Source organism: Tabrizicola soli (assembly GCF_015999335.1).
In the GTDB taxonomy this organism is placed as follows: domain Bacteria; phylum Pseudomonadota; class Alphaproteobacteria; order Rhodobacterales; family Rhodobacteraceae; genus Tabrizicola; species Tabrizicola soli.
This window is the reverse complement of the sequence record NZ_JAEACP010000004.1, coordinates 1-57,671: the sequence shown is the minus strand read 5'-3', so window position 1 is coordinate 57,671 and position 57,671 is coordinate 1. Positions and strand designations below refer to the sequence as shown.

Genomic DNA, 57,671 nt, shown 5'->3' with positions numbered 1-57,671 from the left:
TCGGCCAAGGGATACTCTCCGGTCTGGCAATTCTGATGTGTGCCATCGTTCTTGACCGGATTGTTCAGGGCCGAAAGCGGGACTGAGAGGCAGGCCGCACTTGATCGGTAGATCGATTCGAATCCACTCCGCCCTCGTGCGCCGGCCCGGTCAGCCCCTGGATCACCTCCAGTCACAAAAGCCCACTGCCCATATCGCTCACAAGCGGCGCCAACGGTATGGATGCAACTTGGTTGCGGCGCTTGATCCAAAGCAGATCGCCATCCAGTTCCGTGGCGTGTCAATCGGCGCGGAGACTTGCCAAAGGGATCGGCGAGAAGTCCGGACAATAGGCGTCTTGCAATCGAGTCAATGAACTGGGTCTTGCGGTTTCTATGCCAGGATATCGGCAGCTAGATGTTGGGCCCTGTCATACCTGCCGAAGCCTTTCCGCGCAGTTGTTCGTAGAGCTGTCCAGGTCCGAGGAGCACCTCCTTAAGCCCTTCACGTACTTGCTCGGAATCCAGCGCCTGCTTGCTCATCGTCGAATGCGCTTCGAAGGCATCGATGACTGCATCGAGAATTGCCTGCCGCAATGCCGGAGAGTTCGCGAACTGCTGCTTGCTGTTGTGGGTCGCCTGTTGCACCAGGGTTTCGCTTTCCATGAGCTTCCCTTTCAGGACGCTGTTCACATAGATCAGCTGGTCGTCGTCCGTCACGTCGCCCTGGAAGAGGTCGTTCAGCTTGGCAAGTATCTCTTCCAGACGGGCCTTCTCTTTCTCCTGAAGGCTGCCAGTTCCAGTGGCTGTCAAGGGCTTCAGACCTTCTGCGTCTCCGCCGAGAGAAAGCTGCTGCTGACCCTGTGACTTCAGCCTGTGATGCGTCAGGACGATCTTCGAAACATCCAGGGATGTTCGTTCGCGCCCGAACTCCAGCAAGGGGATGAGGCGCCGGTAGAAGATGCTCCTCGCTTCGATGGCTGTATTCCCGTAGTCGAAGATCTGGGACAGGAAGCTGTAGAGGCGGACGAACGCCTCCATGTCGTTCTTGAACAGCAGGAGGGCGTTCAGCTCATCCTGGGCGTCCTTCGCGGCGTTGCTGTCTCCTCGCTTCTGGGCGTCTCCAAGACGTTCCTGCGCGGCCCTGTAGGCCTTCAGGAGGCGGTCGGCGACGGGGGAGATAGCGGCCACCAGATCGCCGTGAGTTCCCTTCGGGTCCAACTCGACGCGCACCACCCGGTCCACCTCAAAGTCGTCGTAGTGACCCGATGCGTCCAGCTTGGCTCGCAGATCGAACACGATGTTCGGGTCGGTGACGTCTTCGAGCGTGGCCGTCTCGTAGTAGGTCCGAAACGCCTTCAGGATGTCCTCGCTGCTGTTCACGAAGTCCAGGACATAGGTCGTGTCCTTCGCCACCCCGCCGCTCTGATATGCCCGGTTCAGGCGCGACAGGGTCTGAACAGCCTGGATGCCCGCCAGTCGTCGGTCGACATACATCCCGCAGAGGAGCGGCTGGTCGAAGCCCGTCTGGAATTTGTTGGCGACCAGCAGGATGTGATAGTCGGGTTCCTTGAAGGCCTCCCGAATGTCCCCCCTCAGGCCCGGATTGAGCGCCCTGCTGGTCTCAGAGAAGGGCTCCGGGCCGCTCTCCTTGTCGACCACCTCGCCGGAGAAGGCGACCAGGGTGCCCAGAGCATAGCCCTTGGACTTAATGTACTTCTCGATGGCCAGTTGCCACCGCACGGCCTCAAGGCGGCTCCCGACGACGACCATAGCCTTGGCCTTGCCCGCAAGCAGCGGCTGCACCATGGCGCGGTAGTGCTCGACCACCACCTGCACCTTCTGGCTGATGTTGTAGGGGTGAAGACGGACCCAGCGCATCAGCGCCTTCACCGCCTCGTTCCGCTCGACTTCCTCCTCGTCGATCTCCTGTCCCTCGCTGGCCAGCCGGGAGGCCAGCGCATAGGGCGTGTAGTTCTTCAGGATGTCGAGGATGAACCCCTCCTCGATGGCCTGCCGCATCGAGTAGACATGGAAGGCTTCCGGCAGGTTGTTCGGGCCAGCGGGTTGGCTGGGATCGGGCCTGCGCCCGAATAGCTCCATCGTCTTGGCCTTGGGCGTCGCCGTGAAGGCCACATAGGTGATGCCGCTGTCGCTTGCCCGGACGGCCATCTGCGCGGCTAGAAGGTCCTCAGCACTGAACTCGCCGCCATCGTTCAGGTCAGCCACCTCTTCGGCAGACAGCACCAGCTTCACCTTTGACGCCGCCTCCCCGGTCTGGCTGGAATGTGCTTCGTCCGCAATCACCGCGAACCGCTTCCCCTTAGACGCGGCCAGCTCCTGCACCGCCTGCAGGGCATAGGGGAAGGTCTGGATGGTGCAAACGACGATCTTCTTCCCACCCGCCAGCGCCTCGGCCAGCTGCCCGCTCTTCGCGCCCGCGTCGCTGTTAATGGTCGCCACCACCCCAGTCGTGCGTTCAAAGCTGAAGATCGCTTCCTGCAGCTGCGTGTCGATCACGTTGCGGTCGGACACCACCAGCACCGAGTCGAAGACCTTCCGGTGGTCCGCGTCATGCAGATCGGCCAGGAAATGCGCCGACCACGCGATGGAGTTCGTCTTGCCCGACCCTGCCGAGTGCTGGATGAGGTACTTGCCACCCGGCCCCTCCTCCAGAACCGCCCCCTGCAGCTTCCGTGTCGCGTCCAGCTGGTGGAACCGGGGAAAGATCATCCCTGTGACCTGCTTCTTCGTGTCCCGCGTCGCGACCATGTAGCGGCCCAGGATTTCCAGCAGGCTGTCGCGCTGCCAGACCCCGTCCCAGAGATATGCCGTCCGGTGCCCGCTCGGGTTCACCGGGTTGCCCTTGCCCCCGTTGTCCCCCTTGTTGAACGGCAGGAACCGCGTGTCGGCCCCCTGCAGCCGCGTCGTCATCATCACTTCGCTGTCGCTTACCGCGAAATGCACCAGGGCACCGCCGGGGAAACCCAGAAGGGGTTCCGGGGGTTTCCCCTTGGGGGCGGGCAGACGGTCGAAGCGGTACTGGTCGACAGCGTCCTGGATGCCCTGGGTGAAGTCGGTCTTGAGTTCCGCCGTCGCCACCGGCAGGCCATTCAGGAACAGGACCAGATCGATGCTGTTCTCGTTCGACAGCGAGTAGCGGACCTGCCGCACCACCCGCAGCCGGTTGGCATCGTAGCGCGTCTGCAGGTCGCTGTTCATCGCCAGAGCGGGCTTGAACTGGGCCAACGCCACGGGCGCGCGGAGGCCGATCATCTCCACCCCCCGGCGAAGGACCTCCAGCGTGCCGCGTTCGTCCAGCTGCTTGCGGATTCGGTCCAGGAGCATCGCTTCGGCTGCTGCGCCGTGGTTCTTGGTCAGGGTCTCCCAGGCCTTGGGCTGGCTGGCCTGCACCCAAGCGACCACATCCGCCGGGAAGAGCGCTCGGGTGCGGTCATAGAGGGCTGCATCGCCCTCAGCGTGAAGCCAGCCAGAGGCGGCCAGCTTGGCGCAGATTTCCGCCTCGAGGTTGACTTCCCGATGGAGGCTCAAGTGCTCACTCCCTCACCCGTTACGCAGCGAAGGGTCTTCAGGTGCGGGCGAAGGGCGGTTTCAAGGCGGTTCATCGCGTTGACCAACTTGGCCTGGATGCCGTCCCACTCTTCCTCGGGTGACCTGTATCCGCCCGACACGTCAGCCTTGATGCGGCAGGACCGCTGACCGTCCAGCCTCTCCCAGACCAATGGCCCGCCAAAGGCCGCCTCAATGGTCTCCCTGTTCGCCATCAGCTGGTCGAAGATCGCCTTGTTCTCCGCGTCCAGACCCTTGCCCCTGTCGAGATAGAGTTCGACGCGGGACAGGTCCTGCCCGACAACGTAGTTGAGCTGCAGCCCGCGAACGCCCGAACTGGTCCCAGTCCATGACACCGTCCCCGGTGCGATATGGGCATGCAGCTTGTTGTCGGGCCGCTCCAGCAGCCGCACCCACCATGAATGGCGGATGTCATGGCGGGCGGCGAACTCACGGTTCGTGCGGGCGACGTTCGACTTGTCGTCCGAAGGCCCGACAATCACCGTCATCAGCGCGGCGGGGGCTGAGTCGCCGATCTGCACCGCCTCGACCTTCAAGAGGTAGAAATCCGCGCTGGAGTTGTCGTTCAGCCAGGACATCGCCGCCACATGTTCGGGCCGGGGTTCCGAGACGATCCAGATCGCCGCCCGCGCGTTCATGGCGGTCAGGTAGGTGATCAGCTTGCCTAGGTGGTCGTGGTTGCTCTTCTCCAGCTGGTTCTCGATGATGACCTTGCCACCGTTCTCATCCTCCGCCACCAGATCGATGCTGAAGGCTCCTGCCGCCTGTTCCCGGTCGACGTTGACTAGGTTGAAGGACAGCGCGTCGTTCAGGACGTCAACGTTCTCCTGCAGCCACTGCGTGAAGTCATAGGCCTCATGCTTCCAGACCTCGCGCAGGGCGACACGGCGGAGCTTTCCGATACCAAGGGCGTTCATGCGGCTTCCGTCTCCTGTGGCGCAAGGTGGCGCACGTCGATCTTGCCGGTGACTGCGGCGGAGATGAGGGCGGCGCGGCGTTCCTGCAGGAGGGTGATGGCGGTTTCGGCGGTGGCGGTGAGGGCGTCGAGTTTGCCCGTTGCCTGTCTTACGTGGTCAACGACCATCTGCTGTTCTGGGCGTGATGGGAGCGCCACTCTAAAGTTGCCAATCGTTTCCTGTGTCATCGTAGGTATGGTCCCGCCCGTGTTGCTCACTTCTATGCAACTACGAAGGTGGGCAGCGTTTAGTGAAAGAAACAGGTATTCGGGCAGGCACGCGATCTCCTTAAATATCACGAGCTGCGGATTGATGGTGGCGGCGGGAATGCTGCTGTCAGCAATATATCCTACCTCTCCAAATGTTGAACCTGTCTTCACCATAACAACATCATGCGGGGCCAGTTGAATTTCAGGAGACTCCTCATACTTGGTCCAGCTGATGTAGGTGCTTTCTCGAAACGACACGACGCCTGCTCGAATATTGCTAGGGCTCAGCGTAACAGCGCCCTCTCCTTCATTGACGATGTCTGCCGTGGTGTAGCCACGATATCCAATTCGGCCGGCGAGTTTGGCAACTGACTTAATTGGGCGAACCTCCCACCCCTCCGGCGCGTCGCCGAGCCAGTCAATGCCCGAGGGCTTCATGCGGGCGGTGGGGTTCAGGCCCTTGGTGACGGCGTGGCTGATGACGGCCTGCCGCTTTTCGCGCAACAGTTCGATCAACCGCCGCTGCTCGGCCACCAGCGCATCGATCTTGGCCGTCTCCCGGTCAAGGAAAGCCGCGATGGCGGTTTGTTCGGGGAGGGGTGGGAGGGCTACGGGAAAGTCCCGCACGAAGTCATCGGGAACGCGCTTCTGTCCGCCCGCGCCGTACATGAAGGCTTCGCCAATCTTGCGAAACGATGGGGAGGACAAAAGCCAGAAGAGATATTCGGTCGTCGTTTGCCCCGAACGCGGTCTCAGCACCGTCAGTTCCGTTGTGCCGAAGCCTATCCCACCGATCAGATCGCGCATCATCGCGCGCTTGCCGTTCTCGAGGCAGGGCGTGATCTTCGCGAAGGTCATGTCGCCATTCCGAAGGTAGGTATAGCCCGTCTCTACCTCGGCAATTGGCCGCGTTCTGCTTGTGTCGAGTTCGCCATTCTCGCCAACTGCCTCCATCGGGATGAAGGAGACTTCCTCGGCACGATCAAGATCCGCCAGTTCGGATTTGGATGGGTTCAGGGTGGCTGCAAAGCGCAGACGCTTCATGACCCACCCCTCCGGCACCTCCGCCAACCACTCCACCCCGGAGTCCTTGTAGGCCGGATAGCGCCTCATGCGCTCAACTCCGTCAGCATCCGCTGAATGCGCGCGGTCACCTGCGACAGGTCGGCGTCGATCTCCTCCAGCGGGCGGGGCGGTTCGAAGACGTAGAAATGCCGGTTGAACGGGATCTCGTAGCCGACCTTGGTCTTCTCTTCATCGATCCAGGCATCGGGCGCATGGGGCAGCACCTCGCGCCGGAAGTAGGCCACCACGTCCTCGCCCAGGGGCACCGTCTCGGTATCCCGCAGAGCGCTGTCGGGCTGCGGTTTGCCCTTTTGTTTGCCGCGTTCCCCCAACACCACGCGACCTGCGGTGTCCTTCAGGGGCCGCTCCACGGTGATCTGACGGTAGCCGAAGGCCTCGTTCGGGAAGATGCGGGCCAGGGGAGCCAGCTTCACGCGGCCCCCTTCCGGGGCCGCGGGCGGGGTCTCACCGGCCAGGACGACATGCTTGGCCAGTTCCTTGCCGTCGGCATCGAAGACCCGGGCCAGCTGCGCCGTGTGGAACCCGCCGAAGAGCCGCGTCACGGTGGCGATGTCGGCATCGCCCATCTCTTTCCGCTTGGAGCCCAGCGACTTGCGCATCTTCTGCCAGAAGTGCGACCCGTCGATCAGCTGGACCTGTCCCCGGCGGTGGGCGGGCTTGCGGTTGGACAGGACCCAGACATAGGTCGCGATGCCCGTGTTGTAGAACATGTCGGTGGGCAGGGCGATGATCGCCTCGACCAGGTCGTTCTCCAGCACATAGCGGCGGATTTCCGACTCGCCCGACCCCGCGCCCCCGGTGAAGAGGGGCGAGCCGTTCAGGACGATGCCGAAGCGGCTGCCGCCGTCCACCGCCGGGCGCATCTTGGACAAAAGGTGCATGAGGAAGAGGAGCGAGCCATCCGAGACGCGCGGGAGACCGGGACCGAAGCGCCCATTGAAACCCTGGCGGGTATGCTCGTCGCGGACGGCCTTTTCCACCTTCTTCCATTCGACGCCGAAGGGTGGGTTCGACAGCATGTAGTCGAACTTCTGCGCGGGGTGGCCGTCGTCCGAGAGCGTGTTGCCGAAGATGATGTTCGAGACGTCCTGCCCCTTGATCAGCATGTCGGCCTTGCAGATCGCGTAGGACTCCGGGTTGAGCTCCTGCCCGAACATGACCAGCGAGGCGGCGGGGTTGTGTTCAGTGAGGTATTCCCCAGCCACCGAGAGCATCCCCCCGGTGCCCGCCGTCGGGTCATAGATCGTGCGCACCACGCCGGGCTTCGACAGGACGTCGTCATCCTCGACGAAGAGGAGGTTGACCATCAGGCGGATGACCTCGCGGGGGGTGAAGTGCTCCCCTGCGGTCTCGTTCGAGAGTTCGGCGAAGCGGCGGATGAGTTCCTCGAAGACCAGGCCCATCTGGTGGTTGTCGACACGGGTAGGGTGCAGGTCGATCTGGGTGAACTTCTCGGTGACCTGATAGAGGAGCCCGGCCTTGGACAGCCGGTCGACCTGGGCAGAGAACTCGAAGCGCTCGAAGATGTCCCTGACGGCGGGGGAGAAGGCCTGGACGTAGGTGTAGAGATTGGCGGCGATGTTGTCCTGGTCACCCATCAGCCGCTTCATGTCGAGGCGGGAGGTGTTGTAGAAGGTCTGCCCGGCCTTGCGGAGCAGGAAGGGCTCCGGGTTCATCCCCTTCGCCTGCCGCGTAACCAGCTCCTCCAGCACCGCGTCCTTGGTCGGCCCCAGCACACAGTCGAGGCGGCGCAGGACGTGAAGGGCAGGATGACCTTGCCGTAGTCGGCCTGCTTGTAATCGCCACGCAGGAGGTCGGCCACGGACCAGAGGAAGGACGAAAGGGCTTGCTGGTTCAAAGCGGGTCTCCTCAATTAGGAGGCCATTGAACCGGATGGAGGCGGGGATAGCAATCGGGTCGGGAGCTCCCATTGCGGGCACGGCCCCTGACGCTGAGGAAAGCCCAAAACTGCGAGCCGCGACAATCTGCCGCATCCAACCAGCTCCGCCAGATGCGTGTTACCTTGGAAGCACCCCACGTTTTTTCGCGCACGGTGCTGCTGCTCGTGATCGGTTCGGGGTGGGGCGCTCAGCCGAGGGTCGGCTTCATCCGACTGTGCAGCCAAGACCCTGGCTACATTGGACGCGATAGCCCCGCGCGGTGCGTTCTGCTTGGGAGGAACGACACTGGAAGGCCAAGCTGCATCGCGCCGGTTGCCGACACTTGGCCCCCGATTTCAGGGGCCAGAAGGCCGTCGCGCGACACCGCCGAGGGCAAGCGCGGAATCATTTTTTCGCTAAACTATTGATTCTACTCTATTTCTTCGATGCGATCCACATCGGCGCCCAAGGAATCACGCCTCACGACGGCGGCCGGGAGGGGTACCCTTCTGCTCGGCGCTCAGCGGGCGGCAACACAGGATGTCCAGATGCCGCAAGACACAGATCGGGCCAAGGAGCGCGGTGAAGCCCCAGGCCAAAGGCCCATTCATGGCCGTATCGTCAGGGGTGCCTACCCTCTTCCACAGGATGGATTGGTATCCCCGATCGAGGGGGAGCCGTTGCCCGGGGTCGACCCGTCCTGATCGTCGACGGCAACTTCACCGTCCTCATGTGGCTGCAGTCGGATGCCATGCCCGGGGTTTCCTCGGGGCATTCGAGAGTGGATTGGCCGGTCTGGCCGGTCCCTGCGGGATTGCAGGAAGAGGGCGCCGTCTTCTGTTTCGACTGACATCCCTTGGCGCGGAGGGCGCCATCATTCGCGTGACGGACCAGCACGAACCCTGGTCGTCCCGATAGGGAATTCGTCGCCAGCACCCATGACGCTTCGGCGCTGTTGGCACGCTTACCCATCGACTTCGTCCCCTCCGCCCACGGGTGCCCGCCGCTCGGAGGCTTTCAATATCCATATCCAAGGAAACACAGATGCTTCGTATCCCCCTCATCCACGCCACCTTCCCTGATCCCGGACTCAAGAAACGGATCGAGGATCGTCTGTCCAGACATTGGCGTCGCCTCGACGCCCGTAAAGTGTCTCAGGAGGTTCCGTCTGCAGTGGGCACAACGGATGAAGCGGACCTCCCCGAGGAGCCAGCGGACAACTTCGATATCCCTTATCCTGCTCAGAAACGGATAGCGCGCCGTGCCGAGCGGATCAGGGCCCGCATCGACGAGCGCTCGCCCCTGACGAGGCTCAAGTCCGAGGACGGGAAGCGGCTCGAGGTGCTGCGCGGTGGCGTGGACCTCGTTGTGCTCTCTCCAGAACATCGAGCGGATGAGATTGCAGCAGAGTTGCATGCCGAGATGCCCTGGATGGGGCGCGCCACCGAACAGGCCTGGCACGGCTTGCGTCGGTCGGCGCAGTCTGAAGTTCCTGCGGCCCGGTTCGGGGCAATGCTGCTCGATGGCCCGCCAGGGATTGGCAAGAGCCACTGGGCGAGATCACTTGCACGGAGGCTTGGAGTGCCCGGAATGGTCACCGAAGCCACAGTGGACAGCGCCAGTTTTGGCCTAGTCGGCAGCCAACGTGGCTGGGGCAACGCCGCCCCGGGCCGCCTGGTTAACTTGCTCATCGCCGAGGGAGTTGCAAACCCGGTGGTCTTGGACGAGATCGAGAAAGCGGGCAGCGTCACGTCGATCAAGGGGCAGACCTATTCCCTGACCGACGCCATGTTGCCGCTGCTCGAACCGATATCTGCCCGGAACTGGTCCTGCCCCTATTTCGAAGTCGGGTTCGACATGAGCTGGATCAGCTGGATCCTGGCGTCAAACGATTGGCCGAGCCTGCCGGCCCCCTTGCTCAGCCGCTGTCCGCCGATCCGGCTTGAACGACCGACGATCCGGGACCTCAAGGCCTTCGCGTCGCGCGAGGGCCTGCGTCGCGGCCTATCGGATCTGTCCATCGAGGCAATCTGCACTGCCCTGGAGCGCTCGGGGGGGGGCGGGATCGGGTGCCAGACCTGCGGACGATAATGCGTCTGCTGGAAGTTGCGGACTGGATGCAGGGACGGCCGCTCCTGAACTGAGCGAGCGCGGCAACCGGGTGAAATGCCTGCCCGGCCATGCGCTATCGTCGCACTCTCTGAGCTCTTCCCCTGGATTTTTCTGTGGATAACTCTGCCCCCAAGAGCATCGGTCGCCGAAGAACTCAGATAACCTGCAGAAAAATAAGCCTTTTTATTTTTCCGCCCGGGCGCGAAATTTTCTCAATGTTTTTTCTGAGGATTTTCGGGTCCCCGACGGAAACTGTCCAGACAGAAACCCGGCGCCAGCGCGCACAACCAAGGAGGATCTGCATCATAATGCCCAAAGGCTCTGTCTGAGCCGGAGCCAGCCCAGAACGCCATTGCGCCGAGCGGAGTCGCTGACGAACCGCTCGGGTTTTCCACACCCACCCTGTTCACCCCCACACCCCGGGCAAGGAATGTCCGGGACAGGAGACCCATGTCTGAAGACCACGACAAAAACTGCGACCCTTCCTGGGGGCCGGACCTGGGCCCGGAATCTTCGCGGAAGGGCAAGAAGAAAGGCAAGGAGGGAGCGCTCAATGTCGCGCCCATCCATGGTGTCCTGCCTTTCGCCGGTGCCCGCAACCCGCTGATCCGCAGCAACACTGCCCGCAAGGTGTCCTTCACTGCTTGCACGCTCGCGACCGATGGAGTGCCCCAGGTTTACCACTTCGACAGCGAGGCGGAATCCGCCGCCGCGCTGGAGGCGCTACTCCATCCAGACCTTCATGGGCTGGAGGTCCAGCTTCCTGCGATCACGTACCGGTGCCGGCGCAGCCGAAAAAACCGGGACCACCATTTCGACTTACGCATCACCTTCCGTGACGGCTTCCGGCGCGCCATCTTCGTGCGCATGGTTGGAGTCTCGGCAAGGCTTCGACGCAGGACGAAATCGACGACATCTTCCAGGCCATCCCGGCTGACTTCGCCGATGATGCCGTGGTGGTGAATGCCGACCATTATTCCCGGCCGTACTGCGACAACCTGCGCCGCATCTGGTACCTCAACCGGAACCGGGATCAGTCGGCCGACGCGCATGTCGAGGCCGTCGCACGGGCGGGGAACTACTGGCTCCTGAAGGATCTCATCGCCCAGTGCGACCTGCTGCCGGCGACGGCTTGGCAGGCGGCCATGCGGCTGATCGGCCGGCGCATTCTCTGGGCCGACTGGCATGCCGTCATCAATCTTCAATCCCGGGTGCAGTTCGCCGGATGAGTACCGCACCGCTCTTCAATATCCCGTGGGGTCCAGCCTTATCCTTGACGGTCGCCCCTGGCGGGTGACCGGCCTGGATCGGGATGGCTATGCCGTGGAGGGGCAGGAGGACGGGGAATGTCTGACGCTTTCCTTCTCCCGGATCGAAGAAGCAATCCGGCAAGGAAGCTGTAAAGTCACCAAGCCTGCCGAGGAGGAGAAGCGCAAAGCACTTCTCGCCTACACGGGCGGCTATGAGCATTTCGATCAGCTGCCCTCGGAGCAGCAGGATATCGTGTTTGCCCGCTTGGCGGTGGTGCTCGCGATCCTGGAGATGGAGGAGGAAGGGTGGAAACTCACCCAGCGGGCCATGAGCCGGAACGCCCGCACGGGCACCAATGGCCCGGTTCGCAAAGAGCTCATGCGCCGTGCCCGCACCTTCGCCCAGGGTGATGACGTCTTGGGGACGACACGTGGCGGACGGGTCACAACCGGCTTCGACTGGCCACAGGGAAAGACCCTCCGGAAGTATGTCGACCTATACCTCAAGTACGGGCGCAATCCGGTTGCGCTTCTCGACTGCGATCACAAGAAGGGGCCGCAAGGTGCGGCCCGTCGCAGGATGAGCACATTCCAGGAGAAGTTTATCGCCTACGTCATGGAAAACTGGCTTAAAGTGACAAAGCCGAAATTGGGCCCGCTTGTGGGGGCCGCGCGGGCGGAGTTCCAGGTGCCCCCAGCGGAGCTTGCGCGCGGCTTCACCTTTCCCTCGATCACTTCCATCCGCACCCGGATCAAGGCGATGTCGCATGTCGTCATTGCGCTTGGTCGCAGTGGTACGCGCCAAGGCGCAAACCTGAAGGGTGCAGGTTCCACAGATGTCCGGGCCCTCATGTATGGCGAAAAGGCCGAGATCGACCAGACCTACCTGTCGATTTTCACCGACGGGAAGGGTGCACTCTGCGCTCGCAATATCGACCCCGCCAAGGAGGGAGAGGCGCTTGAAAATAACGAAATCCGCCGGCTCTGGCTCCATTTTATGGTCGATATCGCGACGCGCCTGCCCTTGGCCTGGATCATCGCCGAAAGCGCTGATGCTGATCACAGCCATGCCCTGCTGCGGATGGCGACGCGGGACAAGACGAAGGAAAGGATCCGTTATGGCTGCAAGAATGACCCTGCACCGCCTGCGGGTCTGCTGCTGACCTCGGCTGACAACGGGACCGCAATTCGCAATAGCACCGTTTACGGTTCCGAACTCGGTATCGGAGCGATCGTCTTGACCGGTCGGATCTATCACGCCACCGACAAGCCCTTTGTGGAGCGCACGTTCGGTCCAATCCAATGGAAGGTGCTGAACTTTCTGCCTGGTTACACCGGCAGCCGCCCAGGTGAACTGGAAGGCTATGACCCCAAGGCCTCGGCGGAGATCACACATGATGCGCTCTACGGCTTCATCACCCGTTTTCTCGTCGACGAACATCCCTTCCGGCCTCATCGGGGTACCGGCATGTTCGGGGCTACGCCTCTGCAAAAGTTCGAGGAGATCTCCCGATCCTATGGTGGGATCGAGGTGCCTTCGGCGCGCGACCGTTGCCTGCATCTCGGCGTGAAACGCGTGATGAGTACGACCTCGGAAGGGGTTAATCCCTTCGGCATCCCGTTCAATTCCACTGCCTTGCAGCGCTTTGCGGCGGGCCAGTCGAAGAAGGCGACCGTCCACATCGATCCGGATTTCCTTCAACGTGTCGTCATCACAGCAGAAGGACATCGTGATGTGATCGAGGCAAATATGACCATGACCGCCTTCAACGATCTCAACCTCGAAGAGGTCCTCGATATCAAGAAAGATGCGGCGGAAGCCAATCCGAAATTGCGCGAACTGCACAATGATATCCTGTTGGAGGCGAGGGCGCGCCGGGTCCGTGAATCTGGCTTCCTCACCGATCCCAACTCCCCGTCCGGCTTCCGCACCATCGAGGCCCTCGAGCGACAGGCTGATCGGCTGAGCCAGGTCGCAATCCGACCAGAGCCGATCTCGGGACCGACCGCCGCCCCGGGTGGTGTCATGGATCGAACAGGCCAGACACCTGCCCACCGCGTCGCTCAACCGCCCGCCCAGTCGGGCACGCGCACCCAGGTTCCTGCCGCACGGAATAATTTCGCCCCAATCAAGGACAGCAAGCTGTGACCCCCTTCGTAATTCCCGAGATCGCCGAACTGATGACCCGGCTCTCCGACCGGCACTACCCGCTCTCCCGTGCCAGGGAGCTGGAGACTGCCTTCGCCCGCCTGTTCAGCAGACACCTGGGCAGCCTGCGCGGTGGTCGGCGCTTCGAGACCGAGTGTCTTCTCGTCACCGGCCCTTCCGGAAGCGGCAAGACCAGGGAGATCGCCGATCTCCTCCACCGGTTCAACGAAAGCGGGTTGGCACTGCCCGACGGCAGGCCGGCGCGGATCATCGAATGCGTACTGGATTCCAAGGGTGGCTGGAAGGACCTCGGCCGCAAGACGCTCCATGCCATGGGCTATCCGGTCCCAGCCAGCAGCCGCCAGACGCAAGCCGAGATCTGGGAGCGGGTGGTCGGCCACGCCCGGCTCCAGGGCATCGTGGGCATCCATTACGACGAAGCTCAGCACATCCTGCGCTCCCGGAACGAAAGCGGGCGGCTGACGATCCTCGATGCCTTCAAGACCCTCATGAAATCCCATGACTGGCCGTTGATGCTGATCCTCTCCGGGGTGCCGGAACTCACCGGTTATATCCAGGAAGAACCCCAGCTCCACCGCCTGGTGACCCATCTCCGCTTTGCCGACATTGACCTCTCGGCCGAACCCGACGGTGGGATAGCCCCCGATTACAATACGATCCACGAGATCGTCGGCAGTTACGCGATGGCCGCCGGTCTCGAGGCCGGCGATCAGCTGCGGACCGAGGGTTTCTATCACTCCCTCGCCACTGGCGCGGCCTTCAGATGGGGAAATCTCATCAAGCTGACATTCGATGCGGCCGCGCTTGCGGCCGAAGCAGGGGCGAAAATCCTGACGTCCGAGCATTTCATCGAGGTCTGGGTCGAGAAGACCGGCATGAACCGGGCAGCAACCCCCTTTACCCATGAGGGTTACCGGACCCTCTTCCGTAAGGACAAGCCATTCCAGGCTGCCATCGAGACCTGAGTTCAGGCCAGCCCAATATCCAAGATCCGATCAATCCGCGCCTCGGCGCGGGTTTTTTCATGCGCGGGAACCTGGGCGCTCGACCCCTGGCCTCTGCTTGCCCGGGAAAACCATGCGCACCTTATTGCTTTCTGCGCAGGGTATTGGTTTCATTTTTGAGCGGCTGGTAAATAACCAATTGAAATAGAAGGAAATTTCCGATCACCGAATCTCTGGCGGGTAATCTTGCGCACTCATCTGCTTTCTCTGACTGGTCGTCATCCTGCGCTGATGCTGGCGCGATAGTTGGCCGGACCTGGCGCTCTCGTGTCCAGGGATTCTCCTTTACGGTCAGGTGCGGCACCAGGCTGAACTCCTGGAACATCGCGCCGATGCCGGGCGCGCGCGTCTTGGACCGGGGGGCGACGACAGCCCTTGATGACGCTGCCCCGTTTCGCCGAACAGGACGTGGACCTCGCCTGCAGCGCGGCAAGGGACTGGCGTTCATCCGGCGTCGGACCCTTGGGCGTCACGTCCTGCGCCCGCAGTCCGGTCCAGCAGCGCGAATGGGCGATTCGGCGCTTTGGACGGGCGCCATCGGTCAGTATTCTGCGGAGCGCGCGAAATCGCCCAGGATGTTCCAATGCGGCTGCGAAGTTCGGCAAAGTGTTCTCTGCGGCTGCATTGTCATTGCTGCGCCTGCGAGTGATAACCGTGCCGCTCCGGCGCTGGCCGGACCATCGAAGATACGAGGATACCAATGTCGCCCATCATCTCCATCACCCGCCGCGGTGCCTTTGCCCTTGCGGCCGCACTGGCCCTGACCTCTGCCGTCAGCGCCCAGGAAACCACCCTGAAGGTCGGCATCATGGGCGGCGAGGACGAGACCGTCTGGGCCGCCGTGGCCGAACAGGCGAAGGCGGCCGGGCTGACCCTCGAGACGGTGATCTTCAACGACTACACCCAGCCGAACGAGGCGCTGGCGAACAAGGAAATCGACGCGAACGCCTTCCAGCACGGCCCCTATCTGGAAGCCCAGGTCGAGGCGCATGGCTATGCGATCACCCCGGTGATCGACACGGCGATCTTCCCGATCGGCGTCTATTCCAAGACCTACAAGACGCTGGAAGAGCTGCCCGAAGGCGCGGTGATCGGCCTGCCGAACGATCCGTCGAACGGCGGCCGGGCGCTGAAGGTGCTGGAGCAGCTGGGCCTGATCAAGCTGAACCCCGAGGCCGGGATCCTGGCCACGGTGATCGACGTGACCGAGAATCCGAAGAACTTCGACCTGCGCGAGTTGGACGCGGGCGTCGTGGGCCGGGCGATCGACGATCTGGACGCCGCCGTGGTCAACACCGACTGGGCCGCCAAGGCCGGGCTCCTGGACTTCCGCATCGCGCAGGAATCGGGCGAGAACAACCCCTACATGAACTTCATCGCCGTCCGGACCGAGGACAAGGACGCGGCCTGGGTCGAGACCCTGCGCAGCGCCTTCCAGAGCGACGCGGTGAAAGAGGCCTATGCCACCGCCTACAAGGGCGCGGCGTCCCCGGCCTGGTAAGCCCTGGCCCTTGAACTTCCGGCAGGCGCGCCCGATACGGGGGGCGCCTGCCAGCATTTGAAGGAAAAGATGGAATGACCGGCTTGAAGCGCCCCGTGGTGCGGCTGGAGGGGGTGGAGCGGCGGTTCTCCGACCGCCCGGCGCTGGACGGCATCTCGCTGAGGCTGGAGGCCGGCGAGATCGTCGGGCTGATCGGCCGCTCGGGCGCGGGGAAGTCGACGCTGATCCGCTGCCTGAACGGGCTGGACCGGCCGCAGGCGGGGCGGGTGGAGATCGACGGCACCGACATCACCGGCCTGTCGGAACAGGCGCTGCAGCCGATCCGGCGCCGGATCGGGATGATCTTCCAGCATTTCAACCTCTTGTCCGCCAAAACCGTGGCCGAGAATGTCGCCCTGCCGCTGAAGATCGCGGGCCAGCCTGCGGCGCAGCGCCGGGCCAAGGTGATGGACCTCCTGGATCTGGTCGGTCTGGCCGACAAGGCCGACGCCTACCCGGCGCGGCTCTCGGGCGGGCAGAAGCAGCGTGTCGGCATCGCGCGGGCGCTGGCGGCCGATCCGCTGCTCCTTCTGTCGGACGAGGCGACCTCGGCGCTGGACCCCGAGACGACGCAGGCGATCCTGACGCTTCTGCAGGACGTGAACCGCCAGCTGGGCGTCACGATCCTGATGATCACGCATGAGATGGAGGTCGTCCGCCAGATCGCGCACCGGGTGCTGGTGCTGGACGCGGGCCGGATCGTGGAACAGGGGCCGGTCGCGCGGGTGCTGGCCTCGCCGCAGGCCGAGACGACGCGCAGCCTGTTGCGCGGCCTGTCGCCGGTGCTGCCGCAGGATCTGGCCGCGCGCATCACGGCGCAGGGCGAACAGGCGCTGATCCGCGTCGATGTCTACGGCGCGGCCGCGCGCCAGCCGCTGCTGGCGATCATCGAGGGGATCACCGGCCAACCGCCGCGCCTGCTGCATGGCGGGCTGAACGACGTCCAGGGCGAGCCTTACGGCCGCCTGTTCCTGGCGCTGGGCACCAGCGATCCCGGCCTGGTGGCCGCCGTGGTGGCCCGGCTTCAACCCGAAACAACCGCGATCGAGGTGCTGGGCCATGTCCCGCGCGATGTTTGACCTGCTGGTGCAGGGGCTGTGGGAGACGCTGGTGATGACCGGCGTCTCCGGTGCGCTGTCCTTCGTGATCGGCCTGCCGCTGGCGCTGATCCTGGTCACCACCGACCGCGACGGCATCTTCCAGAACCTGGCGCTGAACCGGGTGCTTGGCCTCGTGGTCAACGCGCTGCGCTCGGTCCCGTTCATCATCCTGCTGGTCGCGGTGATCCCGCTGACCCGGCTGATCACCGGCTCGGCCATCGGGATCGCGGCCGCCATCGTGCCGCTGACCATCGCCGCCGCGCCCTATTACGCCCGCGTGGCCGAGGTTTCCCTGCGCGAGGTCGACCGCGCGCTGATCGACGCCGCCCGCGCCATGGGGGCGACCCGCTGGACCATACTGCGCGAGGTGCTGATCCCCGAGGCGCTGCCCGGCATCGTCTCGGGCTTCACCGTCACGCTGGTGACACTGATCGGCGCCTCGGCCATGGCGGGGGCGGTCGGGGCCGGGGGGCTGGGCGACATTGCCATCCGCTACGGCTACCAGCGCTTCGAGACTGCGGTGATGCTGGCGGTGGTGGCGATCCTGATCGTCATGGTGGCCGGGCTGCAATGGGCTGGCGACAGCCTTGCCCGCCGGATCGACAAACGCTGACGGACTTCGTCCCGTTCCGGATGTGGCGGCCGCCACGGTCAAGGAACGCAAGATGTCGATCCGGGACGAATTCGCCAGACTTGCCAGAGACAATGCGCCGGGGCAAGGTACGTTGGATCGACGAGGGGCGGGCCGCGATGTCCAAGGGCGGCCATCGGGGTTGCGACCGGGGAGGTGCCGGTGGGAAGCCAGCTGGCATCGTCGCCGGCCGGGCCTTTGCGTCACGGAATGTTGGCGATAACGCCCGTCTGAGGTTGACCTTTGCCACGATGGGCGACACATGGTTCACTGATCCATTCGACAGGGGCCCTGCGCCCTCCGGCCTGACCATTTTCAGCTGAACGAGAGACGACATGTTCAAACGCCTGCTTATCGCCATCGTGCTGCTTGGGCTGATCGTGGGTGGCATCGTCTGGTTCAAGTTCTTCCGCGACGACATGATCGCGCAGTTCATGGCCGGGGCCGTGCCGCCGCCGGTGCCGGTGACGGTGCTTGATGTGCAGCCCCAGTCCTGGGAGCCGGGCTTCGAGGCGGTGGGCACCGCGATCGCGGCGCGGGGGGTGGATCTCGCGACTGAATCGAGCGGCCTCGTGCGCAGCATCGACTTCAAGGGCAATGCCGAGGTGGTCGAGGATCAGGTCCTGGTGCAGATCGACGACAGGGCCGAGAAGGCGGGACTTGCCGCCGGCGAGGCCGCGCTTGCCGTGGCCCTGGCCGAGGCCAGCCGGGCCGAGACCCTGACCACGCGCGGCGTGGGGGCGGCGAACACGCTGGAAAGCGCCGAGGCGCAGGTGGAGAGCGCCCGCGCGCAGGTGGCGCAGCTGCAGGCGGCGCTGGATGCAAGGCAGTTGCGTGCGCCCTTCGCCGGGGTGATCGGGATTCCGCGCGTCGAGGTCGGGCAATATGTCGTGCCCGGCACGATCTATGCCACGCTGCAGGACCTTGACCGGATGTATGTCGATTTCACCGTGCCCGAGCAGCAGCTTTCCTCGCTGGAACTGGGGCGCGAGGTGACGGTCAAGACCGAGGTCGGCGCTTTCGACGCGGCCGGACGGATCATCGCGATCGAGCCGCAGGTCGATCCGAACTCGCGCCTGGCGAAGGTGCGGGCCGAGGTGGACAATCCCGAGGGCAAGCTTCTGCCGGGGCAGTTCCTGCGGGTGCGCGTCTCGCTGCCGGTCGAGGAGGGGGTGATCGCGGTTCCGCAGACGGCCATCGTCTCCAGCCTCTACGGCAGCTACGCCTATGTGGTGAAGGCGGGCGAGGGCGACGCGCTGACCGCGGCGCAGGTCTTTGTCCAGACCGGCCGGCGCAACGGCGGCCAGATCGAGGTGACCGAGGGGCTGGCGGCGGGAGACCGTGTCGTGACCTCGGGGCAGAACCGGCTTTCCAACGGGGCGAAGGTGGCGATCGACACGTCGGTCGACCTGTCCACCGGCGAATAGGGGCCCCAGATGCATATTTCGGAACTCTTCATCCGCAGGCCCGTCCTATCCACCGTTCTTGCGGCGATGATCCTGTTCGTCGGCCTCGCCTCGGTCCTGAACCTGCCGGTGCGGCAATACCCGGAAGTCTCGGAAAGCGTGATCACGATCACGACCGTCTATCCCGGCGCCGCGCCCGACCTGATCCAGGGCTTCGTGACCTCGCCCATCGCGGCGGCGGTCTCGACCACCGAGAACGTGGATTACGTCACCAGCCAGTCGCGGCCCTCGGCCTCGGTGGTGACGGTGCAGATGAAACTGGGCGCGGACCCCGACATCGCCCTGACCGAGGTGATGTCCAAGGTCCAGCAGGTGCGCGGACAACTGCCGCAGGACACCGAGGATCCGGTGATCGTCAAGGGCACGGGGATGACCTTCGCCCTGATGTATCTTGCGGTGCAGAACCCCAACATGTCGCCCGAGGAACTGAACGAGTACCTCGAGCGGGTGGTGCGGCCCAGGGTGACGAACATCGCGGGCGTGGCCCAGATGGAGATCCTGGGGGCGCAGCAATTCGCGATGCGGGTCTGGCTTGACCCGCTGGAGCTTTCCGCCCGCGGGGTCACCGCCTCGGAGGTGCTGGCCGCGATCCGGTCGTCGAACTTCCTTTCGGCCCCAGGCAAGACCGAGAACGAGTATTTCAGCTATGCGCTGACGCTGGACAGCACGATCCAGACGCCGGATTCCTTCGGCGCGCTGCCCCTGGTGCAGGGGCCGGACGGCGTGGTGCGGCTGCGCGACGTGGCGCGGATCGAGCTTGCCTCGGGCTCGACCGACGCCATCGTGACCTTCGCGGGCGAACCCGGCACCTTCATCGGCATCGTCCCCGCCCCGGGCGAGAACCAGCTGGATGTCGCCACCAACGTCAACGAGGCGCTGCCCGCGCTGGTGGCGACCCTGCCGCAGGGCATGACCATCGACCTCGTCTACGACTCGACCGAGACCATCGCGGCCTCGATCTCGGAGGTGTTCAAGACGATCGCCGAGGCGGTGGTGATCGTCATGGTGGTGATCCTGCTGTTCCTCGGCTCGTTCCGCTCGGTGGTGATGCCCATCGTCACAATCCCGCTCTCGCTGATCGGCGTCTGCGCGGTGATGCTGGCGCTGGGCTATTCGATCAACCTCCTGACCCTTCTGGCCATGGTGCTGGCCATCGGCCTCGTGGTCGACGACGCCATCGTCGTGGTCGAGAACATCCACCGTCACATCGACGACGGGATGCACCCGGCCCAGGCGGCGATCACCGGGATGAAGGAGATCACCGGACCCGTCGTCGCGATGACGATCACGCTTGCCGCCGTGCTGTCGCCCCTGGCCTTCACCGGCGGGTTGACCGGGGCGCTGTTCACCGAATTCGCGCTGACGCTGGCCGGATCGGTGGTCATCTCGGGCGTGGTGGCACTGACCATCACCCCCACCATGTCCGCCCGCCTGCTGCACGAGGGCGAGCCGGGCCGCTTCCAGCGCATCGTCGATCGGACCCTGACCGGGGTCTCGAACTGGTACGAGCGGCGGGTCTCCTCCTCGCTGGACTACCGGCCGGTGACCATGCTGATGGTGGTGTCGCTGCTGGGGGCCACCGGGTTCATGTTCCTGAACACCTCCTCCGAGCTGGCGCCGGAAGAGGACAACGGCGCCCTGTTCGCGATCATGAACGGGCCGCGCTATGCCACCCTGTCCTATACCGACGCCTTCACCCGCGAGGTCGGCCGCCGAACCGCCGATATCGAGGAGGTGCAGACCTCGTTCTCGGTCGCGGGGATGGGGGGGGCGGCGAATACCGGCTTCTACATCTGGGCGCTGAAGGATTGGGCCGACCGGAACCGCAGCCAGAAGGAAATCCAGCAGCAGATCCAGGGGATCCTGGACGGCACGCCGGGGCTGCAGAGCTTTGTCTTCGCCCCGCCCTCGCTGCCGGGGGCCGGGGGCGGGCTGCCGATCGCCATGGTGATCCAGTCGATCCACGCCCCCGAGCGGGTGGTCGAGATCGCCGAGGAGATCCGGGCCAAGGCGATGCAGTCGGGCATGTTCATCGTGGTGCAGAACAGCCTTTCGTTCGACGCGCCGCAGGTCCGCGTCACCATCGACCGCGACCGGGCGGCCCTTCTGGGGGTGACGGTCGCCGACATCGGCTCGACGCTCGGCCTTCTGATCGGCGGTGGCGCGGTGGCGCAGTTCGACCGGGATTCGAACAGCTATGACGTGATCACCCAGGTCCCGAGCGAATGGCGCGACAACCCCGAGCGGCTGGAACAGCTGTTCGTCCGCTCCCGCTCGGGTGCGATGGTGCCGCTGGCCTCGGTGGTGTCGATCACCCCCACGGTGGCCGCCGCCTCGATCGAGCAGTTCAACCAGCTGAACTCGGCCAGCCTGACGGCCATGCCGATGATCGGCCTGTCGACCGGCGTCGCCCTGGCCGAGTTGGAGCGGATCGCGGCCGAGGTCCTGCCGGACGGGTTCTTCATCGACTATTCCGGCCAGTCGCGGCTGGAGAAGAGCGAGGGGAACACCATCCTCCTGGCCTTCGGCGCGGCGCTGGTGGTGATCTACCTGGTGCTGGCGGCCCAGTTCGAAAGCTTCCGCGACCCGTTCATCATCCTGATGTCGGTGCCCCTGTCGATCTTCGGCGCATTGCTGCCGCTGTTCTTCGGGGCCAGCACCCTGAACATCTATACCCAGGTCGGGCTGATCACCCTGATCGGGCTGATCACCAAGCACGGCATCCTGATGGTGGAATTCGCCAACCAACAGCGCGAGACGAAGGGCGCGTCGCGGCGGCAGGCCATCGTCGCGGCGGCGAAGACGCGGCTGCGGCCGATCCTGATGACCACGGCGGCGATGGTGCTCGCCGTCGTGCCGCTGATCATCGCCGAAGGCGCCGGCGCGGCCGCGCGCCAGGCGATGGGTCTGGTGATCTTCACCGGGCTTCTGATCGGGACGGTCTTCACCCTGTTCGTGGTGCCGATGTTCTACACCCTGATCGCGCGCAGCGACGCCGCGCATGAGCGGCACAACCGCGCCGTCGCGCATCAGTTCCGCGAAAGCTGAGGCCCGGCGCGGGCATCGGCGGCACCTATTCCTGCCGCCGACCGTCCTTTTCCCCGACGGAATGGCGCAAGCGCACGCGCATAGGCGGCTTTCCCCGCCCCCCAACGGGTATTTCCGCCGGTCTCAAAACAATTGTCTGGAACCAATCCCCGCACGGATGGTTTGATCGCCGGACCCGGAGCCTGTTCTCGCTGCACGCAACAGGTGCGCGTGACCCGAATGTCCTGATCGAGGCGCGAAAATGCATTCGACTGAAACCCAGTTGAACATCGCCATCATTGATGCCAACCCGCTGCTTGCCGATGGCATCGCAGCCCTTCTGGCCCAGGACATGAGCCTTTCGGCGCGGACGGTCTTTCTTGGACCGACGCCCGATCCCGCCGCGGCCGGGGATTTCGACGTCATCCTCCTCGACCCGGCCCAAAACGAGGTGCCCCCCGCCACGCTGATCCGCGACCTTGGCCCCTTCGGGCGGTCGGTGGTGGGGTATTCCAGTTCGGACTCGGTGGATCTCGCGCGGCATTGCATCGCCGCGGGCTTTCGCGGAATCCTGCCCAGGACCGTGCCCTTCGACATTCTCAAGATCGCCCTGCTGACCACGGCGCAGGGCGGGATATTCATTGATGCAGCCTTTGCGGCGGCGATCGCGCTACCCGGCGCCGAAGACCCGCCCATCGCCTCGCAGGATACCCGTCTGTCCGAACGCGAACTTTTCGTGCTGAAATCCGTGGCGCATGGCAAGTCGCTGAAGGAAATCGGCAAGGAACTGGATCTGTCCTGCAAGACGATCGAGACCTACAAGGCGCGCGGTTCCAGCAAGCTGAATCTCTCGGGACGGCGGCAGATCGTCGAATTTGCCATCTCCCAGGGTTGGGTCGACAAGACCCGTCTCACCGTCGGCTGAGCCAGGCGCCGACCTTCAACCAGATCTGAAAGCCGCCCGTACGGCGGCGCAACGACCTTCGCGCCTGCAGAAACCTTCTGTCAGGAATTTCCCTACACCGCGGGTTTAACTGTAGCGTTCCATGTAGGGAATGTCAGGAATTACCCTGATAAATCAAATATTACGTCGGGTTTTTGCCTGACTGTCTTCGGCCGGAACCGGGTGCCTACCCTGTGGTTGATGCTGCGGTGCTGCATCGGATGACAGGACCCCGACGCGGGGTCGAAGGAAGGAAAACGGATATGGCTAGGCTTGCAGTCTTTGGTATCGGCTACGTCGGCGTGGTGTCGGCAGCCTGTCTGGCCCGCGACGGGCATGAGGTCGTCGCGGTGGACGTGGACCCGGCCAAGGTCGCCGCGATCAATGCCGGGCGCTCGCCCATCGTCGAGAAGGGCCTGCCCGAGCTGATCGCCCGGGTCGTCGCCTCGGGCCGGCTGCGCGCCACCACCGATGCCGCCGCGGCGGTGCAGGATAGCGATGCCTCGTTCGTCTGCGTGGGCACGCCCAGCGACCCCGACGGTTCGGTCGGGCTCGGGCATGTGCGGGCCGTGTGCGAGACGATCGGCCGGGCGCTGCCGGGGCATGGCGGGTTCCATTCGGTCATCCTGCGCTCGACCATCGTGCCGGGAACCATGGCCGGGACCTGCATCCCGCTGCTGGAACAGGCCTCGGGCCTGAAGGCCGGGCGGGATTTCGGAGTGGGATACTATCCCGAGTTCCTGCGCGAGAGCACTGCGATCCGCGATTATCAGGACCCTGGCCTGATCGTCTTCGGCGCGCTGGATGCCGCGACCGGGGCGCTCTTGACCCAGCTGAACCAGGACCTCGATTGCGAGATCAACCTGGTCGATGTCGGCACGGCCGAGATGGTGAAATACACCTCGAACGCCTGGCGGGCGGTCAAGGTCGGCTTTGCCAACGAGATCGGGAACATTGCCAAGGCGGCCGGGTTGGATGGCCAGCGCGTGATGGCGATCCTCTGCTCGGACCGCAAGGTCTCGATGAGCCCGGACTTCCTGCGCCCCGGCTTTGCCTTCGGCGGGTCATGCCTGCCCAAGGACGTGCGGGCGCTGCGGTCCTTCGCGGCACGTCGGCAGGTCGCCTCACCGCTCTTGGATGCGGTGCTGGTGGGCAACGCGGCGCAGATCGCCCGGGCCGAGGCGATGATCGAGGCCTCGGGCAAGACCAGGGTGGGCATGGTGGGGATCAGCTTCAAGCCGGGGACCGATGATATCCGGGAAAGCCCGCTGGCCGAGCTGGCGGCGCGGCTGATCGGGCGCGGGGTCCAGCTTTCCGTCTACGACCCCTTCGTGCGAGAGGCCTTCGCCAACGATTCCACCGCCGCAGGCCGGGGGCTGGAGCATGACATCGCGCTGGGCAGCCGGCTGGTGCCCTCGATCGACGAGTTGATCGCGGATTCGGATCTGGTCCTGGTCGGAAACCGCTACGACGAGGCGATCCCGCCGCTGCAGGCGGCCCTGGGCAACCGCCCGATGATCGATCTGGCCCGGATCAAGCCCGGCCAGAAGTCGGAAGGCAGCTATGAAGGGATCTGCTGGTAAGATGACCCGCCTGCGCGCGATCCTTGGCCATCTGATCTACCTCGCGGTGCTGGGGCTTCTGGTGCTGGCGATCCCGCCGGGGGCGCTGGGCCATGTCTCGGACGGGCTGATCGTGGTCGGCACGGTCGGGATCTGGCGCTATGGCTGGGCCGCGATCAACTATTTGCGCGCGGTCTGGTATCAGGCCGTCGCCTATCCGCGGCTGAAGGCCCGCGCCCTCGCCGCCGAGGCGGCCGAGCCGGTGCGCGGCCACGCCTATTTCCTGGTCACCAGCTACAAGATCGACACCGACACCACCCAGCGCGTCTACCGCTCGCTCTTCCGGGCTGCTGCGGCGGCGCCGGGCGGGGCGACGATCGTCGCCTCGGTCGTCGACACCGCCGATCTGCGCCTGATCAAGCGCATCCACGCGCTGATGGACGTGCCGATGGACGGGGTCGAGCTGGTGGTGGACCAGATCCCCGGCACCGGCAAGCGCGACGCGCTCGCCCGGTCCTTGCGGCTGATCGCCCGGCAGGCGCCGTCGCGCCGGGACATCCTGCTGCTGGTCGACGGCGACAGCTGCGTGCCGCAGGACATCATCGCCGCCACCACGCCCTTCTTCACCGATCCCGAGGTCGGGGCGCTGACCACCGACGAGGCGGTCGAGATCCGCGAGCCGGGCCTCTTCGCCGACTGGTTCGCCCTGCGCTTCACCCAGCGCCAGATGATGATGAGTTCGATGGGCCTGTCGGGCCGGGTCCTGACCCTGACCGGGCGCATGTCGGTCTTCCGCGCCGACCTGGCCACCCAGCATGAGTTCATCCGTCTGGTGCAGCACGACCATATCGACCACTGGCGGCTGGGCCGGGTCGATTTCCTGACCGGGGACGACAAATCGACCTGGTTCTGGCTTCTGCAGCGCGGCTACAAGATGCTGTATCTGCCGGACGTCACCTCGCTGTCGATGGAGACCCAGCCGAAGCCCGGTTTCGTCGACAGCGCGGTCACCCTGATGATCCGCTGGTTCGGCAACATGCTGCGCACCAATGGACGAGCCCTGGCTCTGCGGCCGTCGCAGATCGGCCTTTTCACCTGGTGGTCGATCCTTGACCAGAAGATTGGGATCTGGACCACGCTGGCCGGGCCGATCTCGGTCATCCTGGCGGCGGCCTTTGTCGAGCCCCTGGTGATCCCGGCCTATATCGCCTGGGTCATGGCCACCCGCTATGTCTTCTGCTGGGTCCTGGCCAGCATCCGGGGCCGGGGCTTCCCGATCACCTATCCGATACTGCTCTACTTCGGCCAGATCGTCGGCGCGGCGGTGAAAAGCTACGTCCTCTTCCGCCTCGACCGGCAGCGCTGGACCCGCCAGTCCGGCCCCGCCGCCGCCCGCCTGCCCCTTGCCGCCCGGCTGCGCGGCTATGGCTCCACCTGCGTTCACGCCCTCGCGCTCGGCTGGCTGACCTTCGGGATCATGCTGCTGTCGGGGCTTGTCTGAAACCTGCCGCGAAAGGACCGACCCTTGGACCAAGCCAGACCCTCCCTCAAGTCCGCCGCGATGGCGCTGACCGGACCGGCCGACCATCCGATGCTGGACATGCCCTTCCATGTCGAGATCGCCGGGCGGCAATACATGGGGCGCGGCATCTCGCTGGTGCGTGCCGGGATCAGCGGGCTGATCGACCCGCAATCGGCCGGGAGCGAGCGGCTTGCATTGGTGGTGTTCCGGTTCCAGGGCTTCGTCGTCGCCCTCTCGATCGAGGTGCGGATGCAGGAGCTGGACGCCGCACGGGGCACCGCCATGCTGGAGTTCCTGGATCCGCTCGGCGATCATCTGCCGCAGCTGCGGCATCTGATGAACGCCCATATCGCGGGCGACCTGGTGACGCTGGGCGATGTGCTGTCGATCGGTCCTCCGGCCGGAGCCAGGCCGAAGGCCGGGCAGCCGCAGGCCCGCCGGCGCTGGCTGCGCGGTCTTGGCGGGACGGCGGCGCTGCTGGTCCTTGCGGCGGGGCTGGCCGGGCTGGTCACCGTCAAGGTCGTCCAGCGCGTCTTTACCGTGACGCTCCCGACCCCCGCCGTCGCCGGGCTGGACGGCCGCACCCTGGCGGCCACCGCGACCGGCCAGATCGACTTTCTGAACCCCGAGGCAAAGCAGGGCGAGGTCGCCTTCGCGATCCGCTCGAACACCGGGCAGGCGCTTTCCGTCACCATGCCCTGCGACTGCCGGATTCAGGCGCTGGGCGTCGAAGCCGGCTCGACCGTCTTTGCCGGCGATCCGGTCCTGCGCATCTCGGCCCCGGACGCCGGGGTGGTCGTGACCGGATCGGTGCCGCCGGACCGGATTCTGGACCTGGCCCAGGCCGGAAGCATCGGGCTGAGCTTCGCCGGGGGCCGCGAGGTCACGGCCCGGCTGGCCCCCGACGGCCTGGGCACCGCCGCGCCCGGAGAGCCGGTTCCCTTCCGCCTGATCCCGACCGAACCCCTGGCCGACGACCTTCTGGGCCAGCTGGCCGAGGTCACCCTGCGCCGGCCGCTTCCCGGCGTCCTGCAGCCCGTGGCGGCTGTGATCCACCGTTCAATCCCTGATGCAGAGGCCGATCAACCATGACACATTGCATTGTTCCCGTGGTTCTGTGCGGCGGCATGGGCTCGCGCCTGTGGCCGATGAGCCGGGTCGAGCAGCCCAAGCAGTTCCAGCCGACGCTGGGAAAGGGCAGTCTCACCTATTTCCAGGCCACCCTGCAACGCCACCGCTCCGAGGCATTCGCGCCGCCTCTCGTCGTCACCAACGCCGGTCAGGCCGCGCTGGTCCACCGCCAGCTGGACGAGCTTCAGCTGCAGGGCCGCGTCATCGGCGAGCCGGTCGGCCGCAACACCGGCCCCGCCGTCCTTGCCGCCGCGATCTGCGCCCGCCGCGAGAATCCCGGGGCGGTGATCCTGGTCCTGCCCTCGGACCACATGATCAAGGGCGACATCAACCGGATCATCGCCGCGATGCTTCCGGCGGCGCAGGACGGGCGGATCGTCAGCTTCGGCGTGATCCCGACCTATCCCGAGACCGGCTATGGCTACATCACCGACGGCGGGGCCTACCAGGATTACGCCGGGCTGCACCGCGTCGAGCGCTTCGTCGAGAAGCCCGGTTACGACCACGCCCGAAGCCTGATCGAGGCCGGGGGCGTCTACTGGGCCTCGGGCATCAGCCTGATGCGGGCCGACACCCTGATCGAGGAGTTCCGCCGTCTGGATCCGACCACCCATTCCGCGGTGACCGCCGCCGTCGACGGGGCCGAGATGCGGACGCTCGGGATCGTCCTGAACGAGGCCGCCTTCCGCCGCGCCGCGAACGAGCCGACCGAGCGCCAGGTCTTCGAGCGCACGCCGAAGATCGCCCTGGCGCCGCTGCATGGCGTGCAATGGGACGACGTGGGCGCCTGGAACGCGGTCTACCAGATCTCGGACCAGGACCGCGACGGCAACGTGCTGCATGGCGACGTGATGGCAGTGAACACCCGCAACTCGCTGATCCAGAGCGAGACCCGCCTCGTCGCGGTGATCGGGATGGAGGACACCGTGGTCATCGACACGCCCGATGCCGTGCTGGTCACCCAGCGCGCCTATGCCCAGGACGTCAAGCAGGTGGTCGAGAAACTGAAGGCGCAGAAGCGGCGCGAGGTTTCCAGCCACACCACGCGCGAGATGCCCTGGGGCCGGATCCAGACGCTGGCCTCGGATGCCAGCCACGACATGCGGATCATGACGGTGCACCGCAGCGCAAGCCTGCAGGTCAACGGCACCGGGCAGGGGCCCAGCCTCCTGACCGTGATGGCGGGCGAGGGGCGCTGCAAGATCGACGGGGCCGAGGTGGCGCTCCGCCGGGGCCAGACCATCGTGATCGACGCCGACCATGCGCTGCCCCTGACCAATACGGCCGAGCGCGAGCTGAAGCTGATGCATCTGCAGTTCCGCAGCGCGGCAGAGACCCAGCCGCCGAAGATCGCCGCGACCGCCCGGCGTCACCGGACCGGCCTCCCGGTTCTGCCGGAGGTTCTCTGATGCGACTTGCGCCGCCTGTGCTGGCCGCCTGCCTCCTCGCCGCCCCCCTGGGCGCCGAGCCGGACGCCCGGCTGCACGAGGCCATTACCGCCGAGCTTGCCGCCAAGGCCGACACCGGCAGGCTGGCGGCACTGGCGGGCGAACTGGCGGGCGGCCTGCCGTCCGTCGCGCCGCCCGACCCCCCGGCACTGGCCGAGGTCGCGCCGGATGTGCGCGAGGGAGAGGTCCAGGTGGCGCTGACCCAGCTTTCCATCCTCTCGGGCGGCAACGGGCATCTTGCGCTGCAACTGGCGCAGGACGGGCGGACGGATGTGATCTACCTCATGTCCGGCACCGCGCGGCTGGCCGATCTGGAGGCCGCAAGCGGGCTGGTCGGCCGCGAGGGCGAGGTCTGGCATCTGCGGCGTCCCCTCGTCGTCTGGCCCGGCGCGGCGCTGGTCCTGGCCGAGGGGGAGGAGCTGGAGATGGACACCGCCGGCGGGGCCTTCCTGCTCAGCTTCGGCGCGGTCCGGATCGACGGGGCCAGCCTGCGCGGCGATGGCGGCGAGAACCCGGTCGTCAAGGCCTTCCGGCCGTTCCTTCTGGTCACCGGCCGGGGCAGCCTTCACGCCCGGGGCGCCAGCTTCGCCGACCTGGGTTTCCAAGGCCCGACGGCCTTTCGCGGCGTCGCGGTCCTGACCACGGGCCTCCTGCAATCGCCCTCTTCCCCGATGGTGACCGGCAGCGGCTTCGAGCGCGTCGTCAGCCTGGGTTTCCAGGGGGCGGACGGGCTGGTCCTCGCCGGGAACCGGCTGGGCGGGGCGGGCGCGGTCGTCGTCCGCGACGGGCGGAACCTTGTGATCGCCGGCAACCGGATCGGCGCTGGCGGAAAAGGGGCGGGCCTGCGCCTCTCGGGCAAGCTTGACGGGGTGAGGGTCGCCGCGAACACCATCCAGGGCGCGGGCGGCAACGGCATCCAGGTCGAGGGCAATGTCAGGAACCTGGATCTGCGCGGCAATGTCGTGCTGGCAAATGCCGGGGCTGGCATTTCCATCGGGCATGCGGATTGCGTGACGGTCCGGGGCAACATCGTCGCCGCCAACCGGACAGCCGGGCTGCGCCTTTCCCACACCGGCGCCGCGCGGGTCGAGGACAACGTGATCCTGTCCAACGGCTCGGCCGGGGTCGAGGTCCGGGACCAGTCGGGCAAGGGGCCGGTGCTTCTGGCCGACAACCTCCTGGCCCGGAACCGCGAGGGCCTGCGCGCCGCCGGTCTGGGCGAGGTCACCCTTTCGGGCAACGACCTGTCCGACCAGACCCCGCGCCAGTTCGCCGGGGACTTCGCGCCCTGGCTCGGCCCCTGGCTGAGCACCGGCGAAGCCCTGGTGATCCCCGCCGCCCTGGGCGCGACGCCCGGGGCGGCCGTTCCCTGCGAGACGGAGTAGCCTGATGGTCTTTTCCTCGGAAATCTTCCTGTTCCTGTTCCTGCCGACCTTCCTGGCGCTCTACTACCTGACGCCCTTCCGCTTCCGCTCGGCGCTGATCCTGGCGGGGTCCTACCTGTTCTACGGCTGGTGGCGCTTCGACTTCCTGCTCCTGCTGTTCCTGACGACGCTCTGGACCTACGGCATCGGCCACCGGATCGCGGCCAACCTCGGCACCCGCAGGGCGCGGGTCTGGTGCGGCATCGGCGTGGCGGGCTGCCTGTCGGTGCTGGGGGTGTTCAAGTATCTCAACTTCTTCATCGACAGTTTCGCCGCCCTTTTCGGCACCACGGCCGAGGGCCTGGACATCCACTGGCGCCTGATCCTGCCGATCGGGGTGTCGTTCTACGTCTTCCACTGCATCAGCTATCTGGTGGACGTGCTGCGCCAGGATGCGAAGCCCACGCGCAACTTCTTCGACTTCGCCGCCTTCATCGCGCTGTTTCCGCAGCTGGTGGCCGGGCCGATCCTGCGCTTCAAGGACCTTGCCCACCAGTTCGAGCACCGCAGCCATACGCCGCAGAAATTCGCGGACGGCATGGCCTGGTTCGCTATCGGCCTGGGCAAGAAGGTGCTGATCGCCGACACGCTGGCGCCCCTGGCCGACCTGGCCTTCGCCACGCCCGATCCCTCGGCCCCGCTCGCCTGGGCCGGAGGGGTGGCCTACATGCTGCAGCTCTACTTCGACTTCTCGGGCTACAGCGACATGGCCATGGGGCTTGGCCTGATGATGGGCTTCAAGTTCCGCGAGAACTTCGACACGCCCTATGTCTCGGCCTCGATCACCGAGTTCTGGCGGCGCTGGCACATCAGCCTGTCGGTCTGGCTGCGCGACTACCTGTATATCCCGCTGGGCGGCAACCGGATCAGCGGCGGACGGACCTATGTCAACCTGATGACGGTCATGGTGCTGGGCGGCCTCTGGCACGGCGCGAACTGGACCTTCGTGGTCTGGGGTGTCTGGCACGGCGGCTGGCTGGCCGCGGAACGCTGGCTGGGCTGGTCGATGCGCCCCCGCACCGCGTCGCGGGTCGCGCTGACGCTGCTGGTCGTGCTTCTGGGCTGGGTCGTCTTCCGCGCGCCGGACATGACCCAGGCGGTCGGGTTCTACGCCGGGATGCTGGGCCTGAACGGCCTGTCGCTGCCGGTCGAGGTCGCGCTGCAGATCACCCGCGAGAGCCTGGTCATCATGGCCTTCGCCATCGTCCTCTGCGCCATCGAGCCCATGGCGCGCGAGATCGTGGTCCGGCGCTACTATGTGCCCTCCGGCCCCGGCGGCGCATTGTCGGCGACCGACACGCTGGTGCCGGTGCTGGTGACCTCGGCCATCTTCGCGCTTTCGGTCATGCGTCTGGCCGAACAGAGCTTCTCCCCCTTCCTCTACTTCCAGTTCTAAGGAGGCGATGATGCAGCTTGTCCTGCGTTCCGCGCGTTACGTCCTGCCGGTGGCCTTCTTCGGCTATGCGGCCGTGTTCAACCTGGAATATGCCCGTTTCCCCGGCCCGGACGAGGTGCCGCTGGACGCGACCGCGCTGCGCGGCGCACTGACCGCCCGGATGGACGAGGTCTATCGCCGGTCGCTGCCGCACCGCGACCCGGCGATCGGGGTGATGGGCGCGCTGCGCTACGTGACCATGGGCGAGGGGCGCAAGGGCGTTGTCACCGGCTCGGATGGCTGGCTTTACACCGCCGAGGAGGTCCGGCCGCTGACCGGCGCGCTTGACGGCCAGCTTGACCGCATCGCCGGGGTACGCGACCGGCTGGCCCGGGCGGGGGCCGCGCTTGTCGTGGTGCCGGTGCCGGGCAAGCTGGACGTCCATGTCGCCCATGGCGATCCGAAGGCGGCCGAGGGCATCACCTCGCTGTACGGCGAATTCCTGGCGGGTCTTCAGGCCCGCGACGTGCCGGTCCTCGACGCCCGCGCCGCGTTGCGGGCCGAGGCGTGGCGCGACCTTGCCTTCTTCCGCACCGATACCCACTGGACGCCCGAAGGCGCGCGGGCCGTGGCGCAGGCGCTTGCCGGCTCGGGCCTGGTCCAGGCCGGGGACGCGCGCTTCAGGGTCCGCAGCGCCGGGCCCGAGGCCTTTACCGGCGATCTCGTTTCCTTCGTCACCACCGACGAGTTGGCCCCGATGGTCGGCCTGGCCCCCGAGGCCGCCGTTCCCTTCACCGCGGATCCGCAGGGCGATGCCGGGACCCTGGACATCTTCGCCGGGGCGCAGGCCGGGGCGACGCTGCTGATCGGCACCTCATACTCGGCCAACCCGACCTGGAGCTTCGCCGAGTCGCTGAAGCTTGCGCTGGGGCGGGACGTGCTGAACCTGGCCGCGGAAGGGCAGGGGCCTGCCCGGCCGATGCTGGACTACCTCGCCTCTGCCGATTTCCGCGCGGCGCCGCCCGAGCTGGTGATCTGGGAATTCCCGGTCCGCTATCTGACCGACCCCGGGGTCTGGGAGGCCGGGGACAAGGAGGACAGCGGTGCGTAACCCTATGCTGCATACCGGCCTTCTGTTGGCCATGCTGGCGGCGGCAACGCCGGTGGCGGCCGATGTGGTGCTGCCCCCGGCCATCGCCGCCAGCCCCCGGCTGAAGGACCTGCGCCGGTCGATGATGGCGGGGAGGGAACTCTCCGACCGCCAGTTGCAGGTCCTGGCCGACGCGGGCGAGGGGCTTGCCGCTGCCCGCTATGCCCGCAGGCTGGAGGAACGGGGCCTCGTCGAATACCTGGACGACGCGGCGCATTATTATTCGATCGCCGTCTATGCCGACCGCGAATTCGCCATCCCGCGCCTCATCGCCATCCTGCGCGGCGGTCAGGCCGAGTTCGGCCCCGCCCGCCTGCGCAACATCCGCGAGGTGCTGGACCGCGAGGCCCGCACCGATCCCGTGGCTGCCGCCGGGCTGGCGGAACTTCTTCTCCGGGGCAAGCCCTTCGAGCAGGACGTGCCACGCGCGCGCGAGCTACTGTTGGCCGCGGCCGAGGCCGGGGATTTCAAGGCCGGGATCCGCCTGGCGCAAAGCCATTTCACCGGCGCCCCCGGCCTGCCGCCCGATCCCGAGGGCGCCCGCCGGCCGCTGGAGCTGGCGCTGTCCAGCCCCGACCCCGGCGTCCAGTCCATCGCGCGCACGCTGCTGAACCAGCTGCCCGGCGGCGTGCCGGAATTCCCGCCCGCCCCGCCCGCGCCGGCGGCGGAGGATTGGACCACCGTCTCTCTCAGCCTCCGCCCGCGCCTGCGCCCCGAGACCCTGCAAGGAGCCACCCGATGATGCGTGCCGCCCTCGCCCTCTCCGCGATCCTCTTGCCGGGTGCCGCCCTGGCCCAGCCCTCGCAGTTCCAGTGCTCGCGCACCCAATACGCCCCGACGGCCAGCATCGAGGGCAAGGACGGGGTGTTCTACCGGGTACAGTCCGACCTGCGCCTCCAACATCCGATGGACGATATCGTCGTGGGGCAACTCGCCCATCTGTCCCGCGTCCTGGCCGAGCAGGGCACCACGCTCATCTTCGTCAACGTGCCGACCAAGGGCCAGGCGATGCCCGCCTACCTGCCGCCCGAGGCTGCCGCCTATGGCTATGACGCCGGGATGATGCAGGCCAATTACCGCGACGTCATCGACCGCCTGACCGCGGCCGGCGTCGCTGCGCCCGACCTGATGACCGCGATGCTGGGGGCCGGACCGGACGAGAAGGTCTTCTTCCAGGCCGACTTCCACTGGACGCCCGCCGGCGCGCGTCTTGCAGCCCGGGCCATCGGCGAGATGATCCGCAATCACCCCGCCTATGCCGATGTCGCCCCGGTCGCGTTCACCTCGCAGGAAGGCCCGGTCGAGGTCGCCTTCTCCGGCCTCCGGCGCGAGTTGCAGACCTTCTGCAAGGACACTCTCCCGCCCGTCGAGGCGACCACCTGGATCACCACCCGCGCCGCCGAGGAGGTGAACGATGCCTCGGACATCTTCGTCGACGCCGGGGGGGGCGAGTCCGCTCCCGCCGAGGAGGGCGCGCTGGACATCTTCGGCACCGGCGAGGCCGAGGCGAGCCTGGCGCTGGTAGGCACCTCGTTCTCGGACAGCAGCGTCAACAATTTCGCGGGCTTCCTGTCGGAATATGCCGGGATCGAGACGGTCAACTATGCGATCACCGGCGGCAACCAGTTCGGCGCGATGACCTCCTACCTGACCTCGCGCGAATTTGCCGAGGACCGCCCGACCTTCCTGGTCTGGGAGAATCCGATCTACAACAGCCTTGCGCAATTCGGCCCGGTCCCGATGGACGAGCTGATCGCCGCCGCCGGTCCCGCCTGCGATATCGAGACCGGGGCCGAACCCGAAGGCCCCGACGCCCTGGCCGCCCGGTTCGAGCCCGGCCAGCTGAAGCCCGCCGATGCCTTCCTCTTCGACCTCGGCGGCGAGGGATCCCGCGTGGCCACCGTCACGCTGGAAAGCGCCGACGGCATCAACCGCAGCGTCCGGATCGAGCGCGGCGACCGCCTGCGCGCCACCGGCCGCTTCTTCCTGCGGCTGGAACCCTACTGGAGGCCCGATCTCACCCGCGTCGCCGTCACCTTCGACCGGCCCCTGCGCGAGACCTCGGCCCTCACCCTTTGCCCAACCCCGAAAGGAGACGATTCATGAAACGCATCCAAGGCGCCCTGTCGCTCGTGGCTCTTGCCGCTGCCGCCACCGCCACCCTGGCCCAGGACGGCGGCCTTTACGAGGACGTCGCCAATCCCGAAGCCAGCTTCGTCCGTGTCATCGATGCAGGAACCCCGGTCGCGGTGATCCAGTCGGCCAGTTTCGACAGCGTCGACGGTGGCGTCACCCCCTATGTGGTGATCGACGGCGAGACCGAGGTGAAGATCACCTCGGGCGAGACTTCCACGACCGAGACCATCGAACCGGCGACCTTCTACTCCTTCGTCGTAGGGGCCGATGGCACCTCGGCGCTGGTGGTGGACAAGATCTCCAACAACCCGGCGCAGGCCGATGTCACCTTCTACAACCTCTCCGACATCGCCTCGGCCGACCTTTATGTGCCGCAGGCCAAGACCGTGGCGATCGAAGGCATTGCGGCGAACGGCGGCGGCGCGGTGGCGCTGAAGGCGCCGCTGACGCTGGATTTCGAAGTGCGCGACGGCGAGACCGTGGTGGCCACCGTCCCTGCCGTGGCGCTGAAGCGGCGCGAGGGCGTTGCCATCGTGCTGTCCGGCACCGGCGGCAGCTACACCGCCACGGTCGCGCCGAACGCGCTCGCGAAGTGACCCCCTGACAGGAAGGCCGATTCCATGCTCCGCACCACCCTTGCCACCCTTATGGTTCTTGCCCTGCCCCTCGCCGCGCGGGCCGCGACCGTGGACCTGGTGTTCGAGCCGCCGGTGCTGGATTCGGCCCCGATCTGCGACCGGAACCTCAGCGACGAGGCTCTGGTCGCGAAATGGGAGGGTGCGGATCCCGCCGCCCCGCCGGAAACCGATACCGGGCTGATCAAGCGCGACCTGCGCCGCCTGATCGAGCTGGACTCGCGGCGCTGGTTCGAGGTGGCCAGCGCCGTGCAGGCCGGCTTCCGCACGCTGGACCCGGAATATTCCGACGCCAACATGCTGATCGACCGGATCGAGCTGCTTCTGGCCACCGGACACCTGGCCGAACTGCAGCAGGAGGGGCTGGTGGAAAAGCTGGCGGCGATGGACCTCAGCCAGACGCCGCGGGCGCAGCATCTGCTTGCGGGCTACCTGATGCGCGGCGTCGGCATCGAAAGGGACATGGAGAGGGGCGAGGCGCTGCTTCTCACCGCGGCCTTCGGCGGCAATGCCGATGCGATCCTCGATCTGGTCGAGCGCGAGAACCAGGGCGGGCCGATCGAGGGCTGGGACGTGCCGCCGGAACTGGGCGTCACCATGGCCTTCGGCGCGCTTCTGGGCAAGCTGGACCCGCTGATCTGCGACCGGGTGAACCGGATCGCCCGTGAATACATGAACGGCAACATCGTGACCCGCGACCCGATCCTGGCCGAGCGCTGGTTCCGCTTCTCGGCCGATCTTGGCGACGCGATCTCGGCCTGGCGGGTGGCCGAGATGCACCTGCGGGCCGAGGACATTGCCAAGGACAACGACGTCCTCCTGCACTATCTGACGGCGGCTTCGGATGCCGGGCTGCCCTATGCCCAGGTCGCGCTGGCGCGGGTCGAGGCCGATGGCGCGCTGGTGCCGCGCGATCTGGAGGCTGCCGACGCGACCTATGCCGCCGCCGCCGCAAGCGACTGGGCGCCCGGCGCGGCCAGCCATGTCCTCTTCCTGCAGGCGCAATCCCGCCGCGATCCGCAATGGACCCCGCGCTATATCGAGGCCCTGTCCGATCTGGCTGCCTCGCCCAAGGCCCCTGCCTGGGCGCTGATCGCCATGGCCGAGGAGGTGTTGAAGCAGAAGGGTCGCTGGGCCGGCGAGGCCGAGGCGGAAGAGCTTCTGGATCGCGCCATCGCCCTTGGCGAATACGCCGCGATGGAACGTACCGCCCCGATGCGTTTCCGCGCCGCCCGGACCCCGGCCGATTTCTACAAGGTCATGGACCAGCTGATCCAGGTCGTCGTCTCGGGTGGCGAGGTGGATCCCCTGCTGGAGCTCTCCAACGCATTCATCTGCCGCGCGCCCGATGCGCCGCAGGTGGCCGAGGCGGACTACTGGGTCCGCGCTGCGGACAGCACCGCGACCATTGCCGTCGACTTTACGCCGGAAGAGCTCGCGGCGCTTGCCGCGACGCCCGACCCGATCGCCGAGGCCGAGGTCCAGACCCAGGCCCTGAACGGCCGTATCTCCGCCATCGCGCAATATATGTATCTATTGGAGAAGCGCGGTGCCCCGGCCGGGACGCTGGCCTTCTGGACCGACTACGCCACCCGCTTCCCCGGCGTGACCACCGCCCGCGCCAGCCTTGCGCTGAAGGCCGCCCGCAGTCCGGCGGCGCGCGAAGCGGCGCTCGACCTGTTCCGCCAGGCCGTGCGTCAGGGCGAAACCTCGGCCAGCGGCCAGCTGGCCGAAGCCCTGCTGGATGAGGGGTATATCAACGCCGACGCCCAGGCCGAGGCGCTGGAGCTGCTGCTGCCGCTGGCCGAACGCGGCATCGGCGATGCCATGGCCCTGCTGCCCCTGGCCGACCCCGAAACCTTCCCGAACCTCGCCGCCGTCCATGACCGCTACGGCGAGACGATCGACTCCCGCGGCGATTTCGACGCCCTGCTGCTGGCCCTGCCCCTGCTCAAGGACAAGGCGGTGTTCGACGACTACCAGCGCCGCGCCACCGCGATCACCGGCTGCACCTTCGATGAGGCCCTGCGCCTGGCCGATGCCGTCGGCCGCTCCGGCGACCGCGCGCTGCTGGAACGCTGGCTCGGGATTGCCGAATACCTGGCACGGGGCAAGGGCGCGGCGCTGGCCGACCTGGCGGATGTCTTCAGCCGCTACGGCACCGACGCCGACGAACCGCGCATCCTTGCCTTCTACGAGGCCGCCCGCAGCGACGGCAGCCGGGTGGCGATCCACCGGCTGCTCAACATCTATTCGCACCGCAGTTCCCCCCAGTACGATCCCGGGATCTCGGCCGGGTTGTTCGTGGACCTGGTCCGCTTCAGCGCGCCCGAGGAGCTGCCCGCGGCTCTCGGGCGCCTGCGCAATGCCACGCCCGAGATCCGCGCCATCGCTTACCGCAGCATCGACGAGGCGGCGCTTTATCTGACGGCGGCGGAATCCGGCAATGCGGTCGCGATGCGCGAATATGCGCTGATCCTGCGCAAATCCGCCGCGACCCCGGCCGAAGTGCTCGATTCGACCGAATGGCTGCGCCGCGCAGCCGAGGCGGGTGAGCCGGCCGCGATGATCGATTATGCTGACGCGCTGGTCTTCGGCATCGGCGTCACCCCCTCGCGCGAAGAGGCGGTGGCCTGGTTGCAGAAGGCCGCCGATCTGGGCAACACGGATGCCGCCCAGCGGCTGCGGACCCTGGAACTGACGACGGAGGTCGGACAATGACCCTGCGCCCCCTTGCCCTCGGGCTAAGCCTGCTGGCCAGCCCGCTTGCCGCCGAGGTCTGTCCATCGGACAGTAAACCCGTCGTCTCGCTGGGTTTCGGCAGCCGCTATGCCGATGACAGCAGGAACCGCAGCGACTTTGACGAAGAGGGCGACAAGGCGGTGACCGCCGCGCTGAAGCCGATCGACGATTTCATCGCCGACCTGGCGCGGCAGACCGATATCCTGCACGATCCGAAAAGCAAGCCCGAGGCGGTGGAAAAGGCGTCGGCCTGCGTCATGGACAGCATCCGTGCCTGGGCCAAGGCCGGCGCGCTTGGCAAGCTGACCACGCAGGGCGCCAACCTCTCGGCCCCGTCGCGGGTGGGCGGGATCGCCTTCGCCTATGCGGCCGTGCTGGACAAGGTCCCCGGCACGCCGCGCGACCCGGTGATCGAGGACTGGCTGCGCGCCCGGGCGCGGCAGACGATGGCCTGGTTCGACGCCGAGGCTCCGCCCCGCGCCTCGCGGAACAACCTGCGCGCCTGGGCCGGGCTGGCGGTGACGCGTGTCGGCCTTGTCCTGGAAGATCCGGTGTTGATCGACTGGGGCGCCAGATCGGCCGAGCTGGTGGCCTGCACCGCCGATGCCGATGGCAGCCTGCCGAACGAGATGTGGCGCGGCAAGCTGGCGCTGCATTACCAGCTTCATGCCGTGGCCCCGCTGGTGGTGACCGCCGCCTTGCTGAAAGAGCGCCGGCCGGGCCTTTTCACCGCCTGCGACCGGGCGATCCCGCGCATCGTCGACTTCACCGTCGCGGGACTTGCCGACCCGGCCCCGGTCGTGGCGATCACCGGCAAGGCGCAATCCGTCGGTGGCCCCGGAAAACAGCCCCGGGATCACGAGCTTGCCTGGGTGCCCGCCTATCTGCGGCTGCAGCCCGATCCCGATCTTGCCGGGCAGGTCGGGCGCATCAAGAAGCTCGGCAATTCCAAGTTGGGCGGCGACCAGCGCCTGCTCTGGCCCTCGCGCCGCAGTCCGGCCCCTTCCGACGGCTGACCCCTGTTCCGCCTCCGGCTTCCGTCCTAGTCTGGGGCCGGGCAGGGATCGGGGCGGACATGCAGGATCAGTTCTTCCGGCTGGGGGTGGCGCTGGCAATCGGCCTTCTGGTCGGCCTCGAACGCGGCTGGCGCGAGCGTGAGGGGCGGGCCGGCAGTCGCACGGCGGGATTGCGCACCTTCGGGCTTTTCGGCCTTCTCGGCGGTGTCTTTGCCGCGCTGGCCGAGGAGATGGGCTCTCCCCTGGTCTTCGCCGCCGGGTTCCTTGGCATGGCCGGGCTTTACGGCGTGTTCCAGCTCAAGGAATCCAGCCACGAGGAGAATTTCAGCGTCACCAGCGTGATGGCCGGCCTTGGTGTCTTCGGCCTTGGCGGGCTTGCGGTCAGCGGCGACACCCAGGTCGCGGCGGCGGGGGCGGCGGCGCTGGCCGCGATCCTGGCTGGACGCGAGATGCTGCACGCCAGCCTCCGCCGGTTGAACTGGATCGAGTTGCGCTCGGCGCTGATGCTGGCGGTGATGACCATGATCATCCTGCCGATGCTGCCCGACCGGGCCGTCGATCCCTGGGGCGGGCTGAATCCCTGGGAAATCTGGTTCTTCACCGTGCTGATCGCCACGATCTCCTTTGCTGGCTATATCGCGGTCAGGGTGCTGGGCCCGACGCGCGGTCTTCTGGTCAGCGCGCTGGCCGGGTCGCTGGCCTCCTCCACGGCGGTCACGGTGGCGCTGGCGCGGATGGCCGCGGGCGCGGGGCAGGTCCGCCCGCTGGTCGGCGCGGCGGCGCTGGCCGCGCTGGTCTCGCTCCTGCGTGTCCAGGTTGTGATCGCCCTCCTGCGCCCCGAGGTCCTGCCGCTGGTCGCCCCGCCCGCCCTGGCGGCGGCTTTCGTGATGGGGGGCGCGGGGCTGGCGATGCTGATGCGCCAGCGCGAGCCGCTCACGCCCGAGAGCACGCTGCGCAACCCGTTCGAGCTGCGCACCCTTCTGGTTTTCGCGGCAGTCTTCGCGCTTGTCTCCACCGCCAGCGCGGCGCTGGTGGCCCGCTTCGGCGGAGCAAGCCTGTCGGTCGCCACCGCGCTGTCGGCGCTTCTGGATGTCGATGTCGCGGTGCTCAGCGCCCTGCGGATCCAGACGCCGTCGCTGGACCTGCCGATGCTCGGGACCGCGATCCTGATCGCGATCGCCGCGAATGCGATGGGCCGGCTGGCGTTGGCCGCACTGGCCGGGCCTGCACGCTTCTGGCTGCCCCTGGCCGGGATCAGCGCCGCCGCCGCGACCGCTGCGACGACGGCCTGGCTTGCCCTCGGCTGAGGCCCGTCAGGGCATCGGCAGCGACAGCACCTTCGCCAGCTGGTCCCGCGCCGTGGCCAGGGCGGCAAGGTTGCGCTCCATCTCCGGGCCGACGATGCTCCCCTCCGGCCCGGTCAGCCCCACGGCAAAGCGGACCTCGCCCTGCGCGCCGGGAATCGGCCGCGCGACCGAGGCAAGGCCCAGCACATGCTCGCCATGCTCGATGGAATAGCCCCGCGCGCGGACCTGGGCCAGTTCCTCGTCCAGCCGGGCGCGCCCGGTGATGGTGCGCGGGGTGAAGGCCGCCCGTTCGACCGCCAGCGCCGCCTCCAGCACCTCGGGCGGGGCGAAGGCCAGGATCGACTTGGCCGTCGCCGAGGCATGTGGCGGCATCCCGGTGCCGGGCACGATGTGGAAACGCACCGTCGTATCCGGCGCGACGCAGTTGACCGAGCGGACCTCGGCTCCGAACAGGCAGGCGACAAAGGCCGACTGCCCGGTCGCCCCGGCGAGTTCCTGCAACGGGCGCTCGGTGATGCGTTCCAGCCAGCTCAGGTCATGCGCGCCGGTCAGCAGCCGCAGGATCCGCGGCCCCAGCCGGTAGGCCCGCGCCCGCCCGGTCGAGCCTGCGATCAATCCGCTGTCCAGCAGGACATGGATGATCCGGTTCATCGTCGCCTTGGGCAGGTCCAGCGCGCGCTCCAGCTCTCCGGGGGTCAGGCCATCGGGCTGCGGCGCCAAGAGTTCCAGGACCGAAAGATACCGCTCGAGCGGTTTGTCGCGCTGGTCTGGGGCGGGCATCCTGTGGGTGTTCCGTGAAATGCGTCTGTCCCCCTGCTTAGGCGGCGCGGGGGCCAAGGGCAACAATCCGCTTCTGCCATGGAAAAGATAGGCCCGCCGCATGGCGCGGCGGGCCACGTCCGGCTGGACGGCTGCTTATTCGATCACGCGGCTGTCGCCGACCGTCGCGGCCGAGGGGTCGAGACCATAGGCCGTCAGCACCTCGGCGATGACGCCTGCGCCGCGATAGTCCTCGATGCTGGCGTTCATCGCCGCGACGAAATCGCCGTTGTCCTTGGGCAGCAGGAACGCGGTCTGCGAGGCCAGCGTCGTCGCCGCGATGCGCTCGTCGGCCTGCAGCAGCGTCACCTTCACATCGGTCCCGGCATGCAGCACCACCGCCGCGCCGAACCCTTCAAGCCCCGCGTCCAGCCGGTCGGCCTGCACGTCCTGCGCCAGGTTCAGCGACGAGGGATAGGTGGTCGAACCCTCGATCGTGTCCTGCATCTCCATGACCCAGTCGTAACCCTCGACGGTGCCGACCTTCTTGCCGATCAGCTCGTCCACGGTCGAATATCCAGCCTTCGAGGTGACGGCCAGCTGGTCCAGGTAGACCGGGGTCGACAGCGTGACCACCTGGTCGCGCGCGGCGGTGCGGTAGAAGCCGCCGATGGCGACATCCGCGCGGCCCGACTGCACGGCCGAGACCGCGCCGGGATAGTTGAAGATCTCGTAGCCGATGGTCAGGCAGTTCTCTTCGGCAAAACGCTTCAGCAGGTCGCCGTCGATGCCGCCGACCGTGCCGTCGGTTTCGGCCGAATAGGGCGGGGTGTTGGTCAGGGCGACGGTCAGGGTGCCCTCGGCCAGGGTGGTGAAGGCATGTTTCGGCGCGCAGTCCTGCGCCAGGGCCGAGGTTGCGCCGATCAGGGTCAGGGCAAGGCCCAGGCTCGTCAGGGTAGTGGCTTTCATGGGTTCTCCTGTTGGGTTGGGGTCAGCCGAGATGGCTGCCAAGGCGCCGTGCGGCCCGGTTCACAAGCCAGCCGAACGGAATGGTGACGGCCAGGTAGACAAGCCCGGCCAGGATCAGGACATCGAGGTAGAGGTAGGTCGCCGCCCCGATGCGATAGGCGCGGGCCAGAAGCTCGGGGATGGCGATGGTGAAGGTCAGCGCCGTGGCCTGGAAGATCAGGATGGCGAACCCCATCAGCGCCGGCACCGCGAAGATCACGCCCTGCGGGATCACCACGAAGCGCAGGATGTCCTGCCGGGTCATGCCCAAGGCCTGGCCCGCCTCGACCTCGCCCTGCGGCACGGCATTGATGCCCGCCCGCAGGATCTCGCTGGTATAGGCGGCGGTGGTCAGGGCCAGTGCGATCGCCCCCGAGAGGAAGGCGCTCAGGTTCAGCCCGGCCGAGGGCAGGCCGTAATAGACCATCTGCAGCACCACCAGCGCCGGGGCGCCGCGCCCGATCTCGACCAGCGCGATGGCGGGCCAGCGCAGGGCCGGCCCCCTGGCCGAGGAGGCCAGCGCCAGCACCAGCCCCAAGGGCAGGCCCAGGGCCAGGGCGAAGCCGGTCAGTTGCAGGCTGATCCCGAGCCCCTTCAGCAGTTGCGGCAGCCAGTCCGCCCAGTTCGTCAGAAGATCGGTCATCGCGAAGTCCTCGCGCGCAGGCGGGCGTCCATCTTCCGCGCCAGCAGCGCCACCGGGATCGACAGGAGGATGTAAAGCACCGCGGCCGAGATGAAGGGCGCGAAGCCCCCGCCCGCGGCCTGCGCCTGTTGCGTCACCAGCATCATCACGTCGCGCACCCCGATGGTGGATGCCACCGTGGTGTCCTTCAGGAGGCTGACCAGAAAGGTCGCCATCGGCGGGATCGAGACCCGCAGCACCTGCGGGGCCAGGACAAAGCGCAGCCGGTCCAGCCGCGTCATCCCCAAGGCGACCGCCGCCGCATCCTGCCCGGCCGGCAGGGTCAGGAATCCACCCCGGTAGATCTCGGCCAGATAGGCGGCCGAGATCAGCCCCATCCCCAGGCTCGCCGCCTGGAAGGGCGTCAGGGTGACGATGCCGCTGCCGAGGCCGAAGAAGATGATGAACAGCCAGACCACCGGCGGGATGCCGCGGGCGATCTCGATGTAGATCCGGGCCAGGAGACGCGGCAGCCAGTGGCCCGCCCGGCGCATCAGCACCAGCGGCACGCCCAGCACCGCGCCCAGGGCGAAGGCAAGGCCCGTCACCGCCAGCGAGACCGGCACGCCGTGCAGAAGGGCAAGGAACGTGTCCAGCATCAGTGGCGTTCCAGGATGGCGCGGAAGAACTTCTGCGTCCGCGGCAGGCTGGGGTTGCGGATCACCTGCTCGGGCGGGCCCTCTTCGATGATCTGGCCGTCGGCCATGACGATCACCCGGTCGGCCACTTCGGCCGCGAAGGCGATCTCGTGGGTGACGACGATCATCGTCATCCCGTCCGCCGCCAGTTCCCGCATCACCGACAGCACCTCCAGCCCCAGCTCGGGGTCCAGCGCCGAGGTCGGCTCGTCGAACAGCATGACCTGCGGGTCCAGCGCCAGGGCCCGGGCAATGGCGATCCGCTGCTGCTGTCCGCCCGACAGCCGCGCCGGATAGGCCTGCGCCTTGTCGGCCAGATGCACCCGCTCCAGCAGCCGCGCGGTCACGCGGTCGGCTTCCTCACGCGAACGGCCCAGCACCCGCATCTGCGGGAGCGAGATGTTGCGCTGGACGGTCATGTGGGGAAAGAGGTTGAACTGCTGGAACACCATCCCCGTCGACCGCCGCAGGGCCAGCAGGTCCTTCTGCCCCAGCGGCCGGTCCAGCGCGAAGGTGAAATCCCCTACATGCAGCGTGCCCGAGGCCGGGGTTTCCAGCATGTTGATCGCGCGCAGAAGCGTGCTCTTTCCCGCGCCCGAGGGGCCGACCATCGCCACAACCTCGCCCTTCGCGATGTCCAGCGACACGTCGCGCACCGCGTGATGGGTGCCGTAGCGGATGTTGATACCCTTCAGCGAGACGATGGGATCGGTCATCACGGCACCTCGCGCAGCGGGCGGTTGCGGTCGGGCGTGGGCAGCAGCGCCTCGGCCCCGGCGACGGTGACCGGACGGCCCTGCAGTACCCAGTCCGCGCCGATCAGCCCCATGACCGGCGAAAGCTGGATGCCATAGCCCCCGCCGCCGCCCACCGTGACCAGTCCCGGCTCGGCCGGGTCGAGCGGCCCGACGAAGGGCCGGTGGTCGAAGGTCTCGGGATAAAGCCCGGCCCAGCCCCGCCCCAGCCGGGCTCCGGGCAGGTCGGGCAGACGTTCCAGCAAGAGCTCGGCCAGCATCTCGCGCGCCGAATCCTCGCACTGGTCGTTGTAGGCGTCGGGGTTTTCCGAGGGTGCGGTCTCGACCTTGTGGATCTCCGAGATCAGCTCGTTCGCCTTTTCGTGGCGGAAGTTCAGGCCGGTGCCCTGGCCGTCGATCAGGTCCATCACCATCGGCATCACATAGCCCAGCGGCCGGTCCAGAAGCACGCTCAGCGCCTCGTGCCGTTCGGCATGGATGTGCAGCGTCTGGCCGAACAGCGCGGCGATCCGGGGCGCCCATGCCCCGGCGGCGTTCACCACCACGTCGCAATCCACCGGCCCGCCGGTCGTCTCCAGCCGGTAACCGCCGGGAATGCGCCGGGCCTCGGTCACCTTGCAGAACTGGCGCACCGCGCCGCCCTGTGCGCGGAGCTGCGCGCCAAGGAAGCTGCACAGCTCATAGGGATCCAGGAACCCGTCGTTCGGCCCGAAGATCCCGCCGGCCAGCCCCTCGGTGGACAGATGCGGCACCACCTCACGCAGCTGGTCCCGCCGGTAAAGCCGCGCCTCGAACCCCGCCTCGGCCTGCATCCGCTGCGAGCGTTCCAGCGCCTCCATCTGCGCTTCGGTCCGCGCCAGACGAAGATAGCCGATATGGTTGAAGCGCAGGCCCCGGCTCTCCCAGGTGCGGAAGCGGGCGATGGCATGGCGGCGCAGTTCGATCTGGAACGGATCGGTCATCTGGGTGCCGACCACGCCGACCGAGCGCCCGGACGAGCCCGAGCCAAGCGCATCGGCATCGAGAAGCGTCACGCGCGCGCCCCGTTCGATCAGGGCAAGAGCAGTCGAAGTGCCTGCGGCACCGCCGCCGATCACGGCGACATGGATCTGGGCAGTCATGGATTGGGTCCGTTCGGTCTGATGTCAGGCGGCGCGCGCGACGTCGGAAAGCGTGTCCTCGATCGCGGCAAGGATCTTTCCGGCGTCCACGCGGGTCATCGGCGTGGAAAGGGCGAAAAGGCCATAGCTCGCCGACAGCACGCCCCGGTTCAGAAGGCCGCGGTGGAAGGCCTCCAGCCGCGCCTTCTCGACCTTGCCGGGATAGACGCTGCGGTAGTCGGTGATCGGCCCGGCGGTGAAATGCACCTTGAACAGCGACCCCAGTCCGACGCAGGCCCCCGGCAGGCCCAGCCGGGCCAGCGCGGCATTGGTGCCGTCGCGCAGGATCGTGCCAAGGTCGTCCAGATGGGCAAAGGCCTCGGGCGTCAGCGCATGCATCGCGGCAAGTCCCGCGCGCATCGTGACCGGGTTGGCGGTGAAGGTCCCGCCATGTGGCAGGGCGGGCTTGCCGCGCGTCGGGTCGAAGACCGCCATCACCTCGGCGCGTCCCGCCACTGCGCCGACGGGGAAACCGCCGCCGATGATCTTGCCAAGCGCGGTCAGGTCCGGGCGGATGCCCCACAGCCCCTGCGCCCCGGAATGGCCCAGCCGGAACGAGATCACCTCGTCGAAGATCACCAGCGCACCGGCCGCATGGGCGGTCTCGGCCATCGCCTCAAGGTAATCCTTGCGCGCCGGGATCAGCCCGGCCCGGTTCGGCATCGGGTCGATCAGCACACCGGCGATCGTGGCCCCATGCTGGGCAAAGACCGCCCGAAGCGCCGCGATGTCGTTGAACGGCACCACCAGCACGTCGTCCAGCACACCCTGGGGCGTGCCGCGCGCATAGGCGGTCGAGGCCGGCATGTCGCCCCAGTTGCCCGGTGCGCTGTCCAGGCTCACCTCGGCAAAGTCGTAGGACCCATGATAGGCGCCCTCGATCTTCACGATCCTGGGCCGTCCGGTATAGGCCCGCGCCGCCTTGATCGCCATCATCACGCCCTCGGTCCCCGAGTTGGCGAAGCGGATCTGCTCCATCGCGGGCAGGCGGCCGACCAGAAGCTCGGCCAGCTCGATCTCGGACGGGGTCGGGCCGCCGAAGGCCGTTCCCAGCCGCAGCTGGTCGGTGACCGCCGCGACCTGTTCCGGCTGGGCATAGCCATGGATCATCGCGGTGAAGTTGTTGATGCAGTCGTAGAACCATTGCCCGTCGGCATCCTTGACGCGGCAGCCCTCGCCTTCGGTGACATAGATCGGGAACGGGTCGATGAAGACCGTGGTGCGGGTATTGCCGCCGGGCATGACCTTGCGGGCACGCTCGAAAAGCCGGGCCGAGGTCGGGAAGCTGTCGGGATAGCTGGGCATGATGGAACCGAGTGAAAGGGGAAAGCGGGGCGGCGCGGGGCCGCCCCGGCCGGATCAGATCGCCATGATCGTGTGGCTTTGCTCATGCATGAACTGCGGCAGGTACCAGGTGCCAAGCCCGCCCTTGCCGCCGACGCCGGTGCCCTTCCAGCCGCAGAACGGCTGGCCGCCCGGCCAGGCCCCGGTCGTCGCCCCCGAGGCGCGGTTGGCGTAAAGCACGCCCGCCTCGGCGCCTTCCAGGAACTGGCGCAGCTCTTCCTCGTCATTGGTGTAGATCCCGGCCGACAACCCGTAGGAGACCGCGTTCCCCTCGGCCAGCGCCGCCTCCAGCCCGTCGACCGGGCGCAGGACGACGAAGGGCATGAACAACTCGTCCCTGGTCAGGTTCGACGGTCCGTCCATCTCGACCAGGGCCGGGCGGTAATAGTTGCCCGCCAGTTCCTCGATCCTGTCGCCGCCGAACAGGACCTTGCCCTCGGCCCTGGCCTGCGCGACCGAGGCCTCGAACCGCCGGGCGGTCGCGTCGCTGTAGAGCGGGCCCATGAAGACCTCGCGCCCGCGCGGATCGGCCACGACCAGCTTGCCCGCGAATTCCTTGAACGCCGCGACGAACTGGTCGCGCACCGCGCTGTCGACATAGACCACCGAACAGGCCGAGCATTTCTGTCCCTGAAGTCCGAAGGCCGAGCGCGCCACCCCCGCCGCCGCGCGGGCAATGTCGGCGTTGCGCGTCACGTAGGCCGGGTTCTTGCCGCCCATCTCGGCGATGACCGGCCGCATCCAGGGCCGTCCCGCCATATGCCGGAAGATCGCCATGCCCGTCTTGTGCGAGCCGGTGAAGACCACCCCGTCGATCCCCTCGTCCGTCGCCAGCGCCTCGCCCACCGCGGCGCCGCCGAGGACCAGGTTGAACACCCCCTCCGGCAGCCCGGCCTTGCGCAGCGTCTCGGCCAGCAGAAGCCCGGTCAGCGCGCAATCGGGCGAGGGCTTGTAGACCACCGCGTTTCCGGTCAGCAGCGCCCCGCACAGCATCCCCACCGACAGCGCCACCGGGAAGTTGAACGGCGCGATCACCGCGAAGACGCCATAGGGCCGCTGCACGCTGAGCGAGCTTTCCCCCGGCACCATCTGGTTCATCGGGCGGCGGTAGTCCTGGTTGGCCCGCAGCTCGCCCGGATAATAGTCCAGCATGTCCACGGCCTCGTCGGCCTCGCCCATCGCCTCCAGCCGCGACTTGCCGACCTCGAACAGCGCGGCCATCGCCAGCAGGTCCTTGTCCTCGGCCAGCGCCGCGCGCCAGCGGGCCGCGAATTCCAGCCGGTCGTCGAGGCTGCTCTTGTTCCAGACCCGCGCCCCTGCCTTTGCCGAGGCGACTGCGGCGCGCACATCCTGGGGCGTCGATTCCGGGAAGGCCCCCAGCACCAGCGCCGGGTCGATCGGGCTGGCGACATTGCGCGCCGGGCCGGTGGCAAAGCGGCTTGTCCAGGCCCGGCCCAGCCAGTCGGCGGCGAAAGCGGGGATCGCCCGGTCCAGATGGTCGTGCAGCGGGCCGAAATCGGCGCCGATGTTGGAATAGGTGACGCGAGGCAGGTCGGCGGTCATGGATTTGTCCCGAAAAACGATATTTATATCAACAATCGGTATTTAAGAGGATTTGTCAATCCTTTTCCGGCGCAGGCCGAAACGTGGCGCCTGCGCCGGGTCCAAGCCCTTGATCCTGCAGAATGTCCGCCTAGCGCAGCAGCCCGCGCAGCCCTGCCGCAACGGCCCGCAGTTCCGGCACCAGCCGCGCAGCCATCGCGGCCAGCGACTCGGGTCCGGCCGCGAGGCCCAGGTTCAGCGCCGCCACCACCTGTCCCCGCGCATTGACCAGCGGCACCGCGACCGAGCGCAGGCCCAGCTCGACCTCCTGGTCGATCAGGGCGAAGCCGTCCGTGCGGATCCGGGCCAGTTCGGCCAGGATCGTTCCAGGTTCGGTCAGCGTCAGCGGCGTGCGGGCGGGCAGGGCGCGCGTGCCCAGCCGCGCCCGCGCCTCGGCCTCGGGCAGGGCTGCCAACATCACCCGGCCCATGCTGGTGCAATAGGCCGGCAGGCGCGAGCCCGGCATCAGGCTGATCGACATCACCTTCCGCTGCGCCGCGCGGGCGACATAGACGATCTCGCCCCCGTCCAGGATCGAGACCGAGGAGCTTTCCCCGATCCTGTCCGACAAGGCATCCAGCGCCGGCTGTACGATCGCCGGCATCGGCATCGAGGCGAGGCAGGCCGTCCCCAGACGCAACACGCGCGGGGTCAGGGTGAAGAATTTTCCGTCCCACTCGGCAAAGCCCTGATGCACCAGCGTCAGCAGGCAACGCCGCGCCGTGGCCCGGTCCAGGCCCGAGGCCAGGGCCACCTCGCTGATCGACTGCCTCGGCCGGTCGGCGCCGAAGGTCTCGATCACCGCCAGCCCCTTGGCCAGCCCGCCCATGATGTCGCGTTCGGTGATCGTCATGACGGGCCTGTGCGATATATCAACAAACACATCATACCGCACAAGAGCCATGGACGAAACCCCGCCCCCGGCCTATCCCGGCGCAACGGACCGGCGGGAAGGTTGCTCCGGCCCGGATCCGTGCCATCCTTCAGGTCACATGCCCGGACAGGGGAGGGGACCATGACGAAACCCGAGATCGGCCTGATCGGCCTTGGTACCATGGGTGCGGCGCTGGCGCTGAACATCGCCGAGAAGGGCTTTCCAATCGCGGTCTGGAACCGCACGGCCTCCGTCACCCACAGCTTCCACGCGGGCGCGGGAGAGCTTGCCGCCCGCATCACCCCCACCGCCACCCTGGCCGAACTGGTCGCCGCCATCGCCCCGCCCCGGACGATCATCCTGATGGTTCCCGCCGGCCCGGTGGTGGATGACCAGCTTGCCGCCCTGGCCCCCTTGCTGGACGCCCACGACCTGGTGATCGACGCCGGCAACGCCAATTTCCACGACACCAACCGCCGCGTCCGCGCGGGCCTGCCGTTCCGCTTCATGGGCATCGGCGTTTCGGGCGGCGAGGAGGGCGCTCGGCACGGTCCCGCGATCATGGCGGGCGGCGATGCCGCCGACTGGGCTCGCGTCGACCCGGTGCTGCAAGCCATCGCCGCGCGGGCCGAGGACGGGATCCCCTGCGCCTCGCATCTCGGGCCCGAGGGCGCGGGCCATTTCGTCAAGGCGGTGCACAACGGCATCGAATACGCCGACATGCAGATGATCGCCGAGACCTACGGCGTCATGCGCGACGGCATGGCGATGCCGGCCCCCGCCATCGCCGAGACCTTCGCCCGCTGGAACCGGGGGCCGCTGCAATCCTACCTCGTCGAGATCTCGGCCACCGTCGCCGCCACCGTCGATCCCGTGACCGGCGCGCCGATGCTTGACGTCATCGTCGATGCCGCCGGACAGAAGGGCACCGGCCGCTGGACCGCGATCGAGGCGCAGAACCTTGCCGCGCCGATCCCGGTGATCGAGGCCGCCGTCATGGCGCGCAACGTCTCCGCCCGGCGGCGGGAGCGGGCCGAAGGCGAGGCGCTTTACGGCCCCGCCCCCCGGCCGCTGGCCAAGGAGCTGACGCTCGACGATCTGGAACAGGCGCTGATCGCGGGCAAGATCCTCTGCTACGCCCAGGGCTTCGCGATGATGACTTCGGCGGGGGCCGAGTTCTCCTGGCCGCTCGACATGCCCGCCATCGCCAGGGTCTGGCGCGCGGGCTGCATCATCCGCTCGGCCATGCTGAACGACATGGCCGCCGCCCTGGCCGAGGAGCCCGCGCGCAACCTGATCCTGTCGCCCCTCTTCGCCGATCACCTGCTCCGCTGCCTGCCCGCCCTGCGCCGGGTGGCGGCGGCGGGTGCGCTGAACGGCCTTGCCCTGCCCGCGCTGGGGGCGGGGCTGGCCTGGTTCGACTTGATGCGCACCGCCCGCGGGACCGCCAACATGATCCAGGGCCAGCGCGATTTCTTCGGGCTGCACGGCTTTGAACGGCTGGACGGCCTGCCGCAGCCGCACGGTCCCTGGGCCCCGCCATCCATATGACCGAAAGACGGACCAAGGACGAAATGACCAATCCCCACGCTGGCAAGCCCTGCATCATCTGCGTCGCCATCACCGGCTCGCTTCCGACCAAGGAAAACAACCCCGCCGTCCCGATCACCATCTCCGAACAGGTGGAATCGACGCATGAGGCCTTCGAGGCCGGCGCCAGCATCGCCCATTGCCACGTCCGCGACGACGAGGGCAAACCGACCTCGGACCCCGAGCGCTTCGCCCGGCTGAAGGAGGGGCTGGAGAAGCATTGCCCCGGCCTGATCGTCCAGCTTTCCACCGGCGGCCGCTCGGGTGCCGGGCAGGCGCGCGGCGGGATGCTGCCCTTGCGGCCCGACATGGCCTCGCTGACCACCGGCTCGAACAACTTCCCCACAAGGGTCTACGAGAACCCGCCGGACCTGATCGACTGGCTGGCCGCCGAGATGCTGAAATACGACGTCAAGCCCGAGCTGGAATGCTTCGACCTGAGTCACATCATCAAGGCGCACGAGATGCAGCAGAAGGGCCAGATCAAGGGCACGCCCTATGTCCAGTTCGTCATGGGCGTGAAGAACGCGATGCCCGCCGACCGGGACGTCTTCGACTATTACATCCACACCGTGCGTCGCCTGTTCGGTCCCGACGCGCCCTGGTGCGCCGCCGGGATCGGTCCGCAGCAGATCGTGCTGAACGACTGGGCGGTCGCCTCGGGCGGCCATGCCCGTACGGGGCTGGAGGACAACGTCCGCCTCGACCGCGACCGTCTCGCGCCCTCGAACGCCGCCCTGGTCCGCCGGGTGGTCGAGATCTGCGACCGTTACGAACGCCCCGTCGCCAGCTGGCGCGAGGCGCGGGACATCCTGGGGTTGCGCCAGCCGGCAGGTTGATTTCCTCTTGCCTTGGGGGCGGGTTTGGCCCTTCCTCGCCCCGACACCGCACAGGAAGACCCATGCAAGCCAACAGACTCCGTCTGAACGACGGCCGTTCCATCCCGCAGCTTGGCCTTGGCCTCTGGCAGATTCCGGCCGAAACCACGGCGGAAGTCGTCGCCCAGGCCCTGCGGATGGGCTACCGGCTTCTGGACGGCGCCGCAGCCTATGGCAACGAAGAGGGACTCGGCCAGGGCCTGCGCGACAGCGGTGTGCCGCGCGACGAGGTCTTCGTGACGACGAAGGTCTGGAACAGCGACCAGGGCTACGACCAGACCCTGCGCGCGGTCGAGGCCAGCCTGGCCCGCCTCGGGGTGGAACAGGTCGACCTCTGCCTGATCCACTGGCCCGCCCCGGCACAGGACCTTTATGTCGACAGCTGGCGCGCCCTGATCCGCCTGCGGGAGGAGGGGCGGGTGCGCTCGATCGGCGTGTCGAATTTCCTGCCTGCGCATCTCGACCGGATCGTGGACCAGACCGGCGTGGTTCCGGTCCTGAACCAGGTCGAGCTGAACCCCCGCCTGCAGCAGGCCGGGCTTCGCGCCCTGCACGACAGCCTCGGGATCGTCACCCAGAGCTGGACGCCGCTCGGCCAGGGCCGGAGCTTCGACGCCGAACCGATCCGCGCCGCCGCACAGCGCACCGGCCGCAGCCCGGCGCAGGTCATCCTGCGCTGGCATGTCCAGCTTGGCCTTTCCGTCATCCCGCGCTCGACCCGGGCCGCGGGCCAGGCCGAGAACCTCGATCTTTTCGACTGGGAGTTGACCGAGGAGGAAATGGCAGCCATCGCCACGCTGGACGAGGGCTGCCGCAGCGGCCCCGACCCCGCGGTCTTCGGCTGAGGGAGGCGCGCCGATGCTGGTCCCCGAACTGACGCTGGCCGCGCCCGACGCAGGTGCCCGGATGCTGGAACGCTTCGGTTTCCGTCCCGACGCGGCCCTCTGGCGCCTGGGCAGCCAGGCCCTGCGCGTGACCCAGGGAGAGCCGCGGGGCCACGGCCGCATTGACCATGTCGCGCTGACCGTGCCCGACATCGACCGCGCCCTTGCCGATCTCACCACGCGCGGCCTGACGTTGGACGCCGGGGTCACGCCGGGCGGCCCCGAGCTGATCCCGGAATTCTGGACCGGCGGGTTGCGCTTCGCCTATCTCGCCGGCCCCGAAGGCGCCCGGATCGAGCTTTGCCAGCGCCTGACCGGCGCGTCCGCCGAGACCGGCCAGGACCATGTCGGCATCCCCTGCGCGGACCTCGCCCCGATGCAGGCCTTCTTCGAAGGGCAGGGCGCCCGCCTGGTCGCCGCCGTCGACCTGGACCGCCCCGAAGGCAGGATTCCCGTGCGCTTCCTCGCCTTCCAGGGCGGCATGGTCGAGCTTTACCAGCCCGTTTCCCCCGCCCCCCGCGCCGCGCCGGGCCTCTGGTCGCGGCTCCTCGTCACCGGCCTTGCCACCCCGATCCACGGGCCCGAGGGCCTTGTTCTCGCCCCGCTCTGACATGCGACAGACCCTGACCGAACTCTACGAGGCCCGCGTCGCCGCCGGCACCTTGCGCCCCGACCCGGCGCAACATGCCGTCCTCCAGCCGCTCGAGGAGATCCGCCGCTGGCTGGAGGAGAACGCGAACCGCCGCATCGGCCTCTTCGCCGGGCTTTTCGCGCGGCCGATCACGCCGCCGAAAGGGATCTATCTCTGGGGCGGGGTAGGACGCGGCAAGTCCATGGTCATGGACCTCTTCACCGAGGCGACCGAGATCGCCCGCAAGCGCAGGGTGCATTTCCACGCCTTCATGCAGGAAATCCATCGCGGCATGCACGCCGCCCGCCAGCGCGGGGTCGAGGACGCCCTCGCCCCGGTGGCCGAGGCGGTGATCCGCGACACCCGGCTTCTCGCCTTCGACGAGATGCAGATCACCGACATCACCGATGCGATGATCGTGGGGCGGCTTTTCGACAAGCTCTTCGCCGCCGGGGTGGTGGTCGTGGTGACCTCGAACCGGCCGCCGAAGGACCTCTACCTCAACGGGTTGAACCGCGTGCTTTTCCTGCCCTTCATCGCGCTGCTCGAAGAGCGGTTGCGGGTGATCGCGCTGGAAAGCCCCACCGATTACCGCCAGCACCGGCTGCAGGGCGCGCAGGTCTATTTCCACCCCGCCAGCACCGCCGGGGGGCAGATCGCCGCGCTCTGGTCCGACCTGACCGGCGGCGCGCCCGAGGCCCCGCTGGCGCTGCAGGTGAACGGGCGCGAGCTGGTCCTGCCGCGCTTTGCCAACGGGATTGGCCGCGCGACCTTCTGGGACCTCTGCGCCCGGCCGCTGGGTCCGGCCGACTATCTCGCCGTCGCCCAGGCCCTGCGCGTCCTGATCCTCGAGGACATCCCCCAGCTCTCGGCCGAGAACTACAACGAGGCCAAGCGTTTCGTCACCCTGATCGACGCGCTTTACGAGGCGAGGGTCCGCCTCGTGGCCTCGGCCGCCGATACGCCCGAACGGCTGTACCTGGAAGGGACCGGGGCCTTCGAATTCGAGCGTACGGCCAGCCGCCTGCGCGAGATGCAATCCGCCGGTTGGGGCGCCGACGCGGGCTGAGCGCCTATCCGGCGAAGACCTGCCACAACAGCCGCAGCGCCATGGCGGTCGAGACGACGACCAGCAGCGGCCGGATCAGCCGCGCCCCCACCCGCATCGCCAGCCGCGCGCCAAGCGAGGCCCCCGCGACCTGCGCCACCGCCATCGCCAGCCCCACCCCCCACCACATCGCGCCCGAGGGGATGAAGACCAGAAGCGAGCCGATGTTGGAGGCGAAGTTCAGCATCTTGGTATGCGCCGTGGCCCTGAGGACGCCGTAACCGGCCAGGAGGACGAAGCCCATCATGAAGAAGGACCCGGTGCCCGGCCCGAAGAACCCGTCATAGGCCCCGACCAGCGGCACCACGGTCAGCGCGAAGACCGGCAACGGAATCCGCGCGGCGCTGGCGTCGTCGGACAGCCCCGGCTTCAGTGCGAAGAAGGCCGCGACGCCGATCAGCACCACCGGCATGATCACCCGCAGCACCTCGGCCGGGATGAGATGCGCCACCATCGCCCCCGCCGCCCCGGCCCCCAGGCTGATCGCCGCCATGCCGACCTGTTCCCGCGGCCGCACATGCCCCCCGCGCGCATAGGCGAACAGGGCGGTCCCGGCGCCGAAGGTCCCTTGCAGCTTGTTCGTCGCCAGCGCCTCGACCGGCGAGGCCCCGGCGAGGAGCAGCGCCGGCACCGACACCAGCCCGCCCCCGCCCGCGATGCTGTCGATGAACCCGGCCAGGAAGGCGGCGAGGATCAGGAGCAGGACAAGATGCGGGAGGACCTCGAACATCCCGCCCTTGTCGCCGCTTCCGGGGGACAGGGCAAGGGGCAGCCGTCCTCGGGGCATCGAGCCCCTCGGACGGCGCTGCCGCGGAAGGAGGCCCGGGGGTTTCGCTGGCGGCAAGGCCGGAGCCTCCGGCGGGAGTATTTCCGCCAAGAGGAAGCCCGCACCTTCCTCTTGGCGGAAATACTCTCGGGGGGTCCGGGGGGCGAAGCGCCCCCGGCTGTGTCAGCCGGGCGCGAAGTCGTCCCGGGAATAGCCCTGCAGATACAGCAGCGCCGTCAGGTCGCCATGGTTCACCCGGACCTCGCACTCCGCCTGTACCCTCGGCTTGGCATGCAGCGCCACGCCGGTGCCCGCGGCCAGCAGCATCGGCAGGTCGTTGGCTCCGTCGCCCACCGCGATCGCCTCGGCGGGGGTGATCCCCAGCCGCGCCGTGATCTCCTGCAACGCCTGCAGCTTGGCTTCCTTGCCCAGGATGGGCTCGGCCACCGTGCCCGCCAGCACTCCATCCGCCACATGCAATGTGTTCGCCCGGTTCTCGTCGAAGCCCAGCCTCGCCGCCACCGCCGCGGTGAAGGCCGTGAAGCCGCCCGAAACCAGCGCGGCATAGGCGCTGTTGGCCTTCATCGTCGCCAGCAGCGCCGTGCCCCCCGGCATCAGCGTGATCCGGTCGCGCAGGACCTGGGCGATCACCCCGTCCGGCAAGCCCTTCAGGAGCCCCACCCGTTCCCGCAGCGCGCCCTCGAAGTCGAGTTCCCCATTCATCGCCCGCGCCGTGATGTCGGCCACGCGCGCGCCCACCCCGGCCTCGTCTGCCAGTTCGTCGATGCATTCCTGCCGGATCATCGTCGAATCCATGTCGGCGATCAGCAGCCGCTTCCTGCGCCCCTCGGCCTTCTGCACCACCATGTCCACCCGCAGCGCCTGCAGGCCTTCCCAGACCTCCCAGCGGTTCCCGGGCACCGCCGCGAGGTCGAACTCCGCCGCCACGCCGGGGTCGAGCCAGCGCGCCGCGCCTCCGCCCCAGGCGTTGCGCAGGGATTCGACGGTCACGCGCTCCAGCACCGGGGTTTCGGGGTTGGTCAGCAGGGTCACGACATGCATGGGGCGGGTTTCCGATAGTGAACACGGGCGTCGCTTTTTCGCGACGATGCGGCGCATTAGCGCGATTTTTTCGCTTGCGCTAGAGCGGGCGGGTCTTTAGCCAAGTCAGTGGGACACCCCTCCCCAACGAGGGGCTTTTAGCTGGAAGGCTACCATGACTGACCTGACTCCGCCGGCCGTGCGCCCGGCCAACCCGCGCTTTTCCTCGGGTCCCTGCGCCAAGATCCCCGGATATTCGCTCGACATGCTGGCCGGTGCCCCCCTGGGCCGCAGCCACCGCGCCGCCGTCGGCAAGGCCAAGCTGAAAGAGGCGATCGACCTCACCCGTGAAATTCTCGGCGTCCCCGCCGATTACCGGATCGGCATCGTTCCCGCCTCGGACACCGGGGCCGTGGAGATGGCGCTGTGGTCGCTCCTGGGTGCGCGCCCGGTGGAGATGCTGGCTTGGGAAAGCTTCGGCGAGGGCTGGGTCACCGATGTCGTCAAGCAGCTGAAACTGGATGCGGTGGTCCGCAAGGCGCCTTACGGGCAGATCGTGGACTTCGCCGCGGTCGATTTCGACAAGGACGTGGTCTTTACCTGGAACGGCACCACCTCGGGCGTGCGCCTGCCGAACGGCGATGCGATTCCGGCGGACCGCGCTGGCCTGACGATCTGCGACGCGACCTCTGCCGCTTTCGCGATGGACCTGCCCTGGGACAAGCTGGATGTGGCCACGTTCAGCTGGCAGAAGGTGCTGGGGGGCGAGGGCGCGCAAGGGATGCTGGTCCTCAGCCCCCGCGCGGTGGAGCGGCTGGAGAGCTACACCCCCGCCTGGCCGCTGCCGAAGATCTTCCGGCTGACCGCCAAGGGCAAGCTGATCGAAGGGATCTTCCAGGGCGAGACGATCAACACCCCCTCGATGCTGGCCAACGAGGATTACCTTGTCGCGCTGCACTGGGCGAAGTCGGTGGGCGGGCTGAAGGGCCTGATCGCCCGGGCCGAGGCGAATGCGAAGGTCGTCCACGACTTCTGCGCCGCGAACTCCTGGATCGCCAACCTGGCGGAAGACGCGGCGACCGCCTCCACCACCTCGGTCTGCCTGAAATTCACCGACCCCCGGATCAGCGATGGCGAAGCCTTCGCCAAGGCGGTGGCCAAGCGGATCGAGAAGGCGGGCGCGGGTTTCGACCTCGGCGCCTATCGCGATGCGCCTCCGGGGTTGCGCATCTGGTGCGGGTCCACGGTGGAGACGGCCGACGTGCAGGCGCTGATGCCCTGGATCACTTACGCCTTCCACGCCGAGATCGCCGCGCTGGCGCAGGCTGCGTGACAGAGTCGGGGGGGGGGGGGGGGGGGCCGCCCCCCCCCCCCCCCCCCCGGGCCCCCCCCCACGCCACCCCCCCCCACCCCCCCCCCACGGTGGGGGTGGGGTGGCGGCAAGCCTCCGACCTTACAGCCTATCCGACGCCGCAGACCCATCCAAACGCCTCCCCCCATCCCCTTCTGTGGGGAGGGGATGGGGGCGGGGGGCCGCAACCCGAAGGCCCGGTTCTTGTC

At 67.5% G+C, this 57,671-nt stretch carries 47 protein-coding genes and 1 pseudogene (1 of these 48 running past the window's edge); 31 read left to right on the top strand and 17 right to left on the bottom strand.

The genetic code is table 11. The annotated features are described in order from the left end of the window. Window positions 1-86: the 3' portion of an ABC transporter permease gene (locus I7S92_RS04555; protein ID WP_197642303.1), read on the top strand. 1,420 nt of this gene lie to the left of the window's left edge; only the last 86 of its 1,506 coding nucleotides appear in the window; the start codon falls outside the window, past its left edge; the stop codon is at window positions 84-86. A gap of 306 nt (window positions 87-392) precedes the next feature. Here I7S92_RS04555 and I7S92_RS04550 read toward each other — a convergent pair whose 3' ends face one another. The 5 genes and pseudogenes from I7S92_RS04550 to I7S92_RS23115 all read right to left on the bottom strand — a co-directional run. Further along, window positions 393-3,530, bottom strand: coding sequence for a type I restriction endonuclease subunit R (locus I7S92_RS04550; protein ID WP_197642302.1), 3,138 nt, complete (start codon window positions 3,528-3,530; stop codon window positions 393-395). After that, the gene (locus I7S92_RS04545; RefSeq protein WP_197642301.1) at window positions 3,527-4,486 is read right to left on the bottom strand and encodes a DUF4268 domain-containing protein; all 960 of its coding nucleotides are present in this window, start codon (window positions 4,484-4,486) and stop codon (window positions 3,527-3,529) included. Before I7S92_RS04545 ends, I7S92_RS04550 begins: the two co-directional genes overlap by 4 nt. Then, window positions 4,483-5,847, bottom strand: a complete 1,365-nt coding sequence (locus I7S92_RS04540; RefSeq protein WP_197642300.1) for a restriction endonuclease subunit S — start codon at window positions 5,845-5,847, stop codon at window positions 4,483-4,485. Before I7S92_RS04540 ends, I7S92_RS04545 begins: the two co-directional genes overlap by 4 nt. Beyond that, window positions 5,844-7,223 (bottom strand): HsdM family class I SAM-dependent methyltransferase, encoded by a 1,380-nt coding sequence (locus I7S92_RS04535; RefSeq protein WP_242070077.1) that lies wholly within the window; start codon window positions 7,221-7,223, stop codon window positions 5,844-5,846. The genes I7S92_RS04540 and I7S92_RS04535 overlap by 4 nt, the downstream gene beginning before the upstream one ends. Before the next feature lie 102 nt (window positions 7,224-7,325). After that, a pseudogene (locus I7S92_RS23115) lies at window positions 7,326-7,642 on the bottom strand (type I restriction-modification system subunit M N-terminal domain-containing protein); the annotation flags it as partial. Window positions 7,643-8,744: 1,102 nt separating this feature from the next. Between I7S92_RS23115 and I7S92_RS04530 the strand changes: the two are divergent. From I7S92_RS04530 to I7S92_RS04515, 5 genes are all read left to right on the top strand, one after another. After that, window positions 8,745-9,791: an AAA family ATPase gene (locus I7S92_RS04530; protein ID WP_242070072.1), complete on the top strand. Its 1,047-nt coding sequence runs from the start codon at window positions 8,745-8,747 to the stop codon at window positions 9,789-9,791. Window positions 9,792-10,262: 471 nt separating this feature from the next. Then, window positions 10,263-10,775 carry a hypothetical protein gene (locus I7S92_RS04525; RefSeq protein WP_242070071.1) on the top strand — a complete coding sequence of 171 codons (513 nt, stop codon included), beginning with the start codon at window positions 10,263-10,265 and terminating at the stop codon, window positions 10,773-10,775. Continuing rightward, complete coding sequence (locus tag I7S92_RS23110; RefSeq protein WP_242070070.1) at window positions 10,769-11,041, top strand: hypothetical protein; 273 nt, start codon at window positions 10,769-10,771, stop codon at window positions 11,039-11,041. Before I7S92_RS04525 ends, I7S92_RS23110 begins: the two co-directional genes overlap by 7 nt. A 64-nt stretch (window positions 11,042-11,105) precedes the next feature. Next, window positions 11,106-13,211, top strand: coding sequence for a hypothetical protein (locus tag I7S92_RS04520; protein WP_197642299.1), 2,106 nt, complete (start codon window positions 11,106-11,108; stop codon window positions 13,209-13,211). A gap of 32 nt (window positions 13,212-13,243) precedes the next feature. Then, entirely contained in the window at window positions 13,244-14,197 is a 954-nt protein-coding gene (locus I7S92_RS04515) for an ATP-binding protein (RefSeq protein WP_206761001.1), read from the top strand. 121 nt (window positions 14,198-14,318) lie between these two features. Here I7S92_RS04515 and I7S92_RS04510 read toward each other — a convergent pair whose 3' ends face one another. Continuing rightward, window positions 14,319-14,561: a hypothetical protein gene (locus tag I7S92_RS04510; RefSeq protein ID WP_197642297.1), complete on the bottom strand. Its 243-nt coding sequence runs from the start codon at window positions 14,559-14,561 to the stop codon at window positions 14,319-14,321. Window positions 14,562-14,936: 375 nt separating this feature from the next. On the opposite strand from I7S92_RS04510, the gene I7S92_RS04505 reads away from it, so the two are divergent. The 19 genes from I7S92_RS04505 to I7S92_RS04415 all read left to right on the top strand — a co-directional run bounded on the left by I7S92_RS04505 (window position 14,937) and on the right by I7S92_RS04415 (window position 40,391). Further along, complete coding sequence (locus tag I7S92_RS04505; RefSeq protein ID WP_197642296.1) at window positions 14,937-15,737, top strand: MetQ/NlpA family ABC transporter substrate-binding protein; 801 nt, start codon at window positions 14,937-14,939, stop codon at window positions 15,735-15,737. A 74-nt stretch (window positions 15,738-15,811) separates the two neighbouring features. After that, entirely contained in the window at window positions 15,812-16,855 is a 1,044-nt protein-coding gene (locus I7S92_RS04500) for a methionine ABC transporter ATP-binding protein (protein WP_197642295.1), read from the top strand. Continuing rightward, window positions 16,836-17,489 (top strand): methionine ABC transporter permease, encoded by a 654-nt coding sequence (locus tag I7S92_RS04495; RefSeq protein ID WP_197642294.1) that lies wholly within the window; start codon window positions 16,836-16,838, stop codon window positions 17,487-17,489. The genes I7S92_RS04500 and I7S92_RS04495 overlap by 20 nt, the downstream gene beginning before the upstream one ends. 353 nt (window positions 17,490-17,842) lie before the next feature. Then, window positions 17,843-18,934 carry an efflux RND transporter periplasmic adaptor subunit gene (locus I7S92_RS04490; RefSeq protein WP_197642293.1) on the top strand — a complete coding sequence of 364 codons (1,092 nt, stop codon included), beginning with the start codon at window positions 17,843-17,845 and terminating at the stop codon, window positions 18,932-18,934. Window positions 18,935-18,943: 9 nt separating this feature from the next. Further along, entirely contained in the window at window positions 18,944-22,021 is a 3,078-nt protein-coding gene (locus I7S92_RS04485) for an efflux RND transporter permease subunit (protein ID WP_197642292.1), read from the top strand. Window positions 22,022-22,262: 241 nt separating this feature from the next. Further along, entirely contained in the window at window positions 22,263-22,925 is a 663-nt protein-coding gene (locus I7S92_RS04480; protein WP_197642291.1) for a response regulator transcription factor, read from the top strand. Between the two features lie 281 nt (window positions 22,926-23,206). After that, the gene (locus tag I7S92_RS04475) at window positions 23,207-24,526 is read left to right on the top strand and encodes a nucleotide sugar dehydrogenase (RefSeq protein WP_197642290.1); all 1,320 of its coding nucleotides are present in this window, start codon (window positions 23,207-23,209) and stop codon (window positions 24,524-24,526) included. A 1-nt stretch (window position 24,527) separates the two neighbouring features. Beyond that, window positions 24,528-26,006, top strand: coding sequence for a glycosyltransferase (locus I7S92_RS04470; RefSeq protein ID WP_206761000.1), 1,479 nt, complete (start codon window positions 24,528-24,530; stop codon window positions 26,004-26,006). Window positions 26,007-26,066: 60 nt separating this feature from the next. Further along, window positions 26,067-27,119 (top strand): HlyD family secretion protein, encoded by a 1,053-nt coding sequence (locus tag I7S92_RS04465; protein ID WP_197642289.1) that lies wholly within the window; start codon window positions 26,067-26,069, stop codon window positions 27,117-27,119. Continuing rightward, window positions 27,116-28,567, top strand: coding sequence for a mannose-1-phosphate guanylyltransferase/mannose-6-phosphate isomerase (locus I7S92_RS04460; RefSeq protein WP_197642288.1), 1,452 nt, complete (start codon window positions 27,116-27,118; stop codon window positions 28,565-28,567). Before I7S92_RS04465 ends, I7S92_RS04460 begins: the two co-directional genes overlap by 4 nt. Further along, complete coding sequence (locus I7S92_RS04455) at window positions 28,567-29,991, top strand: right-handed parallel beta-helix repeat-containing protein (protein WP_197642287.1); 1,425 nt, start codon at window positions 28,567-28,569, stop codon at window positions 29,989-29,991. Before I7S92_RS04460 ends, I7S92_RS04455 begins: the two co-directional genes overlap by 1 nt. A gap of 4 nt (window positions 29,992-29,995) precedes the next feature. Beyond that, the gene (locus I7S92_RS04450; RefSeq protein WP_197642286.1) at window positions 29,996-31,426 is read left to right on the top strand and encodes an MBOAT family O-acyltransferase; all 1,431 of its coding nucleotides are present in this window, start codon (window positions 29,996-29,998) and stop codon (window positions 31,424-31,426) included. Between the two features lie 10 nt (window positions 31,427-31,436). After that, window positions 31,437-32,516: an alginate O-acetyltransferase AlgX-related protein gene (locus I7S92_RS04445; RefSeq protein ID WP_197642285.1), complete on the top strand. Its 1,080-nt coding sequence runs from the start codon at window positions 31,437-31,439 to the stop codon at window positions 32,514-32,516. Next, window positions 32,509-33,297, top strand: coding sequence for an SEL1-like repeat protein (locus I7S92_RS04440; protein ID WP_197642284.1), 789 nt, complete (start codon window positions 32,509-32,511; stop codon window positions 33,295-33,297). The genes I7S92_RS04445 and I7S92_RS04440 overlap by 8 nt, the downstream gene beginning before the upstream one ends. Next, window positions 33,294-34,661, top strand: a complete 1,368-nt coding sequence (locus I7S92_RS04435) for an alginate O-acetyltransferase (RefSeq protein ID WP_197642283.1) — start codon at window positions 33,294-33,296, stop codon at window positions 34,659-34,661. Before I7S92_RS04440 ends, I7S92_RS04435 begins: the two co-directional genes overlap by 4 nt. Beyond that, window positions 34,658-35,287 carry an alginate O-acetyltransferase AlgF gene (locus tag I7S92_RS04430; protein WP_197642282.1) on the top strand — a complete coding sequence of 210 codons (630 nt, stop codon included), beginning with the start codon at window positions 34,658-34,660 and terminating at the stop codon, window positions 35,285-35,287. The genes I7S92_RS04435 and I7S92_RS04430 overlap by 4 nt, the downstream gene beginning before the upstream one ends. A 24-nt stretch (window positions 35,288-35,311) precedes the next feature. Then, the gene (locus tag I7S92_RS04425) at window positions 35,312-38,047 is read left to right on the top strand and encodes an SEL1-like repeat protein (RefSeq protein WP_197642281.1); all 2,736 of its coding nucleotides are present in this window, start codon (window positions 35,312-35,314) and stop codon (window positions 38,045-38,047) included. After that, entirely contained in the window at window positions 38,044-39,084 is a 1,041-nt protein-coding gene (locus I7S92_RS04420; protein ID WP_197642280.1) for an alginate lyase family protein, read from the top strand. Before I7S92_RS04425 ends, I7S92_RS04420 begins: the two co-directional genes overlap by 4 nt. A 59-nt stretch (window positions 39,085-39,143) precedes the next feature. Continuing rightward, window positions 39,144-40,391, top strand: coding sequence for an MgtC/SapB family protein (locus I7S92_RS04415; RefSeq protein ID WP_197642279.1), 1,248 nt, complete (start codon window positions 39,144-39,146; stop codon window positions 40,389-40,391). Window positions 40,392-40,397: 6 nt separating this feature from the next. Here the strand turns inward: I7S92_RS04415 and I7S92_RS04410 are convergent, their stop codons facing one another. The 9 genes from I7S92_RS04410 to I7S92_RS04370 form a co-directional block, all read right to left on the bottom strand. Next, window positions 40,398-41,171, bottom strand: coding sequence for an IclR family transcriptional regulator (locus tag I7S92_RS04410; RefSeq protein ID WP_197642278.1), 774 nt, complete (start codon window positions 41,169-41,171; stop codon window positions 40,398-40,400). Window positions 41,172-41,306: 135 nt separating this feature from the next. After that, window positions 41,307-42,119 carry a substrate-binding periplasmic protein gene (locus tag I7S92_RS04405; RefSeq protein ID WP_197642277.1) on the bottom strand — a complete coding sequence of 271 codons (813 nt, stop codon included), beginning with the start codon at window positions 42,117-42,119 and terminating at the stop codon, window positions 41,307-41,309. Window positions 42,120-42,141: 22 nt separating this feature from the next. Continuing rightward, window positions 42,142-42,801 carry an amino acid ABC transporter permease gene (locus I7S92_RS04400; RefSeq protein WP_197642276.1) on the bottom strand — a complete coding sequence of 220 codons (660 nt, stop codon included), beginning with the start codon at window positions 42,799-42,801 and terminating at the stop codon, window positions 42,142-42,144. Continuing rightward, window positions 42,798-43,439 (bottom strand): amino acid ABC transporter permease, encoded by a 642-nt coding sequence (locus tag I7S92_RS04395; protein WP_197642275.1) that lies wholly within the window; start codon window positions 43,437-43,439, stop codon window positions 42,798-42,800. Before I7S92_RS04395 ends, I7S92_RS04400 begins: the two co-directional genes overlap by 4 nt. Then, window positions 43,439-44,194 (bottom strand): amino acid ABC transporter ATP-binding protein, encoded by a 756-nt coding sequence (locus tag I7S92_RS04390; protein ID WP_206760999.1) that lies wholly within the window; start codon window positions 44,192-44,194, stop codon window positions 43,439-43,441. Before I7S92_RS04390 ends, I7S92_RS04395 begins: the two co-directional genes overlap by 1 nt. After that, on the bottom strand, window positions 44,194-45,354 hold the full coding sequence (locus I7S92_RS04385) for an NAD(P)/FAD-dependent oxidoreductase (protein WP_197642274.1): 1,161 nt from the start codon (window positions 45,352-45,354) through the stop codon (window positions 44,194-44,196). Before I7S92_RS04385 ends, I7S92_RS04390 begins: the two co-directional genes overlap by 1 nt. A gap of 24 nt (window positions 45,355-45,378) precedes the next feature. Beyond that, a complete protein-coding gene (locus tag I7S92_RS04380) occupies window positions 45,379-46,698 on the bottom strand; it encodes an aspartate aminotransferase family protein (protein ID WP_197642273.1) in 1,320 nt (439 codons plus the stop codon). Between the two features lie 54 nt (window positions 46,699-46,752). Beyond that, window positions 46,753-48,300, bottom strand: coding sequence for an aldehyde dehydrogenase family protein (locus I7S92_RS04375; RefSeq protein ID WP_197642272.1), 1,548 nt, complete (start codon window positions 48,298-48,300; stop codon window positions 46,753-46,755). 130 nt (window positions 48,301-48,430) lie between these two features. Beyond that, on the bottom strand, window positions 48,431-49,192 hold the full coding sequence (locus I7S92_RS04370; protein ID WP_197642271.1) for an IclR family transcriptional regulator domain-containing protein: 762 nt from the start codon (window positions 49,190-49,192) through the stop codon (window positions 48,431-48,433). A 162-nt stretch (window positions 49,193-49,354) separates the two neighbouring features. On the opposite strand from I7S92_RS04370, the gene gnd reads away from it, so the two are divergent. The 5 genes from gnd (at window position 49,355) to zapE (ending at window position 54,265) form a co-directional block, all read left to right on the top strand. Then, a complete protein-coding gene (gene gnd / locus I7S92_RS04365) occupies window positions 49,355-50,764 on the top strand; it encodes an NADP-dependent phosphogluconate dehydrogenase (RefSeq protein WP_197642270.1) in 1,410 nt (469 codons plus the stop codon). A gap of 23 nt (window positions 50,765-50,787) precedes the next feature. Beyond that, on the top strand, window positions 50,788-51,642 hold the full coding sequence (locus I7S92_RS04360) for a 3-oxoadipate:acetyl-CoA acetyltransferase (RefSeq protein WP_197642269.1): 855 nt from the start codon (window positions 50,788-50,790) through the stop codon (window positions 51,640-51,642). 62 nt (window positions 51,643-51,704) lie between these two features. Beyond that, window positions 51,705-52,526 carry an aldo/keto reductase gene (locus I7S92_RS04355; RefSeq protein ID WP_197642268.1) on the top strand — a complete coding sequence of 274 codons (822 nt, stop codon included), beginning with the start codon at window positions 51,705-51,707 and terminating at the stop codon, window positions 52,524-52,526. Window positions 52,527-52,539: 13 nt separating this feature from the next. After that, window positions 52,540-53,175, top strand: coding sequence for a VOC family protein (locus I7S92_RS04350; RefSeq protein WP_197642267.1), 636 nt, complete (start codon window positions 52,540-52,542; stop codon window positions 53,173-53,175). 1 nt (window position 53,176) lies between these two features. Continuing rightward, window positions 53,177-54,265: a cell division protein ZapE gene (gene zapE, locus I7S92_RS04345; RefSeq protein ID WP_197642266.1), complete on the top strand. Its 1,089-nt coding sequence runs from the start codon at window positions 53,177-53,179 to the stop codon at window positions 54,263-54,265. Window positions 54,266-54,269: 4 nt separating this feature from the next. Here the strand turns inward: zapE and I7S92_RS04340 are convergent, their stop codons facing one another. After that, a complete protein-coding gene (locus I7S92_RS04340; RefSeq protein ID WP_197642265.1) occupies window positions 54,270-55,034 on the bottom strand; it encodes a TSUP family transporter in 765 nt (254 codons plus the stop codon). A 219-nt stretch (window positions 55,035-55,253) separates the two neighbouring features. Further along, window positions 55,254-56,132, bottom strand: coding sequence for a phosphoserine phosphatase SerB (gene serB, locus I7S92_RS04335; protein ID WP_197642264.1), 879 nt, complete (start codon window positions 56,130-56,132; stop codon window positions 55,254-55,256). A 154-nt stretch (window positions 56,133-56,286) separates the two neighbouring features. On the opposite strand from serB, the gene I7S92_RS04330 reads away from it, so the two are divergent. Then, on the top strand, window positions 56,287-57,444 hold the full coding sequence (locus tag I7S92_RS04330) for a phosphoserine transaminase (protein ID WP_197642263.1): 1,158 nt from the start codon (window positions 56,287-56,289) through the stop codon (window positions 57,442-57,444). Window positions 57,445-57,671: the final 227 nt, after the last annotated feature.

Bases quoted from the DNA above. Each gene is read 5' to 3' on its own strand.
- I7S92_RS04545 (WP_197642301.1), bottom strand. From the start codon at position 4,486: ATGAACGCCCTTGGTATCGGAAAGCTCCGCCGTGTCGCCCTGCGCGAG.
- I7S92_RS04540 (WP_197642300.1), bottom strand. From the start codon at position 5,847: ATGAGGCGCTATCCGGCCTACAAGGACTCCGGGGTGGAGTGGTTGGCG.
- I7S92_RS04535 (WP_242070077.1), bottom strand. From the start codon at position 7,223: ATGGGCCTGGTCTTCGAGGAACTCATCCGCCGCTTCGCCGAACTCTCG.
- I7S92_RS04530 (WP_242070072.1), top strand. From the start codon at position 8,745: ATGCTTCGTATCCCCCTCATCCACGCCACCTTCCCTGATCCCGGACTC.
- I7S92_RS04525 (WP_242070071.1), top strand. From the start codon at position 10,263: ATGTCTGAAGACCACGACAAAAACTGCGACCCTTCCTGGGGGCCGGAC.
- I7S92_RS04515 (WP_206761001.1), top strand. From the start codon at position 13,244: ATGACCCGGCTCTCCGACCGGCACTACCCGCTCTCCCGTGCCAGGGAG.
- I7S92_RS04510 (WP_197642297.1), bottom strand. From the start codon at position 14,561: ATGTTCCAGGAGTTCAGCCTGGTGCCGCACCTGACCGTAAAGGAGAAT.
- I7S92_RS04505 (WP_197642296.1), top strand. From the start codon at position 14,937: ATGTCGCCCATCATCTCCATCACCCGCCGCGGTGCCTTTGCCCTTGCG.
- I7S92_RS04500 (WP_197642295.1), top strand. From the start codon at position 15,812: ATGACCGGCTTGAAGCGCCCCGTGGTGCGGCTGGAGGGGGTGGAGCGG.
- I7S92_RS04495 (WP_197642294.1), top strand. From the start codon at position 16,836: ATGTCCCGCGCGATGTTTGACCTGCTGGTGCAGGGGCTGTGGGAGACG.
- I7S92_RS04490 (WP_197642293.1), top strand. From the start codon at position 17,843: ATGTTCAAACGCCTGCTTATCGCCATCGTGCTGCTTGGGCTGATCGTG.
- I7S92_RS04485 (WP_197642292.1), top strand. From the start codon at position 18,944: ATGCATATTTCGGAACTCTTCATCCGCAGGCCCGTCCTATCCACCGTT.
- I7S92_RS04480 (WP_197642291.1), top strand. From the start codon at position 22,263: ATGCATTCGACTGAAACCCAGTTGAACATCGCCATCATTGATGCCAAC.
- I7S92_RS04475 (WP_197642290.1), top strand. From the start codon at position 23,207: ATGGCTAGGCTTGCAGTCTTTGGTATCGGCTACGTCGGCGTGGTGTCG.
- I7S92_RS04470 (WP_206761000.1), top strand. From the start codon at position 24,528: ATGACCCGCCTGCGCGCGATCCTTGGCCATCTGATCTACCTCGCGGTG.
- I7S92_RS04465 (WP_197642289.1), top strand. From the start codon at position 26,067: ATGGCGCTGACCGGACCGGCCGACCATCCGATGCTGGACATGCCCTTC.
- I7S92_RS04460 (WP_197642288.1), top strand. From the start codon at position 27,116: ATGACACATTGCATTGTTCCCGTGGTTCTGTGCGGCGGCATGGGCTCG.
- I7S92_RS04455 (WP_197642287.1), top strand. From the start codon at position 28,567: ATGCGACTTGCGCCGCCTGTGCTGGCCGCCTGCCTCCTCGCCGCCCCC.
- I7S92_RS04450 (WP_197642286.1), top strand. From the start codon at position 29,996: ATGGTCTTTTCCTCGGAAATCTTCCTGTTCCTGTTCCTGCCGACCTTC.
- I7S92_RS04445 (WP_197642285.1), top strand. From the start codon at position 31,437: ATGCAGCTTGTCCTGCGTTCCGCGCGTTACGTCCTGCCGGTGGCCTTC.
- I7S92_RS04435 (WP_197642283.1), top strand. From the start codon at position 33,294: ATGATGCGTGCCGCCCTCGCCCTCTCCGCGATCCTCTTGCCGGGTGCC.
- I7S92_RS04430 (WP_197642282.1), top strand. From the start codon at position 34,658: ATGAAACGCATCCAAGGCGCCCTGTCGCTCGTGGCTCTTGCCGCTGCC.
- I7S92_RS04425 (WP_197642281.1), top strand. From the start codon at position 35,312: ATGCTCCGCACCACCCTTGCCACCCTTATGGTTCTTGCCCTGCCCCTC.
- I7S92_RS04420 (WP_197642280.1), top strand. From the start codon at position 38,044: ATGACCCTGCGCCCCCTTGCCCTCGGGCTAAGCCTGCTGGCCAGCCCG.
- I7S92_RS04415 (WP_197642279.1), top strand. From the start codon at position 39,144: ATGCAGGATCAGTTCTTCCGGCTGGGGGTGGCGCTGGCAATCGGCCTT.
- I7S92_RS04410 (WP_197642278.1), bottom strand. From the start codon at position 41,171: ATGCCCGCCCCAGACCAGCGCGACAAACCGCTCGAGCGGTATCTTTCG.
- I7S92_RS04405 (WP_197642277.1), bottom strand. From the start codon at position 42,119: ATGAAAGCCACTACCCTGACGAGCCTGGGCCTTGCCCTGACCCTGATC.
- I7S92_RS04400 (WP_197642276.1), bottom strand. From the start codon at position 42,801: ATGACCGATCTTCTGACGAACTGGGCGGACTGGCTGCCGCAACTGCTG.
- I7S92_RS04395 (WP_197642275.1), bottom strand. From the start codon at position 43,439: ATGCTGGACACGTTCCTTGCCCTTCTGCACGGCGTGCCGGTCTCGCTG.
- I7S92_RS04390 (WP_206760999.1), bottom strand. From the start codon at position 44,194: ATGACCGATCCCATCGTCTCGCTGAAGGGTATCAACATCCGCTACGGC.
- I7S92_RS04385 (WP_197642274.1), bottom strand. From the start codon at position 45,354: ATGACTGCCCAGATCCATGTCGCCGTGATCGGCGGCGGTGCCGCAGGC.
- I7S92_RS04380 (WP_197642273.1), bottom strand. From the start codon at position 46,698: ATGCCCAGCTATCCCGACAGCTTCCCGACCTCGGCCCGGCTTTTCGAG.
- I7S92_RS04375 (WP_197642272.1), bottom strand. From the start codon at position 48,300: ATGACCGCCGACCTGCCTCGCGTCACCTATTCCAACATCGGCGCCGAT.
- I7S92_RS04370 (WP_197642271.1), bottom strand. From the start codon at position 49,192: ATGACGATCACCGAACGCGACATCATGGGCGGGCTGGCCAAGGGGCTG.
- gnd (WP_197642270.1), top strand. From the start codon at position 49,355: ATGACGAAACCCGAGATCGGCCTGATCGGCCTTGGTACCATGGGTGCG.
- I7S92_RS04360 (WP_197642269.1), top strand. From the start codon at position 50,788: ATGACCAATCCCCACGCTGGCAAGCCCTGCATCATCTGCGTCGCCATC.
- I7S92_RS04355 (WP_197642268.1), top strand. From the start codon at position 51,705: ATGCAAGCCAACAGACTCCGTCTGAACGACGGCCGTTCCATCCCGCAG.
- I7S92_RS04350 (WP_197642267.1), top strand. From the start codon at position 52,540: ATGCTGGTCCCCGAACTGACGCTGGCCGCGCCCGACGCAGGTGCCCGG.
- zapE (WP_197642266.1), top strand. From the start codon at position 53,177: ATGCGACAGACCCTGACCGAACTCTACGAGGCCCGCGTCGCCGCCGGC.
- I7S92_RS04340 (WP_197642265.1), bottom strand. From the start codon at position 55,034: ATGTTCGAGGTCCTCCCGCATCTTGTCCTGCTCCTGATCCTCGCCGCC.
- serB (WP_197642264.1), bottom strand. From the start codon at position 56,132: ATGCATGTCGTGACCCTGCTGACCAACCCCGAAACCCCGGTGCTGGAG.
- I7S92_RS04330 (WP_197642263.1), top strand. From the start codon at position 56,287: ATGACTGACCTGACTCCGCCGGCCGTGCGCCCGGCCAACCCGCGCTTT.